Raw genomic sequence first — 57,671 nt, forward strand, 5'->3', positions numbered from 1 at the left:
ACACGAGAGACCTCCGTGGGTTCGAGCTGGCGAACTAGACAGCTCCAACTCGACCCCGGAGGCCTCTCCTACGTCAACAACGATCCGGGTCAGTACAGCTAGCGCAGGTACCGGTCGATGGCGCGCGCCGCGTCTCGGCCGGCGCGGTTCGCTCCGACCGTCGACTGCGACGGGCCGTAGCCGATGAGATGCACGCGCGGCTCGGTCGCGACCTGCGTACCGCGCACGGCGATGCCGCCGCGTGCGTTGCGCAGTCCCAGCGGCTCGAGGTGGGCGAGGGATGCCTTGAACCCGGTCGCCCAGAGGATCGCGTCGACGGGCGTCGCCGAGCCGTCGGCCTCGCGCACGCCACCTGGCTCGATGGCCCTGAACATGGGGCGCCGATTCAGCACTCCGCGCTCGCGCGCCGCGATCGCGTACGGCAGCCACGCGAGCTGCGTGTACGACACCACGCTTCCGGTGGGGTTGCCCGCCTCGGCATCGGCGGTGACCTTCTCGATCACCTCGCGCCCCTCGACCTCGGGTGTGAAGTCGCCGTCGCGGAAGACCGGCTCGCGCCGGGTGTACCAGAACACGCTCGCGTGCCGAGAGATCTCCTCCAGCTGCTGCAGCGCCGAGATGCCGCCGCCGACGATCGCGACGCGCTGCCCGGCGAACTCGGCCGCGCTGACGTAGTCGCGGGTGTGCAGCTGGCGCCCCATGAAGCTCTCCTGGCCGGGGTAGTGCGGCAGCACCGGGTTGTTCCAGGTGCCGGTCGCGTTGACGATCGCGCGGGTGCGCCAGGTTCCGGCATCCGTCTCGACGAGCAGCTCGCCATGCGGGTCGGCGTCGGCGCGGGTGACGCGCGCGACGGTGACGCTGCGCAGGATCGGCAGGCCCATGCGCGCCTCGAACGAGGCGAAGTAGCGGGGCACCGCAGTGTCCGCGGGCTCGTGCGGGTCGATCGGAGGCTTGGGGTGGTCGGGCAGGTCGAAGATGCCGTTGACCGTCGCCATCGTGAGCGATTCCCAGCGGTGCCGCCACGCTCCGCCCGCGGCGAGTTCGGCGTCGAGGACGACGAAGCCGCGATCGGATGCCTGACCCCGGGCGTCGGTGAACCCGCGCCTCTTCAGGTGATAGCCGGCCGAGAGGCCCGCCTGCCCGGCGCCGATCACGACGACGGCCGCGTAGCGCGCGGGCGCGCTGCCCACGGCATCCGTCACAGCGCGCTCACGCAGCCGCAGCCTTCCCCAGGGACACCTTCGGCCCTAGATCTGCAGCTCGGCTGCGACGACCACCGCGTTGTTGAGCGGAAGCGCCGCGTAGCCGACCGCGGTCCTCGCGTGCGCCCCGACCTCGGGGCCGAAGAGGTCGAGCACGAGGTCGGAGAATCCGTTGATCGCGTTCGTCGTCTCGCCGTAGCCGCTGTCGGCGTTCACCATGCCGCTGACGCTCACCCACGACGTGATGCGATCGAGGTCGCCGATCGCGCGCCGCACGCTTCCCAGCACGGAGAGCACGGTTGCTCTCGCCGCAGTGGTCGCGTCGTCGAGCGACACCTCGGACGGCACCTTCCCGAAGGGCCCGATGAGCCGGCCGTCTTCCCCCTGCGGCGAATGGCCGGACACGATGACCCGGTTGCCGACCACCTTCACCCAGTCGAACGAGAACGCGAAGCCGGCGGGCGGTCGAGCCGGCTGCGGCAGGACGAGTCCACGTTCGGCGAGCCGATCATCGATAACGCTCACGCGTCTGATTATCCCGCCGCGCGCGCGAGCGAGGTCGTCGAACCGCGCTCGATCAGCGCGGTTCGGACCGTGACCGAGCGACTGCGCGCCGGGGCGCCGCTCAGCTCGTCGAGCATCATGCTCGCGGCGAGCGCACCCTGGGCGTAGGGGTCCTGCGCGAGCGTGGTGAGGTCGAACACGTCGGCGAGCGGATGATTGTCGATGCCGATCACGGACAGCTCGCCCGGCACCGAGATGCCGAGTTCCCGCGCGGCGAGCATCGCGCCGATCGCCATCTCATCGGATGCCGCGAACACGGCCGTCGGGCGCTGCTCGACGTCGAGCATGCGCAGCGCCGCCTCCCGGGCGTCGGTGATCTCGAAGGCGCCCGTCACCGTCCATTCGGGGCGCACCTCGAGGCCGGCCGCCTGCATGGCCCGCGCGTACCCGGCGCGGCGCCGCTGCGGCACGCGCTTGTTGAGCCCGCGCTCCTCTTCACCCCCGAGATGTCCGATCGCGACGTGGCCGAGCCCGATGAGATGCTCTGTTGCGGCGCGCGCCACGCCGAACTCGTCGACGCCGATGTGCCGCAGCCCCCGCACCGGGCCGCCGACCACGACCGTCGGGTAGCCCAGCGATGCGAGCTGCTCGCGCTCGGTCGCAGTGAAGTCGAGGCAGAGCGCGATGACAGCGTCGACCCGCTTGCGCAGGATCGAGCGGTGGAATACGCGCTCGCGGTCCTCACCGCGCACCCCGAGGTTGAACAGGATCGTGTCGTAGCCCATCGGCCGCAGTTCCGCGTCGATGCCCTCGAGCACAGAGGTGTAGAACCACCGGCTGACGTTCGGCACGACGACGCCCATCGCCATCGTGCGGCCCGTGGCGAGCCCCGATGCGTTCGATGAGGGGACATAGCCGAGCCTGTCCGCCGCTTCGCGGATGGACCGCCGCGTGTCCTCCGACACATTCGGCAAGCCGCGCAGCGCGCGCGACACCGTCGCCATCGACACGCCGGTCACCCGCGCAACGTCGGCGATTCCGGTCACCGGTATCACCCCTTAGCCTCATCGTCGCTTCGGGCGGGCGACCGCGGCATGGTCATCCTCCCATACGCGGTGCCCGCCCGAAGATCGATTCAGGTCAGCCCTTGACGGCGCCGGAGGTCAGGCCCGAGACCACCGATCGCCGGAACACGAGCACGAGGATCGCGATCGGGACGACGGCCACCGTCGACGCCGCGAAGATGATGCCGTACGGCGTCACATGCGGCGTGCCGAACAGGGCGATTCCGACCGGGATCGTTCGGAACGAGTTCGCGCTGTTGAACGAGAGCGCCATCAGGAACTCCGTCCAGCAGGCGGTGAACGCGAAGATGCCGGCCGTGAACAGACCAGGCAGGGCCATCGGCAGCACCACCGACCACACCGTTCGCAGCGGTGACGCGCCGTCGATACGGCTCGTCTCCTCCATCTCCTTGGGCACGCCCATGAAGTAGTTGCGGAGGATCCAGATCGCGAACGGCAGGTTGAGTGCCGTGTAGGGCACGATGAGCGCCTGATAGCTGTTCAGCCAGTTGACCTCGCGCATCAGGAGGTAGAGCGGTGCGATCAGCGCGATCGCCGGGAACACGCTGATCATCAGCAGCGCCACCAAGATCGGCAGCTTGCCGCGGATCGGCATGCGCCCGAGGGCGTAGCCCGCGAGAACACCGAAGGCGAGCACGAGAACCGTCGTCGCGATCGAGACGATCAACGAGTTCACGATGTACGTGCCGAAGGTGTAGCTGCCGAACGCGGATGCGTAGTTCTCGGTGCTGACCGGCGACGGGAACAGCTGCGGCGGCTGGGCGGCCACCCCGGCCGTGTTCTTGAAGCTGGTCGCGATCATCCAGTAGATCGGCGCGAGGACGAACAGAATGATGGCGCAGACCGCGATCCACAACCCGGTCTGACCGGCCTTCGAACGACGAGCGCTCATCGTCAGTCCTCCCCGCTCTCGGTGACCTGCGACCTGAACACCCGCAGGAACAGCAAACAGCCGAGTACCACCAGAACGGCGGTCGTCGTGGCGACCGCGGCCCCCGGCCCGAACTTCAGGTCGGTGAACATCACCCGGTAGCCGAGGATGGCGAGCGAGGTCGTCGCATTCTGCGGGCCGCCCTGGGTCAGGACGAACGGCAGGTCGAAGACCCCGAACGCCTGCAGGATGCGGAACAGCACGGCGAGCGCGATGGTCGGGCGTAGCAGCGGGAGCGTAACGGTCCAGAAGGTCTTCCACCCGCTCGCGCCGTCCACCTCGGCCGCCTCGTAGACATCCCGCGGGAGCATGACGAGCCCCGCGAGCACGATGATCGTGACGAAGGGCGTCGTCTTCCAGACATCCGCCACGATCATTGCGGCGATGCTCGAGACCGGCGTGCCGAGAATGACCGGCGAGCCGAGCCCGAGTGCGTGCAGGATGCGGTCCGCGATGCCGTAGGTCGGATCGTAGATGTAGCCCCACAGCGTGGCCGAGATCACGGTGATGAGGGACCACGGAATGAGCAGGATCGCCATCATCCAGCCGCGGAATGACTCGAGCCGCTCGAGGACGAGCGCGATCAGCGTGCCGAGGACGATCTCGATCGTCACCGTCACCACCGTGTACCCGACGGTGAACGCGAGCGCGTACTGCCAGACGCTCGCCGAGAACACCGTCGTGTAGTTCGACAGCGTGAAGCCGTCGATGCTGAATCCGCTGCCCAGGACGTTGACGTTCGAGAAGCTCATGATGACGGAGAAGACGATCGGGAAGATCGTCACTGCGGCGATGACGATGAGGGCCGGGGCCGAGAAGCCCCAGCCCAATCGGGCCATCGCGCGCTGGTAGGAGTTGCGGCGGGGAGGGCGGGCCGCCCGCGCGCCGGAACCCGGCGCACGGGAGGCCCGCGCTCGCTGCGGCACAGTGCCGGCGGTGACCATCTGGCGCCTACAGCCCGCCGTTACTCACTGCCGAGTCGATCTGGCTGCTGGCTTTCTTGATTGCGGCCGACGGTGACTGCGACCCGGCGAGCACACCGTTGACCGCCTGGTAGATCGCCTGGCTGACCTCGGGGTACGCCGGCGAGTTCGACGGACGCGCGATGAGCTTGGTCTGCGGCACGATCGCCAGCACGGCGTTGCTCGCCTTGACGCTCGCGTCGGTGCGCACGGCCTCGTTGGTCGGAATCTCGCTGAACTGCGTGGCGATGATCTTCTGCGCCGTGGCGCCGGTCATGAACTTGACGAAGGTCAGGTCAGCGGCGACGTTCTTGCTGTGCGGGTTGACGTACAGGTTCCAGCCGCCGATGTTCGAGTACCCGGTGCCCGACTGACCCTGGAAGTTCGGCATCGGAGCGACGCCGACCTTGCCCGCGACCTTCGAGCCCTGGCCGTTGGCCGAGGCGTATGCGTAGTCCCAGTTGCGCAGGAACAGCGAGTTGCCGTCCTGGAAGGTGTTCATCGACTGGGTCTCCTGGTAGGTCGAGACCGCCGCCGGAGCAATGCCCTGCTTGACGAGGCTCTGCTCGAAGGTCAGCGCCTTGACCGCGGCGCTGCTGTCGAGCGCGGACTTCTTGCCGTCACTGCTCAGCACCTTGCCGCCGGCATCCGTCAGGAACTCCATGTAGTCGCAGGTGGCGCCTTCGTAGTTCGCGCCCTGGAAGACGTAGCCGTACTGCACCTGCTTCTTCGACTGCGCCACCTTCGCGTCGCTCACGACCTGCTCCCACGTGGTGGGGACGGGCAGGTTGTCGGCCTTGAGGATGTCCTTGCGGTAATAGAGGAAGCCCTGGTCCTCGAAGAACGGGGCGGCGTAGACCTTGCCGTTGTAGGTCGCGCCGGCCACGAGTCCGCTCGCGAAGGTGTTCCAGTAGCTCTTCGGCAGATACTGCGAGAGCGGCAGCGCGAGCTGGTGCGACGCGAACTGCGCCGGCCACACCACGTCGCCGAGGTAGACGTCGGGACCGGCGCCGCCTGAGATCTGCGTGGTCAGGGTCGCACGGTTGGTGTCGGTGTCCTGCGGCGCCTGGATGTACTTCACCGAGATGCCGGGGTATTCCTTCTTGAACTCGTTGATCAGGATGACGTTCATGTCCTGGCCGCCGACCATGCTCGGCCCCGCCCAGAACGAGATGGAGCCCTTCGTGGCGTTGCCGGAAGGCTTGCTCGAGCCGCTGTTCGACGTTGAACTGCTGCCGCTGCCACTGCTGCAGGCGCTCAGAGCGACGACGGATGCCGCCGCCATCGCGATCGCCGCGATCTTGACGGAACCGCGCCGCCGTGGCGCGTGGCTCCGACCGAAAACGGTCTGAAACATGGTTGTGATGCCTCTCTCGTCGTGCCTGGCGATGACGGTCACGTGAGCTACACGACAACGTCGTCGCGAGGCGATTTTGTGCGGCGCACCGGCATACCGCTGTGCGGCGATGTGCCGGGGTGCCGTGCACACATCCGATCCGCTTTGGTGAAAACTCCTCGTCGAGTTCGGTGACAGCGGTTCTTCTGTGGACGGCCTTGATGTGCCTCGCGAGAGAACGTATAGCACCCCCATGGGGAACTGCAAGCGTTTGACGGGAACGCTTGCATAACGCGGCCGGCCTAGCTGAGAGCCACTTCGTGACCCGACTCGGCCGAGCGGTAGCAGGCGTCGATGATCTCGGCGCGCTTGAGGCCGAGCGACCCGTCATGCTTCGCCCACTCGGCCGCGCCTCGACCGATCGTCTCGACGAACTCGCGCACGACCCGGTCATGGCCGCCGTTCTCGCTCGGCGTCGCCTGGTAGTCGGCGTTCTCGCCGTCCTTGGTGCGGAACACCGTGAACTGCGTCGTCTCGTAGTCGATCACCCGGAGTTCCGCGCCGCCCTTGGTGCCGTACACGGTCATCCAGTACTCGTTGTTGTCGGCGCGATACGCGTCCCAGCTCGCCTCGACGGTGACGGTCGCACCGTTCGTCAGGCGGATGAACGCGATCGCGATGTCTTCCACGTCGAACCCCTCGATGGCCTGGGCGCCGAGCTCGGCGTAGGTCGACGCGGAAACGGTCGCGACCTCAGGCTCGCCGAGCAGGTGAAGCACGTAGTCGATGACGTGCACGCCGAGGTCGAGCAGGGGGCCGCCGCCGGCCTGCGCCTTCTGCGCGAACCAGCTCGAGCCGGGAATTCGCGCCCGGCGCAGCCAGCCCGCTTTGGCGATGTACGGCGTTCCGAGCTCGCCGGACTCGATGATGCGCCCGAGCTCGGAGATATCGCCGCGCAGGCGGTGGTTGAACACGACCTGCAGCACGCGGCCCGAGACACGCGCCTGCTCGACCATCGCGCGGGCGTCAGCGAGGCCGGCCGCGATCGGCTTCTCGGTCAGTACGTGCAGGCCGCGCTCGAGCGCCGCGATCGCGATCGGCGCGTGCAGGAAGGTCGGCGTCGCGATGCTGACCGCGTCGAGCTCAACCGCGTCGAGCATGTCCTCCCACCGGTCGAACGTCGCGGCGATGCCGTATTCCTTCTGCAGGTCGGCGACGCGGTCGGTTTCCATGCCCGCCAATGCGACGATGTCGACGCCGGGCAACGCGGCGTAGCCCTTGAGGTGCTGCTGACCGGCCCAGCCGACACCGACGACTCCCACTCGCAGGGCGCTCATGCCTGGACGAACCAGTCGCGAGCCGGGTTGCTCACTTCAGGCATCCGCTCGAATCCGGGCGCAGGTGCAGCCCAGCGGACGGCATTGGCGAGCACGGCGCGCACGTCGGCGTGGTGGTAGACGGGGTATTCCTGGTCGCCCGGGCTGAAATAGAAGATCTTGCCGTGGCCGCGCCGGTAGGTGATGCCGGATCGGAAGACCTCGCCGCCCGAGAACGAGCTGACGAAGACGAGCTCGTCGGGAACCGGCACGTCGAAGAACTCGCCGTACATCTCCTGCTGGCCGATCGCGAGCGGCGACGGAATGCCCGCGGCGATCGGATGCGTCGGAGCCACCGTCCATACGAGCTCGCGCTCAGCCTCGTTCCGCCACTTCAGCGAGCACGTCGTGCCCATCAGCTTGCGGAAGATCTTCGAGAAGTGCCCGGAGTGCAGCACGATGAGACCCATGCCCGCGAGCACGCGCTCGTGCACGCGCTCGACGACGTCGTCGGCGACGTCGGCGTGCTTCATGTGCCCCCACCACAGCAGCACGTCCGTCTCCGCCAGCGCCTCGGCGCTGAGCCCGTGTTCGGGCTCGTCGAGCGTTGCGGTCCGGATGCTCGCCTCCGGCAGCCGTGCGGCCAGCCCCTCGGCGATCGCACCATGGATGCCGTTGGGGTAGATGGCCGCGATCTCCGGTTGGGTCGTCTCGTGGAAGTTCTCGTTCCAGACAGTGATACGCAACATGCCGTGATTGTTCCCTCTGCTTGCGACGCGAATTGCCGGCGACTCTGCCGGCGAAGTATCACCCACCCAACACCAGTCGGTGTGCGCATCGCTACCCGTGCCGGCGCCGCCCCCTCGTCGGCGCGCCCAGGGTTCTGTACATTACGCATGACCTCACAATCGAAAGCGCACCATGAGCCACCGCCCCGCCACGTTCACCCCCATCGATGCCGATTGGACGGTGACTCCGATCGCGGGGCCCCTGCCCGCCGGGTTCCCGAGCGGCCCCATCGCGGCCGTCGTCCCGGGCGTCATCCACACTGACCTGCTGCGCGCCGGTCTCATCGCCGATCCTTTCGACGGCGACAACGAGGCGGCGCAGCAGTGGATCGGCGACACCTCGTGGCGATACGCCGCGAACTTCGAATGGCATGACGACGGCAGCGCGCGACATGACCTCGTCGCTTACGGGCTGGACACGGTGGCGACGGTCCTGCTCAACGGCCACGAGATCGCACGCACCGAGAACCAGCATCGCTCCTACCGCTGGCCGGTCGGCGCGTGGCTCGTCGACGGCGAGAACGAGCTCCTGATCGAGTTCGCGGCTCCCGTTCCTGAGGTGACGGCGCGCGCGGAACGCTATGGTGCCCTGCCGCGGGTGAACCACCATGAGTACAACCAGTTGCGCAAGACCGCGTCCCACTTCGGCTGGGACTGGGGCATCGACGTGGCGGGCGTCGGCATCTGGAAGGCGATCGGCATCGACTCGTGGTCGGGCGTGCGGGTCGCGTCGGTGCGCCCGCTCGTCGCGCTCGACGCGGACGGAACGGGCGTGCTCACCGCGCACGTCGAGCTGGAACGGGACGGCACCGGCGTCGACAACGAACTGGCCGCGGTGGTCGAGGTCGCCGATGAGAGCCACGCGATCACGGCGGTCGCAGACGTGAGATCGGATGCCGGGGACTTCGCCGTCGAGGCGCGAGTGCCCGACGCGGCGGTGTGGTGGCCAGTGGGCCACGGAGAGCAGCCACTGTACGACGTCACCGTGTCGATCGGCGACGCCCGCTGGGCCGGCCGCGTCGGCTTCCGCAACGTGCGAGTCGACACGGCGCCCGATGCGGCGGGCCGCCCGTTCAGGCTGTACGTGAACGACGAGCTCGTGCTGGTGCGCGGCGTCAACTGGATCCCCGACCACGCGTTCCTCACCGAGGTCGACAGCGATCGATACGCGCGGCGCCTCATGGACGCAGTCGAGGCGAACGTGAACCTCGTCCGGGTGTGGGGCGGTGGCATCTACGAATCCGACGAGTTCTACGCGCGCGCCGATGAGCTGGGGCTGCTCGTGTGGCAGGACTTCCTGCTCGCCTGCGCCGCGTACGCCGAGGAGGACCACCTCGCGCACGAGATCGAAGCGGAGGCCCGCGAGAACATCACGCGGTTGTCGCAGCATCCGTCGCTCGTGATCTGGAACGGCAACAATGAGAACATCTGGGGCTACGCCGACTGGGGCTGGCCCGCGCTGCTCGGCGACCGCACGTGGGGCGACGGCTACTACCGGGGCCTGTTCCCCGCCCTTGTGCGCGAGCTCGACCCGACCCGTTTCTATTCGCCGGCGTCGCCGTACAGCTTCGGCGACTACCTGCACCCGAACGACGAGCGCAACGGCACGATGCACATCTGGGACGTGTGGAACCGCGAGGACTACACGACCTACCGCGCCTACACCCCGAGATTCGTCTCGGAGTTCGGGTTCCAGGGTCCGCCGGCGTGGTCGACCCTCACGCGCGTCGTGCACGATGAACCGCTCGACCCCTATGGCCACGAGATGCTCGTGCACCAGAAGGCCAACCTCGGCAACGAGAAGCTCGAGCGCGGCGCCCGTGGTCACCTGCCTGACCCGACGTCGATCGAGGCGTGGCACTGGTCGACCCAGCTGAATCAGGCGCACGCGATCCGCTTCGGGGTCGAGCATTTCCGTTCGCTCACGCCGCACAACACCGGTACCGTCCTGTGGCAGCTGAACGACAACTGGCCCGTGGTGTCCTGGGCCGCGGTCGACTTCGACGAGCACCGCAAGCCGCTGTGGTTCGCGATGCGCGACGCTTATGCGCCGCGGCTGGCGACGATCCAGCCGCGCTCGTCGGCTGCGGCGATCGAGGCGGCATTCGAAGGGTCCCGGCCAGCGCAGGACGTGCTCGCGCTCGTCCTCATCAACGATACGGATGCCGCATTCGACGGCGCGTTCGAGGTGAGTCGCCAGAGACTCGACGGGACCGTGCTCGCGCAGAGCTCGCTGGCGGCGTCGGTGCCGGCCCGAGGCTCGGTGACGATCGAGCTGCCGGCGGAGGTGCGCGACGTTGCCGACGCCGCGCACGAGGTGATCGTCGCCCACGCTGGTGCCCAGAACTCGGGATTCGAGCCGGCGCTCTGGCACCCCGCCGAGGTGGCCGGCCAGGGTCTCGACGTGGAGGCGCTCACTGCGACCGCGGAGCAGATCGACAGCGGCTACGCCGTGACGGTGACCGCCCGCGCTCTCGTGCGCGACGTGTTCCTGCAGGTCGATCGCGTCGACCCCCGCGCAACGGTCGACCGCGGGCTCGTCACGTTGCTCGCCGGCGAGTCGGCCCGCCTCGAGATCGCCACATCGGCTCAAGTGGACCCGGCCGTGTTTACGCGCTGGCCCGTGCTGAGCAGCGCGAACAGCTTGCACGCCGGGCGCCCGGCGTAGCTGACGGAGTGGGTGCAGGCACGACCATCGTGCCTGCACCCACTCCGCCGAGGGTCACATGCCGGGGATCGGCGTGATCTCGAGGACTTCGATCTGGCCACCCATCGCAGTGTGCGGGTGCCCGTCCAGGATGCTCTGCAGCGTGGCGAGGTCGTCGGCCTGAAGGATGGAGTATCCGCCGATGCTCGCGTCGGCACCCGCGCTGGCGGGCTTCGTGGGGTTGCCGAAGTCGACGATCGCCGAGCCGGCCTTCGCGGCCCACTCGCCCCACGCCGTGGTCATCTGTTCGGTTTGTTCTGCCGTCGGCTCCGGCATCGCGGCCATCGCTGCGGGGTCGGCACGGTACAGCACCAGGAACTGCGTCATCGCACACCCTCCTCGGGTTCTCACGCCCGTGGCGGGGTGCCACGGGCGCTGCTCAAGCTAGTTCCCGCCGCCACAGAACCGTCGAAGAACGGGTGACGGCGGGACCCAGGGGATGACGAGAAAGGCCCTACACCGCGGGGGGCACGGTGTAGGGCCGAATGGTGACCGTCAGATCAGTCGGCCATGTAGGTGACGTCGAAGCTCGCGGTCGCGGTGCGCGACTCGCCCTCAAGGATCGAGTCGGAGATCTTGGCGACCGCCTCCTTGTCGAAGCTCGGAACGATGGTCACACTTGTTCCGTCGTGGGGTCCAATGGTGTCCCACTTCCAGACGGTCCGCGTGCTGGAGGTTGTGATGGGGCCCTCGGATGTCAGAACATCGATGCTCTGCGCCGAAGCCTGCCAGTTCTGAATGGCGGTCTTAAGCGAGATAGGTGATGCAAGCGTTCCGAGGTCGACAGTAGCGATTCCCGAGGTGCCCGGCTCGTCGATGTTGTCGACCTCAACGATCGCGCTGATTCGGGTTGCCGCGGCCACATCGGCGCCTACGGTGCCGTCAACGGTGAACACGCCGTCCCAGTTCGCCGCCGCATCTCCGGTGTTCGAGAGAATCCACCGCTGACCCTTGCCGCCGTCGACCCCACCATCAGCTAGAGCCTCGAGGTTGAACGGCGTGCCGCTCACCACGAGGTTCGGCATGGCGACGTGGCTTCCCTGCACGGTGGACTTGTTGTCGCCGATCGAGGTGCGCAGGGTGTCGAGCGCGCCGACGCCGACCACACCGGCTGCCAGCGCCACCACGGTGCCCACGATGAGGGCGCGCTTCTTGCGCGACGGCTTCTTGCCTGCGTCTGACGGGGTCGTTACCTGCTGGTTCATGAAGTCTTAGTCCTTCGTCTGTCGAGTGCTGACCGCGAGCAGTCACACGCGGCGGTTCATGCCTTCGAAGGTATGAGCGCAGGCGTCGCCGAAATCGCCCCTCTGCGTGGAAACACGGAGGCGTTCGCCCGGTAGCAGGCACATTCCGGCCGAGATCCGAGCTACAGCTCGGGCCTCGAGATGGTAATGGGGGTTATAACCGAGGTCGCAGCCTCGGCCTGAGCGAACGGCAAGGTGAAGTGCAGGCGCGCCCCGCCGATGGGGGCCGACGTCATCTCGAGCGTGCCGCCCCGGTACGCCAGGCGGTCTGCGTGCCGGCGCAGACCGTGAAGCTCCGGCTCCGCCGCCGACGCCAGCCCTGTTCCATCGTCGTCCACGGTCACGCTGAGGACCCACTGCTCGGGGTCGGCGGCCGGCGTCACCTCGGCGTACACCTCGACGGAGCGAGCATGACCGTGCTTGAGCGCGTTGGTGACCGCTTCTTCCACGAGGTAGATCGCCACGAGGCGCTCGGGTACCGGGATCGGAGCGCCGCCCTCGTCGGCGAACCGCTGCAGCCTCGGGCCCAGCTCAACAGACGTCGCGACGGAAGCGGGCAGCCGGTTCAGCATGATCTGGATCGCCTCAGTAGTGCCGAGATCGGCGCCCGAAGGGAAGACCGTATGGCTGAGGGAACGAACGTCCTCTTCGCGAATCTCCTCAAGGGTCTCGGCCCACTGGCGCAGTTCGGTCTGCATGGCCCCGTTGCCCATTCGATCCGCGATCGCATCCAGACCCGCGGTGACGGAGACCAGACGGAATTGAAGAGTGCCGTGAAGCTGGTCTGCGATGGCTTTCCTCACGCGCGTCTCCTCGGCTTGGAGCTCGTTGATCGCGCGAGCCGCCTGTCGCACCGCGGCCGTTCGCTGCCTCTCCTCATCTCGTGCGCGAGCGACGAGCGACGCCGTGAACAGACCCGCGGACACGGCGACGAACACCGACGCCGGGCCGATGATCGACTGCGCGGTGACGAACGCGCCGTCCACGGGTGTGCTGCGGAGGGCGAGAAGCGCGGGGATCCGGAGCAGCGACGCGGCGATCGCAGTGAGGATCAACACGGTGAGCCGGGTCGGCAGCGATCGGGCGTGGGGCCGGATCGCAAAGGTCGCGGCGATCACGACCAGCCCGTAGGCGAGGTTGATTCCCGCGACGTCGAGCCCATCGGCAACGGCCTCATGGACGGAATCGGGGTCGTCCCCCAGCGCGGACAGTCCACCCCACCCGGCCCACTGCGCCACGGCCATCGGGGAGTAGAGCACGATGTTCAGAACCGAGAACGAGACAGCGATGCGCGTGTAACCGGAGGACGCCAACGCTGCTGTGACGCCCGCGCGCGACCGCCTCACGCGCGCCACGACCGCCCGGTCTGCTCCAGGAACGCCAGTACGGCCGCCACGCGGCGGTTCTGGCCGTCGCCGTTGATTCCGAGCCGCTGGTAGATCGACTTCAGGTGGCTCTCGACCGACCGCTCGTTGATGCCCAGGCGTTCACCGGCGGCCTGGTTCGACATCCCCTCGGCGATCAGCCGCAGCACGCCGAACTGGGCCGGCGTCAGATCCGCCACCGCCGTGTCGACCCGCGGGGTCGAACGCTGAACGAGGTAGGGGTCGAGCACAACCTCCCCTCGCGCGGTGGCGGCGACGGCCCGCACCAGCACATCGCGCGAGAAGCTCGACCGTTTCGAAAGGTAGCTCCACGGCCGCGACGTCTGATCCTGGACCGTCGTGAACAGCCCCATCACGTCCTCGCTCGACAGGAGCATCACCGTCAGGCGCGCATCGGCCCGTTGCAGCGCGAGACCCAAAGCGACCCCGTTGCCGTCTGGTAGGTTCACATCCAGCACGGCGACGTCGCAGCTTCCGGGCGTGAACACCAAGCGCGCCTCGGCGACTCCCGGCACGGAGTGGACGACCTGCATCCCCTCCTGGGCAGACAGAGTCTGCTCAAGCATGCCGCGGAGCAGCGCCTCGTCCTCGACGAGCCCTATTCGGATCATTTGCGGTATCTCCAGATCGAACGATATCGCCGGTCACCCCGGGGCCCATAGGACACGGGAGCGCAGGCTTGCGGGCAATATGGCAGCGGGTAGTAGGCACGCTAATGCGTGGTACCACGCACGCGCACCCGTGGCCCCAGTGCCTCTGATCAATGCTTGATTCCAAGTCATCAATCAATTAGTCAGGGGGGGCACCGTGCGCATCATCGCTCGGACATTGGGAGTCATGCTGTTAGCGCTGATGGTGCTGCCCTTCGCATGGAAGCTTGCCACTGGTGATCAGTTCCTGACTGTGACGAGCAAGTCCATGCAGCCGACGTACATGGTCGGTGATGTAGTGGTCATGCAACGAGCCGACGGCGATGTGCTTGCCGACAAGGGCCAGCCCGTGGTCGTCCGCATGTCGGGCGCCTCATCGTCGGGCGCTCCCTACGTGCACCGCGTCGAGCAGCCTCTGTCTGACGGGCGTGCATACCTCAAAGGCGACAACAACGCGCAGCGAGACCCGCTGCCCGTGAGCCCCGAGCAGGTGCTCGGCGTCCCCCGAGCAGTGCTCGCCGGGCCCCTGGCGTCGATCTTGACCTTCTCCCAGAGCATTCTCGGCCGCGTGGTGCTCGGTGGGGCGGCTCTTGCGCTGCTATTGGTTAAGCTGCCCCGTCGCACTTCAGCGTCCGCAGCCGCGTCCGCTCCCGAGTCGGAATCGGACCCGGAGTCGGAATCGGAGTCCGTCAGCGAGCCCGCAGACGTCGACGACGTCTTCTCGCCGCTCGCTCCCGCTCTCCACGGCCCCGCGCTCCACGGCACTGGCGTGGAACCGGCGAGCAGCTTAAGGGGGCAATCGTGAAGAACGTCGGGCGGCTGATCGCTGTCACCGCGCTGATCTCACTCCTCACCATCGGGCCGGGGCGCCATTCCAGCGCCGCCGTGCTGCCCGACACCCGGGCCCTCACCGTCGCCGCAGGTTCCGCGACCGTATATTCCGCCGACGACCCCGCCACCGACGCGAGCGCGGCTGAAGAAGACGAATCAGCGGAGTCGGCCGAACCTGCGCAAGATCCCGAGCTCGTCGACGATGGCACCGATCTCCCCGGCGAGCAAAGCGACGCGACCGACTCAGAGCACGACGCCGATTCCGCTGAAAACGCGGAGGTCACCGAAGACCCGGAGGTCAGCGACGACGCAGAAGCCACCGACGACGCAGACGTTGCTGACGACGCAGAGGTCGGCGACGACGCGGCTTCCCCCGACGCTGACGACTCCGCAGAAGGCACCGACGTCGCCGATAGCACGGAAGATGCGAACGGCACCGAAAACCCGAACGGCACCGAAGATACGGACGGCGCTGGAGTCGACGACGGCACGGCACGGCCGGGCGAGAACGAATCGGACCCGGGTGTGTGTGCCCAGGACGAGGAGCTCATCGCCCCCGACACCGACACTTCGGGCGCGGGCGCGGCCGCAACAGACAATGGCCTCCAGACTTCCGACGAGACCAAAGCGGACTCAGCTGACTGCGCCGCGTCCCCGGGGCAGACCGACGAGACCGTTCCCGACGCGACCGATCCTGAAGCCACCGATCCTGAAGCAACCACGACCGCGACCGACAGCGACACGGCGTCCCCCGACGCTGACGGAGAGGGCCACGCCGACGACCAGGTCGCCGTCACACGATCAGATCACGGGCGCGAGCCCGAAGCTGTTTCCTGACCGCCTGACCCAGCGAGCACCGTCGCGAACGCCAGCCACCCACCGACATGAAAGCTGGCCGGTCTACCGGCCAACGACCAACTGCGTCGGCTTCGGCAGGACGTACACGGTCGTGTCGTCGAGCTTCACTGCTTTGAGCTCGGGGTGAGCCGCGAGATACGCGCGCACCTGCGGCGGCATCGGAAAGCGGTGGTCCTGCTGGATCACGATCGCGCGGAAGGGTCCGGCGGCCGGATCAGTCTCCAGGTTGTTGCCGAGGTAGGGGCTGTCGGTGCTCGGGCTGGCCTGGACGATGAGTACTCGATCGCTGCCCGTCACACCGGCGCTCTGCAGCACGGGTTCGACTCGCGCGATCCCATACGGGCGCAGAGTAACCACCTCCCGCAACTGCACGACGACCGTGACCGCCGCGAGAGCAAGCAACACGGTTGCAAGGCCGACCGCGACGCCGCGCCAGTGCCGCCGACGGAGCTGGTACAGCTTGACGACGCCGATGCCGGCGAGCGGAATCGCTGACCAGGCGATGTCCTCGTAGTAGTACGGCAGGGCGTCGTGCGCGATCAGGGCGAAGAATCCAACGCTGCACAGCGTCGCAGCGAAGAGGAACCAGCTGAGCAGCTGATGGCCCGGCACAACGAGAGCGGCTGCGATGCCGGCGAGCACGACGATCGTGGCAAGGGCGCCAAGGCCGTGCGCTCCGAACCAGAGAACACCCCACCACGGCGCGTGCAGATAGGTCTTCCCCGCGATGACGGTGGCGTGCCCGGTCGCGTTCGCGCTGCTCTGGAACTTCAGCATGTACGTGATCGCCCGCACGGGGCCGGCGGGCAGATAGCTCAGCCATCCGGTGACGACCGCGACTGCTCCCCAGACGAGCGCGGGCACGGCGGCGCGATACGAACGCCAGCGCGGCGTCCAGATGACAACCGCGAACGCCGGAAGGATCGCCAAGGCCGGTGCCTTGGAGGTGATCGCGAGCCCGAAGGCGACGCCGGACAGCACGAGCCACACCCAGCGCTCCGTGCGGTGCCACTGCCAGATCGTCGCGCTCGCCGCAACGAGGAACGCGGCCATGATCGGGTCGAGCATCGCCATTCGCTCGATCCGGTCGTACGGGTTGCCGTCGGGATCGAAGACCGGCAGAAGGAGCGCGAATCCGGCCGGGACGATTGCCAGGAGACTGCCGAACTCGCGGCGCATCCAGAGCCAGATGACGACCGCCGCCGCGAAGCTCATCGTCGCTGTCACCAGCCGGCTCACGGTCACGCTCAGGTGACCGACCGCGAGCTCAGCCACGCCGATCAGGTACTTCCCGGTAAGGGGGTGCTCAAGGTTGGCGGTGAACGTTCCGTGCAGGTACTGCCACCCCGCGGTCGCGTAGGTGACCTCGTCTCCGGCGATGTTCCCCGCGCTGAGGTGAGCGAACTCGATCACCGCACCCGCCGCGAACACAAGAACAAGAATTGACGCGACCACGAGAGAGCGGCGCCGACGGCGAGCGCGTTGACGCGGCGGGGCGTCGGCGTCGCGGTCGACCTGAGCGGCAGACGTCACGGCGACCACCCTATGCGGCGAGCGCGGTCCCCCGAGGTACCCCACGGCGCCGGGCCGCGCGGCGCGTCGACGCCGCAACGCGCCCCAGGAGGTAAAGCAGCGCGCTGATCGCGGTGACGAAGAATCCGACCGGCCAATCGCTCGCATATGCGAGCGCGATCGACGCCCAGATCGTCACCAGCGCGAACACCACCGAGAGGGCGATCGCCGACGCCGGGCGCCGGGTGAGAAAGCGCGCGGCAGCCGGCGGCCCCACCAGCAGAGCGAACATGAGCAGGGCGCCGACGATCGGCACGCTCATCGTGGTGGCGCAGGCGAGGATCAGGCCGAACACCACGGAGATGGCCTGTGGGCTGACCCCGCGCGACGCGGCCATGTCCGGCACCACTGAGGCGGTCAGCAGCGGCCGGAAGAGAACCGCGACTGCAACCAGGCACAGCGCACCGAGGACGACCATGGGCACGATCTCGACGCTGGAGACGCCGAGGATCTGCCCGAACAGCAGCGAGAACACCTCCGCGGAGTACTCGGTGGAGCGGCTGAGGAACAGCGCCCCGAGTCCCAGCATCATGACGAGGGCGAGTGCGGTGATGACGTCACTGCGGGCGCGGCGACCGAGGACCGAGATCGTGAGCGCGCCTCCGGCAGCGAAGATGCCGAGGCCGATGAGCGGGTCGACACCGACGAGCACGGCGCCGGCCGCGCCCGCGAACGCGCCGTGAGGAACAGCGTGGGCGAGGAACGAGTTGCCGCGCAGCACGACGAAGAACCCCACGACACCGGCGATCAGGGCGACGATGGTGCCAGCCTCCCACGCGTTGATCATGAACGGGGCGAACATCAGCCGGCCACCTGAGCAAGCTCGGACTCGGAGCCCGCGACCGCACCTGCCTGTGCGGGCGCGCGGCGCGTGGACCGCAGGTGCGCCCCGACACGCACACCGAGGTAGACGAGAAAGACCAGCGCGACGATGCAGAAGCTCACCGGCCAGTTGGTGCGTCCGCCCCAGTAGTAGCTCTCGTAGGAGACCCAGCAGCCGACCCAGGTGGTCGCGACCGCCAGGCCGGCCGAGAGCAGCACGGCGTAGCCGAAGCGACGGGTGAGCAGCAGCGCGGTCGCGGCGGGCCCGATGAGCAGCGCGGTCGACAGGATCGCGCCGATCGTCAGCGATGACAGCTCGACCGCAAGAGCGAGCGCGACGAGGAACAGGATGCCGGTCACCCGCACTGGAACACCGCGGGCGGCGGCGAGATCGTGGTCGAGGGATTCCATCAGCAGCCACCGGTACGCGACGACGATCAGGAGCAGCGCGACGATGCTGAGGGCGATCACCGTCGGGATCACGCCCGGATCGATGACGAACAGCGACCCGAACAGCACCGAGACGGCGGCGTTGCTGGAGCCGCCGATGGTCGTGTCCCAGTAGAGGAACAGGGCGGTCAGCCCCAGCCCGAAGCCGAAGACGACCCCGGTCGCGACATCCCGCCCCTTCAGGCGCTGCACGCCGATGACCTCCATCAGCAGCGCGGCGATGATGCCGGCCCCGACGAAACCCCACAGCTGGCTGATGCCGACGAGGAACGCACCCGATCCGCCCACCGCGCCGAGGTCGGCGAGTGCGTGCCCGGCGAACGACTGGCCACGGATGACGGTGAACACGCCGATGATCCCCGTGACCGCGGCGACGAAGCCTCCGACGATCAGCGCCGTGTGCACGGTCGGGCTGCTGAGGAATCCGCTCGCGGCTGCCGCCGTGGCGAGGGCACTCATGCGCGCTCCCGTCGCAGCTCGGCAGTCGCAGCGGGCTCGTGGTGGACCTCGTCGGGCACCCCGACGGAATCGTCGGCGATGACCATGACGCGGCCTTCGGCGCGAATGACGCGGATCGGCCGCCCGTACAGGCGAGTGAGCACATCGCTGCGCACCACGTCGCCCGGCGCGCCGGTGACGGCGCGGCCGGCAGCCAGATAGACGAGCCGGTCCATGACCGGGAGCAGCAGATTCATGTCGTGGGCCGTCATCACGATCGCGACGTCGCGCGTGCGGCGCAACCGGTCGAGGAGCTGCACGATGTCGTGGGCGCTCCCGGGGTCGAGGTTCGCGAGCGGCTCGTCCAGCAGCAGCAGAGACGGGTTGCTGATGAGGGCGTGAGCCAGCAGTACACGCTGTTGCTGACCGCCGGAGAGCTCGCCGATGCGCTGGTCCGCGAACGACAGCGCGCCGACGGACTCCATCGCCTCCTCGACCCGCTCCTGCGCGGATCGGCGACGCAATGGCAGCCCGAGCCGGCCGCCGTCGATTCCGAGCGCGACGACATCGCGCGCACGCATCGGGGCGTCCGCGTCCAGGGCGACCTTCTGCGGCAGATAGCCGACACCGCCGCTGTGCGCCGCCCGGCGGGGCCGCTGCACGCTGCCGGATGTCGGGCTGAGCACACCGAGGAGCACGCGCAGCAGCGTGGTCTTCCCGGCGCCGTTCGCGCCGATCAGGCCGACGAACTCCGCCGCCGCAACCGTGAGATCGACGCCGTCGAGGATCTGCTTGCCAGACAGGGCGACACGGATGCCCCGAGCGGAGAGCACGTGGCCCGGGGCATCCGTCATCGAAGAATCCGTGGTCAAGGAATCCGTCACAGCTTCTCGGTGGACTGGCCGCTTGTGATCGCGTTCTGCAGCGCGGTCAACTCGGCCTCCATCCACTTCTGGTACGTGTAGCCGGTCGGCATCGTCTCGTACACGCCGACGACCGGGATTCCGCTCGAGTGCGCGAGCGACAGGAAGTGCGAGGTGATGGAGTCGGTCACCTGCTGGTTGTAGAGGAACACCTTGATCGACTTGCCGGTGAAGAACGCGTCCTGCGTCGCGGAATCCTGCGGTGACGGGTCGGTGTCGTTCATGATCGCCGCCTGGAGCGACCACGGCGTCTTGATGTCGATGCCCGCCGCCTGCAGCATGTAGTCGGCCACCGGCTCGGTCACCGCCACCGGCGTGTTCGCGTGGCTCTGCTTGAAGGTGGCGAGCTGGTCGGTCCAGGTCTTCAGCGAGGCGTCGAAGGCCGCCAGCTGAGAGGTGAAGTAGCTCTTGTGCGACGGCTGGATCTTGCCGAGATCGGCCGCGATCGTCTTCGCAACCGCCGGCATCGTCGTCGGGTCGTACCAGAGGTGCGGATTCTCGGTGCTGTCCGGCAGGCCGAGCACCTTCTGCGCGACGATCACCGTGCGGTTCTTGTTCGGCGACGCCGCCTCGAGCTTGGCCATGAAGTCGTCGTAGCCGACCCCGTTCTGAACCACGAGCTGAGCCGTGCTGAGCTCTTTGGCGACGCTCGCGCTGGCCTCGAAGGTGTGCGGGTCGGTGTTCGGGTCGCTCATGATCGCCTTCGCACTGACGTACTTGCCACCGATCTGCGCCGCGACATCCGAGTATTCGTTCTCGGCCCCGACGACGACGATCTTGCCGCTGCCACCGCTGGTGCTCGCACTCGAGGCCTGCGAACAACCGGCCAGAGCAGTCGCGACCGCCGCGGCCGCGATGCCCGCGGCCACCAGTTTCTTGATGCGCACTGACGTCCATCCAATCCAGGGCACTGCCCCAACCACCGTGATTATTGAGAACAATTCTCAGTACGGTTGAGACTACGACGGCGTGCGAAATAACGCTAATCGAAACGATAACCGTTCTCAATCAGGTCGCGGCGCCCACCCGTCAGCCGCTCTAGCGGTAAGTCCAGGCTCAGGGACGAGGGCCTGCGATCACCCGGTCGAGCCACTCGGTGAGCATGCGTCGCTCGTTTTCGCTCAGAGCGGCGAGGTCGTCTGCGTGCGCGCGAAGAGCGACAGCGTGGGCGGCGACGTCGATGGGGCTTTCCGTCGGCGTCGCCCGACGGGCGGCTCTGTCGACATCGTCCGGCGCGATGATCTGCGTGAGGATCGCGTCGAACATGGCGTCCGCGAGTCGTTGGTCGCGTTCCGCCGCGGGTTTGGCGAGGGTAGCCAGGACGGCGCCGGTTCCCGCAGCGTGGATCAGGTCGACGGCCCGATCTTCGGAGACTTGTAGTCGTCCGGCGCGTGCGACGCGATGGACTCGGTCGGCGAGCAGCTGCATGCCCGCCGCCGCGGCCGGCGATCGTGGTCGGCGGCTGGGGTCGCTGATGAGCGCATAGAGATCCGGGTTCGCGAGGCCGAAGCCGACCGTCATGTCCCAGCCCGTGCGCAAATCCTCGATCGGGTCGATGTCATCGTCGGCCGCGACAGCCACGGCTGATCTCTTCGCGGTGGCGAAGATCGTCATCTCGTGCTCGGCGATCGCGTCGAGCAGGCCGTCCTTGTCACCGAACAGGCGATAGATGGTCGGCGCCTGCACGCCCGCGCGATCCGCGACGCTGCGGGTGGTGACGGCGGACTGTCCCCCATCGCGCAGAAGCGCCGCCGCGACCGCGACGATGCGCTGGCGATTGCTGGCACGAGCATCCGTCTCGACCGTCATGAGACAACGATAACGGGTCGCTGTTAGCACTGTGTTTCCAGTGCTAACGTATGCCTGATTCCGTCGGAAACACGAAAGGCACTCCATGATCGTCATCACAGGCGCCACGGGCGCACTCAACGGCGCGACTGCCGACCATCTGCTCACCCGAATCCCGCCCTCGGAGCTCGTCGTCGTCGCGCGGGACCCCGCAAAGGCGCAGCACTTCGCCGAGCGCGGCGTGACCGTGCGGTACGGGGACTTCACCGAGCCCGCATCGCTGCCGCCAGCGTTCGACGGCGCCCAGAAGCTGCTGCTCGTCTCCTCGAGTGACCCGAGCGAAGACGCCGTGACCCTTCACCGCGCTGCGATCGACGCGGCCGTCGGTGTCGGCGTGGGGCACGTGCTGTACACCAGCCACCAGGGCGCCGCGGCAGACTCTCCGTTCCGCCCCGCCCGCGACCACGCCGCAACCGAGCAGCTCCTCGCCGAATCCGGACTCACGTGGACGGCGCTGCGCAACGGTTTCTACCTGCACAGCCTGCGGTGGCTGCTCGGCCCGTGGCGCGAGACCGGGGTCATTGCCGTGCCTGGCGACGGCCCCGTCTCGTGGACAGCCCGCGAGGATGCCGCCGAGGCCGCCGCAGCTCTGATCGTCTCCGATCAGGACTTCACGGGACCGGTCACCATGACCGCGCGTCAGGCGCCGACCTTCGCGGAGATCGCGGACATTGCCACGGCCGCCGCCGGACGACGGATCCGCTTCGAGGACATCGATCCCGATGACTGGACACGCGCGCAGCTCGCCGCCGGCACGCCCGCGCCGGTGGCGGGGTTCCTTCTCGGCATGTACCAGGCCGCAGCGGGAGGCTTCTTCGCCGGCACCGATCCCACCCTGCCCGCACGGCTCGGCCGCGAACCGCGGACGGTGCAGGACTTCCTTGCGGCTGAGCTCGGCTGAGCCGCGCCCCGATCGCACGCGCCTGCCAAGACGGTGGTCGGCGCCAACAGGGGCCGCCCCACCGGGCGACCCCTGTTGTGTGAATCCGTGTGTTGTTACCGAAGCTGCGGGGCCACGGCTTTCGCGGGTTCTACGGTGTCCAGCAGAACCGCAGCGGGCGCCCAGTTGCTCAAATAGTTCGACGCGAGCCAAACCTCGACTCGATCGCCTGGCTTGAACGCTCCACGGTTTGTGAGTGTCACGGTGTCACTCGTCGCCGTCTTGCTCGAGTAGTACGCCTTGCCGTTACGGGCTTCCATCAGATATTTGCCGTTAAGCATCACCATGTAGCGGTTCGCACCATCGAATGCTGTGCGCGACAAGGTCAGGTCGACGGTCGTGGCGGCTTTCCGAATGGAGACGACCCCTGCTTTCGCGGCCGCGTTCGGCGTGAGGTGGGCCGCCGTGACCGATACCTTCTGAAGCACCTCCGCACCGGCAGAGCTGCGCCCAGGGGTGCCGGGGGCACGCTCGAGACTGAAGGAATCGCCAACAGCTGCCGGCACCGAGCGCGACACAACCACCGACGTGCTGTCCTTCTTGACGGAGGAGTAGTAGGCGGCGCCGCGATAGATCTCCATCACATAGTTGCCGTTGTGGCGGACGATGTACCGGTCTGCACTGTCATAGGCGTCTGAGGGCAGGACGATCTGGGGCACGACGTTCTTCACGTCGTTCTGCAAGCGGAGAGTCGGGGCGAATGAGTTCTCATCGGGCTGGTCTGACTTCTCGAGCAGCTGCCCGACGATGTTTCCAAGCTGGTGATCCTTGGTGTCGCCCGTCAGATCCCAGATGATGGCCCCGCCGTAGTTGTTGTCGCGGATGAAGTCGACCTTTGCCTGCACCGAACGCGGATCGTCGTAGGTCAGGAAGGTCTTGGTGGTGCGGTTGTACAGGTACGGCACCTGCGACTCGTCGTCCCAGTACTTCTCGTAGCCCGAGTCGGACTCGAGGCCTTTGAGCAGGTACCACGGATTCGTGCCGGTGCGCTGACCGGCATCGTCCCAGGCGCCCGCGACGGTCGCCGTACCGGACGTGCCGAGCCCGGGAAGGCCGGCAATCTTCTCCGTGGGTTCGACGTCACCCCAACCACGGCCGTAGTACGGAACGCCGACAAGCAGCTGCTTCTTGTCGATGCCGTAGCGTTCGTGGAACTCGGCCATGGTCGCGGTCGTGTTGAGCTTCGGGTCCGCGTCGAGCGAGTTGCCGGTCAGTGGCGAGTTGTGGCCGGTGACCGGGTCGAATGCGCCGTGGTAGTCGTAAGACATCACGTTGACCGTGTCGACCAGGTCTTTGATCACGCTCGGTTTGATGTATTCCATCAGCGTGTGATTAGGAGAGACCGCGATCGAGAGCGGGTAGTACTGGTCTCGCTCCTTGCCGATCTCCGTCAGTTTCGTGCGCAGCGTCGAGAGCAGTCCCTCGAACTGATCGGCCGCTCGGGCAGTTCTCGGGTACTCCCAGTCGATGTCGAGCCCGGTGAAGCCATGCTGATCCATGAAGGTCACCATCGAATCGGCAAGCCGTTCCGCTTTCGACGGAGTCGCGGTCGCGTCCTCGAACTCACCGTGTTCGCTGTTCGTCCACCCTCCGATCGAGAGCATGTTCTCCACGCCGTTCGCCGCGGTCGCGGCGGCGAGTTGGCTGTAGAGGCCGCCGTTCTTCTCCAACGCGGCCCACGAGTCGCCGACAGCGACGCCCCACGTGCCGTCCGCGCCCTTCTTCAGCAGACCGAACGCGTAGTTGAGGTGGGTGATCTTGTCGAACGGAATGTCCGCGACCGTGTAGGAGTCGTGAGCCTCGTAGATGCCCCACTCCGGGAAGTAGCCGACCACCTTCGTCTGGTCGATTCCCCGCTGACGCTCGTCGCGCTGGAACGCCTCCGCAATCGCGCCGCTCCAGGGAGTGAAGCCGAACTCTGCCAAGGGCGTCAGGTTGGGTTCACGCAGCTTCGCCCACGCATCCGATCGCCCCGGCTCGTCCGATGGGCCGGCCCACCACTTGTTCTGGTACAGGGCGCCGCCGTGCAGCACCAGTGTTCCGGCAGTGGCGTATTCTCGCGCGGCCCAGGGAACGCTCTTGACCACGTCGGCGTCGTAGCTTGCAATCAGCACATCCTGCCGACCCTTGAATGACTGCGCGTCGTTCCCTTGACTCCACGACGCCCCACCGTCGTTCGACCACATATGCTTGGCGGTCAACCCGGAAATGATGTTCTTCTCGTCATCGGCAGTCAGTTCGGTCGTGGCTGCGGTCGCTGCGACACCCCCTGACAGGATGACTGCCGGAGCCACCAGACCAGCGACCACCAACGAAAGCCCCCGTAGCCGGCCTCTCTTGCGGCGGCCGCTGGTCGAGCGTTTTTCGCCCGACCGGTCAACGTTGCTCTGTACGGGCACACATACCTCCATCTCTGCGCCACCTGCGAAAAGGAGCGATGGCGCTTCGACGGTAGGTTGGTGACCCGCACACCCCGCTCACGTACCGTGGGCCCGCGGTCGCCCTTGCGAGGTAGCACGTAGACACGCGGCCGCCCGCGCCTACCCGGCGTACTCCTCGGGGGTCACCTTGCGGCCCCAGGTCGTGTGGTTGCCGGTCTCATCCGCCTCCTGGTAGGCGAGCTGCACCGCGAACCGCGTCGGGGCGGCGCCGTGCCAGTGGTTCTCGCCGGGTTCGATGTAGATGCTGTCGCCGGGCCGGGCCTCTTCGATGGCGCCGCCCTCTCGCTGCACCAGGCTGACGCCCTCCGTGATGTAGATGGTCTGACCCGCCGGGTGGGTGTGCCATGCGGTGCGGGCACCGGGCGCGAAGTGCACGACTCCGCCCATGACCTTCGACTGCTGTGAGGGAACGCTGACGACGTCGATGTAGACGTTTCCGTCGAACCAGTCGCTCGGACCGGCCGCCATCGTGTCCAGCTCGCTACGCGTGATCTTCACTTTCAACTCCTTGTCGATGGCACCTGCACGTGACGCCGACCCCGTCGGCCGGTTTGCTCGCTCTGCAGGTGCTTCATCAACAAACCACCGCCGCACGCGGTGGTGAGAGGCCGAGCTTTCCCATGTAACGACAGGGCACCCCACGGCGAGCACGCGCGCCGTAGTGTCGGTGGGTATGGATGCGAGAGCTGAGGTGCGCGACTTCCTCGTCTCACGACGCGCGAAGATCACGCCCGGCGAGGTCGGCCTCACGAGCTACGGCATCCGTCGGGTTCCGGGGCTGCGGCGAGAGGAAGTTGCGACCCTCGCGGGCGTCAGCGTCGACTACTACAACCGGATGGAGCGAGGCGATCTGACGGGCGTCTCCGACGGCGTGCTCGACGCGATCGCGGGCGCGCTCCGACTCGATGAAGCAGAACGGATGCATCTCGCGGACCTCGCCCGGGCATCTCGCGCCCCGCACGCCCGTGGTCGGCGCACCCCGACCAGGAGCACGGTTCGACCGAGCGCCGAATGGATCATCGAAGCGATGACCGGTGCGGCGGCCTTCATCGTGAACAACCGACAGGACATCCTGGCCGCGAACCACCTTGGCCGCGCCCTGTTCGCGCCGATGTTCGAGTCGGGCGCGCCCGCGAACATGGCTCGATTCACCTATCTCGATCCGCGCGCCCGAGAGTTCTTCGCCGATTGGGATCGCACCGCAAAGGAATGCGTCGCCGGGCTGCGTGCGCAGGCCGGGCACGACCCGTTCGACCGGGACCTGTCAGATCTGGTCGGCGAGCTCTCGACACGGTCTCCGGAGTTCGCCGCCTTGTGGGCGAGCCACAACGTGCGCCTGCATCGAAAGATGGAGAAGCGCTTCAATCATCCGATCGTGGGCGAGCTCGCGCTGCGATACGAACGACTCGAAATAGCGGGCGACGCGGGAATCGAGATCTTCGCCTACGTGGCTGAACCGGGTTCCGTGTCAGCCGAGACGTTTCCGCTGCTCGGCAATTGGACGATGGACGCGCCGCCTGACACATCCCGTGCGCATCGCTCAGCGGCCGATCATCTCGGGAACCCCTGACGTTGCGGCGCGACGGATTGCGTCAATGACCCTCATGTTTGCGGCGATGTCGTCTCCTCGCCCCGGTGAGGAAGCTGCTCCTGCGATAGCCCCGCCGGCAGCGCCGGCGGCAGCACAGCGCCGCACGAACTCTGCAAGCTGGTAGTCGAAGCTGCTTCGACCCGCGACCGTGCGTACTCGGCTCGGCCCAGCGGCGGGCCCGATCCGAAGGCTGTGCCCATGGTGGGGTCCGATGACGCCCGTCGCTGCGACGACGGCCCGCTCGAACTCAAGGGTCACCGAGACCGGAGCATTGGTCACGAACGAACACTCCACGTGCGCCACGCCCCCGTCCCCGAATCGCAGTTCGGCGCTCGTCTGCGCGTCCGCCCCGCTGGGGTTCAGCTGGCTCCGCGCGCTGACGCTGACGGGTTCGGAGTCGAAGAGAAGCCGCGACCAGTGCGCTCCATAGACGCCGTTGTGAAAGAGTGCCCCGCCGCCGAGAGAGGCGGCGTGAAGAATCGAGTTCGGGTCGTATGGTCGGACGCCGGCGATCACCGAGCTCGATGACAGCAGGCGCCCAAAGGTCCCTGACGAGACGATTCCCAGCAGCAGCCGGAAGAGCGGGTGGAACCGATAGTGGAACCCCTCCATGACGACCCGACGCGCGCTCACGGCGGCGGCCGCTATGGTGAGCGCTTCACGCTCGTCGACGGCGATCGGCTTTTCGCACAGCACGTGCTTTCCGTGCTCGAGCGCGGCGATCGCCCAGCGCGCGTGGTCGACTGCGGCGTTGGAGACGTAGACGGCATCGACGTCGTCGTCTGCAAGCACGTCGTCATATGCGACGGAGGCCCGGCGCAGTTCCCAATCGCGCGCGAACGCCTCGGCCGCGCCAGGACGGCGGGCGGCAACATGCACCACCCGCGCATCGGCGCGTCTGCTCAGAGGCTCGAGCAACGCCTCCACCGCGATGCGCGAGGCCCCGATCAGGCCGAACGATAGGGGACGCGTCATCCCGCCGGCCTGACCACCTTGACCGCCGTGACCTCGAAGCGGGCGAGCGGCACGGATACGGTGCTGCCGTCCAGCTCGAGGTCGTGCAGCTCGTCACCGAGATAGCTGGACTTGACGACACGCTCGGGCACCCCGGCGAGCTCGATCGCGAGGGTGATCGGCTCGTCGGCGAACGACTGCAGCCGCACGATCGTGGCGTTCTCGCCTGCCTCGACCAGTCCGACGACCTGCACCCGCGCGTCGGACAGAGCGAGCGCACCACGCTCGACCGCACGGCGCGTACCGGTTGCTCGCGCGGCCCGAAGAGGATGCACGTACTCGGCTGCGGTACGCAGCGCCAGCTCACTCGCCGTCTCGTGCTCGTTGGCCCGTACACCGATGGCGTATTCGAACGTCGCCTCGAAGCCCTGCTCGATCGGGAAATTCGTGTCCCAGACGTTGTTGTGGACCCAAGAGTAGATCGTGCCGGGCTCCGACGGGCTGGTACTTGCGGGGAATGGGGCATAGGGGACCGCGATGGTGTGCGGCTCCACGAGCGGCGCATCCTTCGTGACCCATGCCACCGCCGCGTCGCCGTCCTCGACAAGGACCCAGTCACGCACCCCGCGCATGTGCTGGGGCGCGCCCGGAATATGCGGAAGCCCGCTGCCAGTCACGCTGCCCGAGACCTCGAAGCGCAGCCGCGCGTCGTCCCCCGCGAACGGGAACGCGAAGTAAGCGCTCTCCTTGACCAGCCGGGAAGGCTTCGAGAGGCGGTTCTCGACGAGAAGCCGCGGCTCGTCGTTGCGCAGGCGCAGCGTGACCCGGATCCAGTCGGCGCCATCCGCCTGATACTCGTAGACGAGCGCCTGCTCGATCGTGTTGTCCACGCGCTCGACGATGCGAGACGGACGCCCGATGGTGCGAGTGGCAAGCATTTCGAGCCGCTCGCTCGTTGCGAGTTTGTTGGCCAGATGGTTGAAGCCCCCACCGGAACTCGCGTACTCGTCATAGACGTAGCCGTTGAAGCCGACGACCGCACTCGCGTTCACCAGCTCTCGGCCGGTGCGCTTCTCGAGGATGGACGAGATGACTGAGGCATGCTCGTCGACCTGCACCCTGAGGTGCTGGTTCTCGAGCATGAGCAACTCTCTGCGCGGTCGAGCGGCGAGAGCCGACCCCTCGCTCCGTCCCTCATCGCCGAGCGACATCAGGCCGTACTCGCTGCGGCCGGAGGCGCTGCGCGGAACGCTCTCGTTGGCGCCCTCCTCGTGCTCCCGCAGGGCCGGGTCACCGGCGTGCACGTCGACCCGCACGTAGCCCAGTGCCGGAACATCCTCGACGCGCGCGATGATCCAGCGACCGGATTCCCGGTGAGCGGCGTTCGCCTGGCTCTCGGTGACGAAGGCAAGCTCGGATCCGTCTCGGCCATCGAACAGTCGGATGCTCGCAGCCAGCGGCACCACCGCTTCCGGGAGTAAGAAGCGCACCGTCCCGGAGCGGCGCAGACCGGTCGGGTTGGCGATCGCGAAGCTCGCCGTGGCACCGTCGCCTGCGGCGACGGACTGACCGAGGTAGACCAGCGCCGTCTCGAGCAGTTCCGACGAGCGCTGCTGCGCGATGAGGCTTTGCGCAACCTTCCATTGCCACTGGAGCTCGCCCGACGAGAACCCCTCGTCGCCATGCGTCCAGGAGTTCCCGGCGCCCCAGGTGTGTTCGTTGAACATCGAGATCGCCTCATATGCGGCCGACGCCTGCGTCGACTCGTCACGCACTGGCCGGCCGTCGAGCATCGCACTCAACTGAGAGATGGTGCGCCCATCGACTACCTCAGCCTGTGCCTTGCGCATGAATGCCATGGGCACTGCGGCCGAGCCGACTCCCTCAACCCACCAGTCGCCCCAGTCGCCTTCGACCGTGACGAGCTCGTCGCCGAGTCGCGCCTCAGCATCGGCGAAGAAGTCCTCGTTGCGGGACACGCGCAAGCGCGGCCAGTCCCACGTCTCGTTCCACTGGCGCACGATGCTGGGCAACGCCAACCGCGCCGGCGCGTTGTCGCCCATCAGCCCCTGCACGCGCAAATGAAGAATGTCCCAGGGGTACGGGTCCCGGCCGGCGAAGGACTCGCCGTGCGCCCCGAACACGCCGGGCGGGAAGGGGTAGCCGTTGGCCACCATGGAGGTGAGGTACGCGGGGAAGTAGTTCTCCACCTCCTCGATGCTCTGGCTGAAACCGACCATCGGCCCTTCCATGTAGGCGAGACCGTGCGGGCTGTCCGTCATCCACACCAGCACCTCGCTGCCGGCAAGAGTGCGCCAGCGGAACAGCCGAGGAAGGTTCAGAGCGCCCGTGGTGTGCGGCTGAGATCGCCCAGCCCAGTTGTGTGCGACCGACAGGTACTTGACACCGACCTCCTGGAGCGCGTCCGGCAGCCCAGCGACCTGTCCAGGCACGTCGGTCTGCATCGCGGAGGCGAACGGAATGCCGAACTCATCGCGGAGGTCGCGCGCGCCCCGCAGCAGCTCATGCAGCTCATCGGTCGAGCACACGTCTGTGTGGAGGTTGTAAGGAAGTGCGCTCAAGCCGATAGACCCGCCCTTGACGTGCTGAACGAGCCGTTGCATCTGGTTCTCCGGGCGATGCTTGCGCCAGTCGGAGATCGCCCAGAGCGCCTCGCTGTTCCAGCGAAAGCGCGCTTCCTCAGGCCAGTCGGCGGTCTCATCGATGAGGTCGAGTGCGCTGTCGAGGTATGAGCGCTGCGCCGCGAACACCTCCGTCTGGCGGTCGGTATAGCCGAAGTCGAAGTGCGAGTGGTGCACGAGGTGGATCGTCCACTCGCGCTGCTCCTGGAGGACGAACGGGAGCGTCTCTGCACCGAGCTCCGGGATTGCGAGTCGGACCTCGGTCGGCGCGGCCACCGCGCGCACGAGCAGGCGGAGACTTCCGGCCGGACCGTTCTCGACAGCGACGATGAGTTCGGCGTCCGATGTCGTCGTCAATGACGGTCGCATGGCGCGCCCGGCGAGGTCGGCATCGCGCCCGATGAGCCGCACGCTCTGGGTGCGGACGCCATCGACGGTCTTGATCAATGGTTCGGGAAGGACGGCGACGCCCGTGGAGCCGATGACGCCCTCAGCGTGCACGGCGCGCTCGATCAGACCACGGCGGGCATCCTGGTCGTCCCACGGCCGAGTCTTGATGAGCTTGGGGGTGGACATGCAAAAGTTCCTATCTGGCATTGGTGCGGGTGAGAGCAGGGATGTTTTCGGGCGGCCACCGCGCGTGGCGGCAGCGTCTCGTCAGTACTGTCCGAGAGCAAGGCCCTTCTGGAAGAAACGCTGGGTGAAGAGAAACAGGGCCGCGGTCGGCACCGAGACCAGTACGGCCGCCGTCAGCGTCACCGTGTACCCGGGGCCTGCGCCTTCGGTCGACTGCAGGGCGTTCAGCAACGGCATCACGGGGCGGGCGGTGCTCTGCGTCAGGATGAGCGACAGCAGGAAATCGTTCCAGACCCACGTCGCCTGCAGGATGAAGACCACCACCAGCGCGCTCGTGCTCATCGGCAGGTAGATCCGGGTGAAGATCCGCCAGACGCCCGCGCCGTCCACGACGGAGGCCTCGAACACGGACTCGGCGATGCCGCTGAAGAAGTTGCGCATCACGAACGCGGAGAACGGCAGGCAGACGATCGAGTAGATGATGATCATGCCCACGACCGTGTCGTAGAGCCCCGTGTTCGCCGAGAAGCTGAACCACGGGATCACCATCATCTGGATCGGGAAGACCGTCCCGCAGAAGATGACGAAGAACCACGTGAAGCCGTGCCGGAGCTTCAGCACGATCACGGCGAATCCGACGAAGGCGCCGAGGATGACGGCGACGATCGGCGCGATGATCGCGTAGACCGCCGAGACGCCAAGGCCCGCCGGCACGTTCGTCGTCGTGAACACCGAGACGATGTTCGCCCAGAAGTCCCCGACGGTGCCCGCGCTCCAGAGATTGGTGCCCGAGAAGTTCGCGTTCGACTTGCTTGCGTTGGCGAACAGCAGATAGATCGGCAGCAGCCAGATGATGCCCAGCACCGCGAGGATTACGTATCGGGCAATCCGAGACGCCATGGTCACGCCACCCCCCGAGCTCCGGACGGCTCGCCGATGCTGAGCTGCCGCCGAAGATAGATGACCGATGCGGCCACGGTGATGACCGTCAGGAAGATTGCCACAGCGGCACCGAGCCCGTACTCACTGTTCTGGAAGGTATCGGTGTACATCGTCACGCCCAGGGTCTCGGACACACGGTTCGGGCCACCCTGCGTCATCGTCTCGACGATGTCGAACGTCTTCAGGCTGTTCACGATGGACAGGCCGACCACGATCGTCGTCGAAGGGCGCAGCAGCGGCCAGACCATGGAGCCGAACAGCTGCCAGCCGTTGGCCCCGTCGATGCGCGCCGCCTCGAGCGGCTCCTTCGGAATCGACTGGAGACCGACGACGAACAGGAGGGCGTTGACGCCTATGCCCTGCCATGACGACGCCAGGATCATCAGGATCGTGTTGAGCGGCGAGACCTCGAGCCAATGCGTGCCCGCACCCGGCAGATGGAGGAAGCTGAGCGCCTGCGACAGCGCGCCGCCGTTCTGGAAGACGAAGTTGAAGACGACGCCGATGGCGACGCCTGAGAGCGCATACGGAATGAGAAACGGGATGCGCAATAAGGACGCGCCCTTGAGCCCGTAGGTGAGGTACGCCACGAGCAGCCCGATGCCGACAGGGACGATCAGTGTGCCGACCACCCAGATCGCCGTGTTCAGCAGCGAGGTTCCAAAGGCGGGGTCGGTGAACATCGTCGCGTAATTCCTCAGCCCGACGAAGCTCGGCGAGCTGAGTCCGTTGTAGCTCGTCAGGCTCAGGTACATCGTGTAAAGAACGGGGATGTACATGGCGAGAAGCACCAGCAGGACGCCTGGGCCCATGAAGGCCCAGGCCGCCCGCTGATGGTCGTTCGGTTTCGACGCCATCACGCTTACTTGCTGCTCGCCCAGTACTGAGCAGAGGTGCTCTGGATGCTCTTCAGATACTTGGTCGGGTCCCCTGGGCTGGTCATGAACCCGGTGAAGTTGTTCAACGCAGCTGTCAGAACCGGTTGCGGGGCCGCTTCGTAATAGCGGAGATACGTGACGTACTTGGACGAGTCGGTGACCTGCTTGCCGAAGTCCTGCAGGGTCGAGTTCGCGGCCGTCGCGTCAGGGTTGTAGGGCAGGATGCCTTGGGCCTTCGACCACGTCGACTGTGCCGCCGGACTCATCAGCCACTGCGAGTACTTGAGCGCCGCCGTCTTATTGGCCGACTTGGCGGTCACGCACACCGGGGCCGTCTCAACGGCGACGGGCGTCTTTCCGTCCTGCAACGTCACCGCGGGGATCGGGAACAGACCCCAGTCGCTGCCGGGCTGGAACGACACTTTCGAGAGGGTTCCGGGATACCACGTTCCAAACGGCTGCATGGCGGCACCGCCATCCTTGAAGACCGTCTGCGTCGGGGTCTTGGAGCCCGGGTCGCTGAAATACCCCTTCTTCAGCATGCCGAGCCAGATGTTCATCGCGGACTTGACATCCGCATCCGTATAAGAGGCCTTGCCGGCGTTGAGCTGGTTGTACTCATTCAGGTTGGTCCCCGCCATGGTCAGCATGTACCAGACGAACGCCCACGGATCTCCGTCCTGGCTGTAGAACGGCGTGACTCCGTGCGACTTCAGCGTCGCAGCGTCGGTCATCATCTCGGTCCACGTGGTGGGCGGCTGCAAGTTGTACTGGGCGAAGAGCTTCTTGTTGTAGTACATGCCCCAGTAGTCGACCTCAAGTGGCACGCAATACTGCTTGCCGTCGACCGTGTACATGTCCTCGATGGACTGCGAGACCCATCCCTTGGAGACAGCTGTCTTCCAGATGCTGCTCGTGTCCGCGACCAGACCCTGGCTGACCAGCTGCTGAAGCTGAGAGCCCGTGTGCCAGGTGAAGAGGTCCGGCGCCTTCGGCGTTCGCAGCGACTGCTTGACGAACGCTTGGAACTGGTCCTCGTTGCTGTATGTGCTCGTTTTGAGCGAGAGATCGATGTCTTTCTGCGATGCGCTGCTGAGCGGCTTGTAGTCCCAGCCCTTGTCCTCGGTGAAGTTCAACGTCGACGCCGAACCGGCGGACGTCTTCGAGGAGCAGCCGACCAGACCGGCGGTCGCGGCAAGGGCCACCGCGGTCACCGCGAGCCATTTGCGTGCCTTCACACGAACTCCTTCGTTCCTATGATGCAGTTGTTATCGTTACCAACTTGGCCGAAAGTAACACACCGCGCAAGGTCACGCAAGCACATCCGAGCCTCGAGGCGCGGTGTCACGGGGTCGGCGCGGCCGCGCGTTGGTATAACGTGCGAGCCATGAGCGAGTCCGGCGACGACGCACATCCGTCGGGCATTCCGAGACCCCCCACCGTCAAGGAAGTCGCCGAGCGCGCAGGCGTGAGCCCGATGACCGTCTCCCGGGTGTTCGCCGGCGGTGCCAATGTCCGCCCGGAATTGCGCACACGCGTCGCGCGTGCCGCGGCCGAGCTCGGCTACCGCCGCAACGAGAACGCCCGGAGCCTGCGGCCCGGACACAAGTCGGGACTCATCGGGGTCACGATCACCAATATCGCGAACCCGTACTACGCCGAGCTGCAGCGCGGAATCGAGGATGCTGCGGCGAAGGCCAACCGCCGCATCCTCGTAGGGAACTCGAATGAAGACCCCGCTCTCGAGCGGCAGCTGGTTGCCGACTTCATCGGGCGGCGAGTCGAGGGGCTCATCGTCGTGCCGGCAGACCCAGCGCATTCCGAGCATCTGAGCCCGGAATCCGTGGGAACCACGCCGATCGTCTTCGCCTCGCGCCCCGTCCCAGGGCTCGCGGTCGACACCGTGCTCGTCGACGATGTCGGAGGAGCGTATGCCGCCACGAGCCGGCTCCTTGACGAAGGCCATCAGCGCATCGCCTTCCTCGGCACCCGCACCTCCGTGCTGACTGGTCAGCGCCGCCTGCAGGGCTATCGGACAGCCCATCGGGATCACAACGTGCCCGTCTACGAACACCTCGTCCGCACAGGCCAGCAGGAGGCGGCCGGAGCAGAACGCGCCCTTGCGGAGCTTCTCGCGCACGAGATCGCGCCGACGGCGGTGTTCTCGGCGAACAACCGGAACACCCTCGGGGCGATCCGCGCCATCGCGAGGTTCCGTTCATCGGTGCCGGCGGATTCCCCCGAGGTCAGGCTTATCGGGTTCGACTCCTTCGAGTTCGCTGATCTGTCACCAGTGCCGTTGTCCATCGTCGCGCACGACCCAGGCGCGCTCGGGCGTCGGGCGGCCGAGCTTCTGCTCGCCCGGATCGACCATCCGACACAGACGAAGTCGGCCCAGACCGTGGAGTTACCGGTCGAGTTGCAGCTCGACCCGCGCGCACCGGAGTAGAGCGGCGCTCGCTGGTATCGTTCACAGACCGAATCGCGTTGCACCGCGAGCGCCACGCGATCGGCCACGTTCGCCGCCGCCGCCTGCCGCAGGAGCCCACGCATGTATCAGCTCGGTCACTCGCCGACTCCGACAGCCGCTCACCCCGCCGGAGTCATCGACATCGGCGGCTCACATATCACCGCTGCCATTGTCGAGCTCGACCCGACGCCCCGCGTGCTCGCCCGGTCGGGCGCTGCGATCGACACGCACGGAGCCAGGGAGAAGCTCCTGGGAGCTCTGCACGCGGCCGTGAGCAACGTGGCTGCCTCAGCCGAGCGCTGGACGATCGCGATGCCCGGGCCCTTCGACTACGAACGCGGGATCGGCACATTCGACGGGGTCGCGAAGTTCAGCACGCTCGCCGGTCTCGATCTTCGCGCTCAATTCAGCTCGATGCTGGGCATCGACCAGAGTCGTGTGAGCTTCATCAACGATGCGATCGCGTATGGGACCGGCGAATGGTTCGTCTCCGACGCGCGACCCGCACGCTTCGTCTGCATCACTCTCGGCACTGGCGTCGGATCGGCCTTCCTCGACGGAGGACGGCCCGTCGAGGAAGGCCGGAGCGTACCGCCCCACGGGTGGGCCCACCTGCTTGAGGTCGGGGGCGCCCCGCTGGAGGACGCGGTCTCCACTCGCGCCATCAGGCGCCGCTACGCCGAGGCGGGCGGCGACGACCTCAGTGTGCGAGAGATTGCGGGGCACGCACGGGCCGGCGAAAGCCGTGCTTCCACGGTCCTCACCACTGCGATGCACGAGCTGGGAGAGGCCCTCGGGCCCTGGATCGAGCGATTCCACGCCACCGAAGTGGTCGTCGGCGGGTCGATGTCCCGCTCGTGGGACCTACTCGGCGCCGCCTTCGAAGACGGTCTCAGGGACCACCGGGTCGGCACTGCCACGATCCGCCCGTCCGTGCTCTTCGATGACGCACCACTGGTCGGCTGCGCCGCGAGCGTCGCGCTCCGCCACTGAGGGAGGCCCCCGCGGCAGCATCCCACCCGCCCACTCTGCACACGCCCGATGTGGTGATAACGTTACCAACGATCCGTTGCGTCAGGGAGGACACAGTTGGCAGCACAGGCTACGCGGGTGCGCATCAGCAACTACGACAAGACGCCCGCGACCCGGCTCGGGAGGGAACATCACAGCTGGCGCGGGGCGGGGCTCTGGCAGGAGCTAGCCCAGGCGGCGCTTGAGATCAGCGCCGCTCCGGTCATCGCTATCGACGCGTACCCCGGCGCAGACATCCGATCGATCGTTGACGCCGCATCATCGGCGCTCGATGGCTGGAATGTGATCGACAGCGAAGAAGCGACCGCTAAGCCCACCGCAGAGATCGATACCGTGCTCGCGCCCTTTCTCACAGATGACCGCGTCTTCGGCGTCATCTCACATGTGGGAATCGATACCTTCTTCGATGAAGCGGCCTCCGCACGCCTCGCCGCTGCGATCGCCACGTCGGGCACCCCCACTGTCCTCGTCGGGTGGGGGGCGTCTCGCGTTCTGAAGGCCGAGATCCTCGTGCTTGCCGACATGGCGCGATGGGAGCTGCAGCTTCGGCAGCGAGCGGGCGCACCGAATTGGCGCAGCTCGAATGTGAATGATGACCCGCTCACGAAGTACAAACGCGGATTCTTCGTCGAGTGGCGCGTAGCCGACGAGCACAAACGCTCCCTGTTCGGGCGCCTGGACTACTGCCTCGACACGAACAGGGGTATGGCGGATGCGGTTCTCATTCGAGCCGACACTCTCCGCGCCGGACTCGCAGCGACGGCCGCAACGCCCTTCCGCGTGGTCCCCTTCTTCGATCCGGGGGTCTGGGGCGGCCAGTGGATGCGCGAGGTCTGTGATCTCTCGGACGACGCGGTGAACTATGCCTGGTGCTTCGACTGTGTCCCCGAGGAGAACAGCCTGTATCTGGACGTCGATGGCGCGCGGTTCGAGCTTCCCGCGCTGGATCTTGTGCTCACGCACCCGCGCGAGCTGCTCGGGGAACGGACCTTCGCCCGATTCGGAGCCGAGTTCCCGATCCGCTTCGACTTCTTGGACACGATGGAGGGCGGAAATCTTTCGCTTCAGGTCCACCCTCTGACCGACTACATCCAGCGGGTGTTCGGCATGACCTACACGCAGGACGAGAGCTACTACCTGCTCGATGCCGAGGACGATGCCGTCGTCTATCTCGGGCTCAAAACCGGCGCGGATCCCGAGCGAATGATCGCCGCTCTTGAGAGCGCGGCAACCGGCGAGCGCGCATTTCCGGCAAGCGACTACGTCAACACGTTCCCGGCCCGCAAGCACGATCACTTCCTGATTCCGGCCGGAACGGTTCACTGCTCCGGCGCGAACTCGATGGTCCTCGAGATCTCGGCGACGCCGTTCATCTTCACCTTCAAGATGTGGGACTGGGACCGCCTCGGCCTCGACGGCAAACCGCGGCCGATCAACATCGAGCACGCGAAGCACAACATCCAATGGTCCCGGGACACGGAGTGGACCGAGCGCAATCTGGTGAATCGCGTCGAGAAGATCGCCGAGGGCGACGGCTGGGTCGAAGAGCGCACCGGCCTGCACGAACTCGAGTTCATCGAGGTGCGGCGCATCTGGTTCAGCGGCACCGCCTGCCAGAACACAGAGGGCACGGTCAATGTGCTGAACCTGGTCGAGGGCCGCGAGGCGATCGTCGAGAGCCCCACCAGTGCGTTCGAGCCGTTCATCGTGCACTACGCGGAGACATTCATCGTTCCCGCGGCCGTCGGCGGGTACACCATCCGTCCGCACGGTGAGGCGGAAGGCACCCGTTGCGGTGTGGTGAAGGCGTATGTCCGCGGAACACAGACCGAGGGCGCACGGATGGCCCCCGGCAACTGAGCCGAGGGCCATCCGATTCCCGTCAGCGTTCAGCCACGGTAGATGCCGAGCTCGCTGACCGCCATCTGGCCGCCGTTCTGGCCGCCACCGTTGGGCGTGTCGGCGACGATGCGCACGTACCGCGCCTTCACCGGCCTGTCGAACTGAACGCCGGACAGGCCGCCCGCGGTGTCGTCATGCCGCGCGACCGTGTAGAAGGTCGAGCCGTCCTGTGAGACGTCGACGTGCCAAGCGGTGGCGAACTTGTCGTCTGGCTGCAGCAGACTGAGCGACTGGAACGACTGCTCCGAGCCGAGATCGACCTGCTGGACCCATCGGTATTGGCCGGTCGCCTGCGCCCACGTCCCCGGGTCGCCGTCCACGGCGAGCGCGGGCGTCTCGTTCGGCTGCATGGCGGCCAGCGTGCCGTCGATGAACAGGGCCTGCGCCGGCTTGTCCAGCGCCAGGTCGGCGTTGCCTGGGGTCGCTGCGAACGCCCCGACTTCGTCGATCGCCATCTGGTCGCCGCGCTGGCCGCCGTTGTCCGGCTCGTCAGCGACGATGCGCACGTAACGCGCGGACACCGGTGAGGAGAACACGACCGGAATCGTGCCCCACCCGCTGTCGGTGATCGTGCTGACCGTCTTCCAGTTCTGACCGTCGGCCGAGGCGTCCACATGGAAGGCCGTCGCGAAGTGCTTCTGCGGCATCCCGACCGTGAGGTAGCCGAGTTGCTGCTGCTTCTGCAGGTCGACCACGAGTTGCCAGCGGAACTGACCGCTCGCCTGGATGTAGGTCGACGGGTCCCCGTCTGTCGCGTAGGTGAGCTGCGACTCGGGCTGGAGCTGCGCAGTCGTGCCGTCGAGGAACTGCGCCTGTGCGGGCTTGCCCGCGGCAAGATTCACCGGGGCGACTCCAGTGGGCGCAGCTGCAAGGTGCTGATAGGGCGCCTCGAGGCCGGCGTTGTCGATGACTGATGCCGGGACCCCTGTGCCATCGGACGACACCTGGGTGTTGTTGAGCGTCAGGTCGGTCGGGTTGCCGCACACCCAGTCGGGATTCGGATTCTCGACATAGTTGCCCGTGAAGTCGAAGTCACCGTAGGGGGTTCCGGCGCCCTCGTAGCATCCGCCCATCGAGAAGACGCCGTTGTCGAACATGGCGTTCCCGGTCATCGTGATGTACTCGCTGCCGCCATCGGTGTAGATCGCGTGGCCGCCATCGGCCGAGTTGCCGTTGCGCACCACGTTCCCGCTGATCGTGAGGCCGCTTGCCATCGACTGCCCTTCGACCCCGAGCACGTAGATGCCGCCGCCGTCGGAGCGCTGCTGCATGTGGTCGAAGATCAGGTTGTCGGAGATGGTGTTGTATCCGCCGTCACTGCCCTGGTGGCCCCAGCCCCAGTTCGAGCTGATGCCGCTGTACGGCACGTCGTTGACCTGGTTGTGCTCGATCGTGTCGTGCAGCGCGTAGCCCTGGAAGATGCCGACGCCGCCCGTGTACTGGGCTGCGACGTTGTGCACCCAGTTGTCTGCGATGTCGTTGTAGGACGGGATGAGCGCGAGATCGCTCGGCGTGGCGTCCGTGCCGTTGCCGACCTCGATGCCGTTCGCCGAGGTATCGGTGACGACGTTGCCCTTGATCGTCGAGTGGTTCACGTCACGGCCGAGTTCGAGGCCGGCCGCGCCGAGATGTTCGAAGGTGCTGTTCTCGATCGTGAGGTGCGACGTGTATGCGAAGGTGACGTTGCCCGGTGTCATCGTCCACGCGCCGTAGGGGCACGTGCCCGGGTCAGTGGTGGAGAAACGGGTGCAGGAGCCTTCCTTCGCGTACGCGTCGTTCCCGGTCAGGCGCATGTTCGCCTGCACCTCGGAGAACCCGTCCGGGCCGTCCGGCGCGGTCCACCCGCCGTACTCGAAGCTCAGGCCGGAAAGGGTCAGCCCGGTCAGGGGGCGTTGAACGGTGCCTGTCCCAGAGACAAGGGTCTGCAGCTTCGGAATCTCGACGTCGGCTGTGCGGAGGTTCTCCCCCGCCTTGGGCATGTAGTAGATCGTGTGCGTCGGCTGGTCGAGGTACCACTCACCGGGCTCGTCGAGCAGCGCTTTCGCGTTCTCGATGAGGTCCGGGTTGTTAGCGTTCGCGCCGTATTGCTTGAGCGTCGAGTTCTGGAAGCAGGGCTCCTGCATTGTCACAGTGGTGCCGCTCACCGACGCCACGCGGCAGCGCATCTGCGTCCACGCGACGTTGTAGACGAACTCGACGTCGCTGATGTTCTGCCAGCTGTCCATCGTGGTGCCGCTCGTCGTATAGCCGGTCGCGGTGCGGGTGAAGCTGTCGGGGATCTTCCCCGATGCACGGTTCTCGCGCACCCCGTTCACGTAAAGCTGCCGAGTGTCAGTACCGGCCGGCACCTTTGCCGACCAGATGCCGTTCGCACCCTGCTGCCAGCCGCTGACCTGCTCGCCGCCGGACAGGACCGGGCTCTGCCCGGGCGCCGCCTCATAGCTCACCGTGCGGCCGGCCGGCGCGCTGTCCCCCTTTGCCGCGTCGAAAGCGAGCGTGTGATCGAGGTGATAGGTGCCGCCGGCGAGGACGACGTCGATGTCGCTGCGCGCGGCTCGCGCGAGCGTGCGCGCCCTCGCCTGACCTTCAGTGAGCGAGCAGGGGTCGCGCGTGATGCACGCATCGCCGTGCCCGGAGGGCGAGACGGAGATGACGAGCGGCGGTGCAGCTGGTGGAGCGGCGGCCGCTCCGATACCGGCGAAGGCACCCGCAACGAGGGCGATCGCCGTGCCGACGCCTGCAATGAGGCGCCGGGGCGTTGGTGTACTCATGTTCACTCCGATACAACGTTGGTCGGACATGGAGAGTGACCGCCTGGGCCCGGGCGGTCGCGGGGGTCACTGAACGGGTCGAAGGCGGAGCGCCTGCATGCCGCCGTCGACGGCGATGCTCGTTCCGGTCGTCGAGCCGGAACGCGGGCTGGCTAGATAAAGCACGGCGCCCGCGACTTCCTGCGCGGAGACAAGCCGGCCATGCGGCTGGCGCGCGTTGAGTGCTCGTCGCTCGGCAGCGGGGTCGACCTGCGACGCGAGCAGGCGGCCGACCCACGGCGTGTCGGCGGTACCGGGGTTGACGCAGTTGACACGGATGCCTTCGTGCAGGTGGTCCGCGGCCATCGCCTGCGTGAGAGCGAGCACGGCGCCCTTGCTCGCGGAATACAGCGCCCGCTGAGGCAGCCCCGCGGTCGCCGCGATCGAGCAGGTGTTGACGATCGCAGCCGCTCGCGACTGGCGCAGGAACGGGAGGGCGGCGCGGGCCACGCGCACCATGCCGACCACGTTGATGTCGAGGACCCGCGCCCACTCGGCATCCGTATTGTCCTCGATGGTGCCCTGCGCTCCGATGCCGGCGTTGTTGACAACGATGTCGAGCCGTCCGAACCGTTCAGCTGCGGCGACGACAGCCTCGCGCACCGACGCGTCGTCACCGACATCGGCACGGAGCGAGGTGACGTCCGGGCTCACCGACTCGGTCAGATCGAGAACAGCGACGGATGCTCCGGCCGCCACCAGCTCGGCCGCGATTGCGGCCCCGATGCCCGACGCGCCACCCGTGACGATCGCCGCGAGCCCATCGAATTCCTGCGCCATGTGCTGTCCCTTCCGTAGTGGTCAGTCGGTTGCGAGCCGGTACACGCGTGCCGCCGTCTCCGACCGGAGTCGGGTCCGCTCCGCGTCGTTGAGGCCGAGGCCGTCGCCGGCGGTCGCCGCCCAGGACGCGTATGCGTCATCGCCGAGCTCGACGGACAGCGGGCGGTCGCTGCCCAGAACGGCCCGCTCGACGCCGAACGCGTCGAGAGCGGCAAGGACGAAGTCGGTGCCGCGGTCGCTCACGGCGGCCGCACCCGAGAGCTTCACGACCGCGTTCGGCTGCGCGGCAGCGGCCCGAAGACCAGCGAGCCAGACCCGCCCGGCATCCGAATCGATGCCGTCGTAGATTGGCGGGTTACCCAGGTGATCCCAGACCACAGTCGCATCCGGCGCCGTCGCGTGGATCGCGGCGAACTCGACGAGCTGCTCGAACCGCGCGGTCACCTCGAACACGAGACCCGTGCGGGCGACGGCGCGGAGCCCGGCGGCATAGGCCGCGGCGTCAAGACATCCGGCGGGCTCCTCCTGCAGCAGGCGGCGAACACCGCGCACGAGCGGATGTCCGGCGCACAGCACCGCGAGATGGGTGCCGACCGCCGCGCCGAGGTGCACGGGCGCGTACGCGACGATCGCGACGAGCGACCGCCAGCCGAGCGACTCGACCCAGCGCACCTCATTCAAGGCGTCCTGCGGCGAAGCATCCGCTTGCACGAAAACCGACCGCGGGCCGTTCTCGATGCGCGGCGGCAGCACGGTTCGCGGAAGTTGGAGGTTCTCATCGAGCCACGGGTAGCCGAGTCGCCGCGCGTCCCACACGTGCACGTGGGTGTCGATAAGCGCCTGCCATGGGGCGTCGCTCATTCCTTCGTCGACCCCGCGAGCATGCCGGAGACCAGCGCGCGCTGAGAGAACAGGAACAGGACGAGCACGGGCAGGATCGCGATGATGATCGCGAGGGCCAGTTCCGGGCTCGTGATGTCGAGGCCCTTCCCCGCCACGGGGTTGAACGACGGCGTCGATGAGAGCAGCTGGTTGAGGCCAACCTGGATTGGGAACTGGCTGCTGCTCGGCAGCACGAGGTACGGCAGGAAGAAGTTGTTCCAGTTGCCGACGAAGCTGAAGAACGCGACCAGCCCGATCACAGGCCGCGCCAGCGGCAGCGCCACCTGCGCGAACACTTGCCACTCGTTGGCGCCGTCGATGCGCGCGGCCGACAGCATGTCGCGCGGCAGGCTCGTCGCGAAGTAGATGTACACGAGGTACACGCCGAACGGGTAGAAGGAGAACGGGAGGATGATCGACCAGGCCGTGCCGATCAGGTGGAAGAGGTTCAATTCGAGGAAGATCGGCAGCACGAGTGCCGCGTTCGGCATGATCATCACGACGAGGGTCACGGTGAGCAGCACTTTGCGACCCCGGAACTTGGTGAGCGCAAGCGCGTAGCCGGCCGGGATGCTCGTGAGCAGCGTGAGGACCAGCGCGCCGATCGAGTACACCGCCGAGTTCTTCAGCCACTCCCAGATGACGCCGCCCTGGAACGAGGTCAGATGCTGCCACGCCGCGCCGAGCTGCGTGAACGATCCGAAGGACAGCGGGAAGGAGTGCTCGAGGGCGTACGCCGTCTTCGTCGGCGCGAGCAACAGCCACAGCGCCGGAAGGAGGAAGAACACGAGCAAGGCCGCGAGGATGACCACGACGACAACCACCGAGGTGGCGTTCGATGCGGCGCGCGCGCCGCGGCTGCGCGGGCGGAAAGCTGCAGGCTGGGTGGTCATTCCTCTTCCTCATCCACTTTGAAGAGCCCGGAGCGGGTCACGAGCAGGGCGGCGACCAGCAGGCCGACGACGAGCAGAACGATCGAGATCGCCGCAGCGGCGTTGAAGTCGCCGTGCTGGAACGCAAAGATGTACGCCAGCTGGTTGGGCGACCAGGTCGGGCTCACGCGCTGCAGACTCGCGGTCTGCAGCAACTGCGGTTCGACGAACAGCTGCGTGCCGCCGGCGAACGCGAGAATGCCCATATAGACGATCCACTTGCTGATCATCGGGATCTGCACGTGCCACGCGGTGCCCCATCGGCCGGCACCGTCGACCTTGGCGGCTTCGAGCACCTCGTCTGGCACGTTGTTGAGCGCACCGTACATGACGACGATCCAGCCCCCGGCGCCCGTCCAGAACGCGATCAGCACGAGGATCGCGGGCAGGTTGGCGGGCGCGAGCACCTGGTCGAAGGTGTGCAGCCCGAGCGCAGCCAGAAGGCCCGATACCGGGCTGACCGAGGGCGAGAGCATGAACAGCCACACGAGCACGCTGGCGACGCCGGCGAGCGCGCCGGGGAGGTAGAAGAGGAAGCGCAGAACCGTCGAGACGCGGGGTCCGACCCAGCTGCGCAGGATCACGGCTGTGAGCACGGTGAGCACGATGACGAGCACGAGCCACATCACGAGGTAGATGCCGATGTTCGCGAACGCCGGGGCGAAGCGGAAGTCCTGGAACACCTTGACGAACTGGCCGAGGCCGACGAACTGGCCGCGGTCGTTCGTGAACGCGAGGTAGATCGAGTACACCGTCGGGAAGACGCCGAAGGCGAGAAGCAGCACGGTGTAGCCGGACACGAAGAGGTACCCGGCCAGGCCGGCCCGTCGCCGCGAAGAGCGGCGGGCCGACGTGGTGGTGGCAGGCGCCTCGCGGCGCCCGATCTCTAGGGCTGTCATTTGGTGGTGACCGTGTAGCCGACCGACTTCGCCTCGTTGACGATCGCGGTCTGCCATTCGGGCAGGATTTCGGACATGGACTTGCCGGCGGTCAGAGCGGGCAGCACCGTGTTCGACCACGGAGTGGCGTCACTGAACTTGGTGTTACTCCACCCGGTCCACACCTCATTCGCCGCATCCAGGAAAACCTGAGAGACATCGTCGGCGAAGTAGTCCTTGTTCGCCGGGTTCGCGAGCCACGCTTTGGCGCCCGGCACGTAAGCCGGGTAGGTCGGCGCGTCGCTGAGGTTCTCATTCGACGTGGTGAGCCATTCTGCGACCTTGGTCGCGGCCTTGAGGTTCTTGCTGTGCGAGGAGATCATCCAGATGCCGCCGCCGACGTTGCCGGTGTAGGTCTGGCTCTCACCCGCCCACTTCAGCGGTGCCGCGGCAGCGATCTGGCCGGCGGGCGTCTTGAAGGCCGAGTTGTACAGGTACTGGCCCTGCCATGACGGGCCGACCGACATCAGCACCTTGCTGCCGTTGAAGCCCTGCGTGAAGAAGCCCTGCGTGCTTACCGACTTGTCGGCGATGAGCGGGTCCAGCAGCTTCGCCATGCGGGTGCAGTCGGGCGAGCTCAGGTCGACCTTGAGCGTGTTCTTCCCGGTGAGCTGCTGTGCGGGGCATCGGCTCGACCAGAAGTACGACTCCTGCGAGTTGGTGTCGCCGACGGCGCCGATGACGTAACCGGGGTGCTGCTGCGCGACCTTCTCGCCGAGGGCCTGGTACTGCTCCCACGTGGTCGGGACCTGGTAGCCCCACTGATCCATGAGCTTCTTGTTGTACCAGAGCACGACCTGGGCGATGTCATTGCGCAGGCAGTACGTGTGTCCGTCGACCTGGCACGGCGTGAGCGAGCCCTGCGCGAAGTTGCTAAGCGTCGACTTCGGCACGAGTTGGTCGACCGGAGCTGCGTACGGCTGAGCGCTGGGGCTGCTGGCGACAGACGCCCAGGTCACGTCGGTCGGAGAGGCGAAGACGACGTCGGGCCACCCCTTTCCGGTGCGGTCGAACAGCTGCATCTTCGTCTGCAGGTAGGTCGAACCGTCGGCGCTGCCGTCGAACGTGACGATGTTCATCTTCACGTTCGGGTTTTCCTTCTGGTACTTCTGAACGTCCGGCAGGCGCGTCGAGTCGGTCCACACAGTGATGGTCGACGACGGGTCCTGCTTTGCTTCTTTGAAGCTGGAGCTGCTGCCGGTGTCCGACTGCGCCGCGCTGGCACAGCCCGACAGGGCGAGCGCCGACGCGGTGAGGGCGATGACCGCGGCTGCCACGGTCCGTCCGCGACGGCTCGCCAGCTTCGTCAGTGGCGACTTCATTGTCTTGCCTTTCTTAAGGGGGTCAGTTCCTAGAGGGATTGGTGGACATAGGGGTGGAGTTCCTGGGGGTAGTCGAGCCCTGAGGGCAGCGCGATTCCCGGACCGGTCGGTGCGTGCACGAGGCCGTCCGCATCGACACAGCGCTCGCGCACCACACGGCGCGACGTGACCAGCGACTCGTAATACGTCGTATTCGAGATGGCCATGCACAGGTGCTGATTCGGAATGTCGGAGCCGTGCACCTCCGCGCGCAGCCGATACGAGTCCGCGAGATGGGCGGTGCGCATCGCCCCGGTGATACCGCCCCGCAGCGTCGTCGACGCGCGCACCCCGAACGTCGCAGCGCCCTGCATGATGAAATCGGCCGAATTCATGTGCGCACCGTCGGACGTCTCTGCGACGAGCAGCGGCACGTCGACCGCTCGTGCCAACCGGCCGTATGCCGTGATCGAGAACTCGCGCATCGGCTCCTCGTACCAGAGGTAGTTCGCGTCGGAGAGCGCGCGGCCGACGTAAATCGCATCGGGCAGGTCGAAGCCCGCCGATCCGTCGTACATGAGAGGCACGTCGTCGCCCACGTGCTCACGGAGCGCGCCGATCAGCTCAGCGTCGCGCACGGCGTCGCCCCAAGCGTGCAGCTTGATCCCGCGATAACCCAGCTCGAGACTCTGGTCGGCAACGTCGAGGAACTCGGGGATGCTGCCGAAGGTACTCGTCGAGGCGTATGCCGGGATCTCGGTGCGGTAGCCCCCCAGCACCTGCCAGGTCGGCAGCCCGTGCAGGCGCCCTGCAAGATCCCAGAGCGCGGTATCGATCAGCCCCAGTGTCGGCAGCGGCAACTCGTGAATGCGGTCGAGCTCCCAGACGCGGTGCCAGATCCACTCGCGCCGCAGTGGGTCCTGCCCGATCAGCTCGGGCCGGAACACCCGCTCGACGAGGTCGTCGAGCATGACCGCTGCCCCGGGCCGCGAGAAGAACGCGACACCCTCGACGCCGGCGTCCGTGCCGATGCGCAGAATGCCGCCCTCGCCTGCCGGCGAGCTGCCCGCGAGCCCTTCACGCCAGCGGAACGGCGGGTCCACCGCGGGCACGGGCACTCGGAAGGATTCGACGTGGGTGATCTTCATCGTTCGTTTCTGTGGGTCGAGAGCGGGCCGGGGCCCGGCATGAGGCAAAGGGGTATCGCGACGACCGGGGTGCAGTCGCGGAAGATCGTGAGGCGCTGGCTGTGCTCAGCTCCGCCCGGTCAGGTTGAACAGGCGGTCGCGGATGCGGCGCTCGAACTGGTGCTGCGTCGTCTCTACGTGAGCGGTCATGAGCTCGGTCGCCCGCTCAACATCACCATCGGCGATGGCGTCGGCGATTTCGACGTGCTGCCGGCCGGCTTGGGCGAGCGACCCGGGCGCCGAACCGTGAAAGAGCAGAACATCGCTCTGTGCCGCGTACCTACGCACCATTCCGACGGCGGACTGGAGGAATACGTTGTGCGCGGCGAGCGCGACGGCACCGTGGAACTGCTCGTCGGCGGCGGCGAAGCCTTCCGCGTTGTCTGCCGTGCCCACCTCGAGCGAACCGCTCGCAGCATCGCGGATGGTGCGCACCTCGACCGGCGTGGCGATCGTCGCGGCACGGCGCGCGGTTTCCGACTCGATGAGGCGCCGGTAGTCCAGAAGCATCAGCACGTGCTCCATGTCAGTGGGCTGGTAGTGGGCGAGCTCGTCGTCGCCGATCGCGGCCGCACCCGAAGCGACGAAGATGCCCGCACCGCGCCGAACGCTCAGCCGGCCGAGCGCCGCAAGAACCTTGACCGCCTCGCGGGTGACGTTGCGCGTGGTGCCGAGGATGTCGGCGAGGCCCTGCTCGGTCGGCAGACGATCGCCGGCGCGCAGGTTCTGCTCCGCGATGTACTGAAGCAGGCGCTCAGCGACCAGCTCGTAGCCCGGCCTGTAGCGATCACTGCCGTCGGCAGGCTCGTCGCCGTCGAGGTGAGCAGCCTTGGTCGCCACGGTGGGTCCCTTCGTCGGGTGGGTGGTGCGGAATGAGTATGACACATTGCCGGATTAATGCAATTCATTTTCCGATGTGCCGAAATGGATCAGATTCTTGCTACGGTCAGATGACAGTAAATCTTCAGGAGTGACAGTGCAGCGCCCCACCGCGTCGACGGAGACGTTCGTATTCACCACGCATCTCAGGCAGGGGCGTGAACGCGACTACGAGCGCGTCCACCACGCGATCCCGGCCGATCTCGACGCGGCGATGCGGGCCGCGGGCGTGATCGGGTGGCGTATCAGCCGATCCGGACTCACCTTGACCCACGAAGTCGAAGCCCGGAGCCGCACCGAGATGGAGCGGCGGCTCGACGCTGATCCCGCGAACGTCAACTGGCAGCGTCAGGTGGCGCCGTTCCTCGACCCCTCTGCCACCACGAACGAGGGCGGTCCGGCCGGCACGGTCATCTGGGACTTCTCGTGGCCGGCGACGCCGCGGCTCGCGCTCGGCTGCGCCCAGCTCGGCAACCTGTACCACGAGCGGAGCGACGTGGCGGCCTGGGCCCTGCTCGATGCGGCGTGGGCGGCAGGCGTCCGTCACTTCGACACCGCACCGCATTACGGGCTAGGTCTCTCAGAACGCCGACTCGGCGAATTCCTGCGGACGAAGCCGCGCTCGGCATTCACGGTGAGCACCAAGGTCGGGCGGATGCTCGTGCCCAACCCCGGCGGCGCGAATCAGATCGACGACGAAGGGTTCGTCGTGCCCGCGACCCTTCGTCGAGAGTGGGACTTCTCCGCCGACGGCGTGCGCGCGTCGCTCGAAGCGAGCCTCGAGCGGCTCGGCCTCGACCACGTCGACACGGTACTGATCCACGACCCGAACGACCACGCGAACACCGCCATTGCGGCGGCGGCACCGACCCTGCTGCGTCTGCGCGACGAGGGCGTCGTCGAATCGGTCGGTGTCGGCAATCGCGACACCGCGCTGCTTACGCGGTTCGTCCGTGACACCGGCATCGACGTCGTCATGCTTGCCGGCCGCTATACCCTGCTCGACCAGTCGGCGCTCGACGAGTTGCTGCCGACGTGCCTGCATCAGGGCGTTGCGGTGCTCAATGCCGCCGTGTTCAACAGCGGCGTGCTCGCGGAGCGTCGCCCCTCCGATGATGCTCACTTCGAGTACGACGTCGCACCGACCGCGGTCGTGGAGCGCGCGCGGGAGATCGCCCGGCTGTGCGAGCGACACGACACGTCACTCCCTGCGGCCGCACTCGCGTTCTCCGGTGCGCACCCTGCCGTGCGCGAACTCGTGGTGGGCGCCGACAACGAACAGCAGGTGCGGCGCAACGCGGAGCTGCTCGCTTCTCCCCCGCCCCCGAAGTTCTGGGGTGAACTAGTGGGGCACGGGCTCATCCGCGCAGACGCGCCGCTTCCCGCCGCCGCCTGATCACCGCTTTCCCCGTTCCACTACGAGAGGCCCCCATGGTTCAACGGCAGTTCCCGAAGCCGGCCGAGATCTTCGAGCTGATGCAGTTCAAGAAGCCCGAGCTGGACGCGAAGAAGCGGCGCCTGGAATCCGCGCTCACGATCTACGACCTGCGCCGCATTGCCAAGCGCCGCACCCCGGCAGCCGCGTTCGACTACACCGACGGGGCGGCCGAGATGGAGATCTCCCTCGCCCGCGCCCGCCGGGCGTTCGAGGACGTCGAGTTCCACCCCTCGATCCTCACCGACGTCTCACACGCCGACCCGTCCACCACTGTCCTCGGCGGCCCCTCAGCACTCCCGTTCGGCATCGCCCCGACCGGGTTCACCCGGCTCATGCAGACCGAGGGCGAGACCGCCGGCGCGTCAGCTGCCGGAGCCGCGGGCATCCCGTTCACGCTCTCGACCCTCGGCACCACCTCGATCGAGGGCGTAAAGTCCGCGAACCCGACCGGCCGCAACTGGTTCCAGCTCTACGTCATGCGCCAGCGGGAGATCTCCTACGGCCTCGTGGAACGGGCCGCGAAAGCCGGGTTCGACACCCTGTTCTTCACCGTCGACACCCCCATCGCCGGCGCACGGCTGCGCGACAAGCGCAACGGATTCTCCATCCCGCCCGCCCTGACCCCGAAGACGATCATCGACGCGATCCCCCGCCCCTGGTGGTGGTGGGACTTCCTCACCACCCCGAAGCTCGAATTCGCGTCCCTCACCTCCACCGGCGGCACCGTCGGCGAACTGCTGGACGCCGCGATGGACCCCTCGATCAACTACGAAGACCTCACGATCATCCGCGAGATGTGGCCAGGCAAGATCGCCATCAAGGGCGTGCAGAACCTTGAGGACGCGAAGAAGCTCACCGGCCTCGGCGTCGACGCCATCGTGCTGTCCAACCACGGCGGCCGCCAACTCGACCGCGCCCCGATCCCGTTCCACCTCCTGCCCGACGTCGTGCGCGAAGTCGGCAAGGACACCGAGGTCATCGTCGACACCGGCATCATGAACGGCGCCGACATCATCGCCGCCATCGCCCTCGGCGCGAAGTTCACCCTCATCGGCCGCGCCTACCTCTACGGCCTCATGGCCGGCGGACGCGAAGGCGTCGACCGCGCCATCTGGATCCTCCAAGACCAGCTCATCCGCACCATGAAGCTCCTGCAGGTCGCCACCCTCGAAGAACTCACACCCGCCCACGTCACCCAACTGCGCCGCCTCCAGCCGATCCCTCGATAAGGGTCGCCGGCTGGCGCTGCCTGGTGCGTGGCGGCTGCGTCCCGGGTTCAGTGGCCGGTCAGCATTTCCCTTCCGAGCCAGTCGTCGGCATCACGAACGCCGGGGAGCGCGAAGAAGTAGCCGCCGCCGAACGGCGAGACGTAGTCCGTGAGCGGTTCGTCGAGGAGCGCCTTCTGGACCGCGACGAACTGCCGGTCGAGGTCCTGGTTGAAGCAGATGAAGATCTGCCCCATGTCGAGCTGGCCGTTGGCGTCGGTGCCCCCGCTGTAGTTGAACCCTCGGCGAAGCATCCGTCGATCTGGTGTTCTCCAGTCGCGCGGGTTCGCGAGCCGGATGTGAGAGGTGAGCGGGGTCGTGTTGCCGTTGGCGTCCCTCGCGTGGTCGGGGGTCTGGAATTCCTCACGACCCGCGACCGGCGCGTCCCTGCTTTCCAGCGCGCCGCCGGTGTCGCGATCTCGCCCGATGATGCGCTGCTGCTCGTTGAGCGAGATCCGGTCCCAGAACTCGACGAACATGCGGATCAGCCGCACCACGTGATACGACCCACCGGTGACCCAGGCAGGCTCGTCGCCGTCACCCTTCGTCCACACGATCCGGTCGGTGAGCTCAGCGTTGTCGATGAACTCGTGATTGGCGGTGCCGTCACGGAAACCGAAGAGGTTGCGGGGCGTCCCGCTCGGGCGCGGAGGGCTCGTGAAGCCTTCCTTGCGCCACACGATCTGAAGGTCGGCGCGAGTCGCGCGCATCAGGATGCGCAGAGCGTTCAGCACCGTGTCCTGGTTGTCGGCGCAGATCTGCAGCAGAAGGTCCCCGTCGCACTGGCTCCGGTCGAGATCGTCGTTCCCGAATTGGTCCATCGGGCGCAGCCGGGCCGGCTTGACCGGCGCGAGCCCGAAACGGTCGTCGAACAGGGTGGCCCCGACACTCACGGTCACGGTGAGCCGGTCAGGCTCGGGCGCGGGGCCGAGCACGCCGTTCTCATACGGAGTCGACACGATGCCGTCGCGGCTGCCCCGGCCGGCCGGCGCCTCGCCACCGGTGACCAGGTAGCGGATCGTCGCGGTCAGCGTCTGGAACATCCGCTCCAGGGCCGGCCGGTCACGGGCAGTCACCAGGAACGCGGCGACGAGCCCGACACGCTGGGCGGGGTCGACGATGCCCGCCTGATGATCGCCCTCGAACGGATGCCTCGCCGACGGCATGGCGGCGTCAGCGTCGGGCGCGAGCGCGGGGGTGGACTGAGGCGGGGCTTGAGGCTCGAGGGTCATTCGTGGGTCGCGTTCCGAGGGTCGAGGACAACGGCGGCATGGGAGAGCAATTCGACGCAGTGCTGCACGGCCGCATTGATGCCGGCGCGCTGGCGGGTGGTCAGCGCCGTCAGGGGAACCCACCCGTATTCGTGGTGATAGCTGCGCACCAACTCCTGCGTCGTACGCAGCTGCTGTTCGGTCTCGTCGAGATAGGGGTCCTGCTCCTGCAGGATCGGCAGCAGCGGGTCCATGGCCCGCCACGTGCCGGTGATGTTCGCGTCGACGGTCGCGAGTTCGGTGCGACTGCCGGCATCGCCGATTCCGTTCAAGTCCTTCTGGAGCGTGTCCTCCAGAATCTCGTGCACCCGGCGGCCCATATCGATCGGCGGTAGTGCGTCGGGTCGTGCGAGCACGTCGGCAAGCCCGTGAACCGCTTCGATCAGGGCGTCGGCGTGGGGCTCGATCGTGGCGACCGGCTTGCCGCTCCACAGCATCGCCTCGATCTTCCGGAAGCCCTCGAAGTCAGCCTCGGCCGCATCCACTCCGCGGGGCGGGTCGCCGTTGATGGCCTCCCCCGTCTCGCCATAGGCGCCATACGCGCCCCCGAGTGTCTCGTAATGGAGTTGGGCGGTCAGCCAGTCGTGCTTCGCGGCCGCCACGTCGCCGGCACGCACGCTCTCCCGCAGCTGCGCGACCTGCTCGTTGAGCGTCGGCAGCCGGCCGGTAAGCCACGCGATGTAGTTGTTGATCGGAATCCGCAGGTCGATTCCGGTGAGGGGTGTGATCCCATACACGTCGTATGGCAGCGGGTCACCTGTGACGGTCACCGGGTGGCTGAATTTGATCGTGTAGTCGGTGATGCAGACCCAACGGTACGAGCCGGGGGGTACGGATGCTGTAACCGACCGCGTGGCGCCTCGCCCGAAGTGCTCCACCTCGAGGTAGATCCGCTCGGTCTTGAGGTCCTGCAGGTAGACCTCCATACCCGCGGCCTCTTTATTGACGAACGTGAAGTCGTAGGTGCCGGCCGGGCCGCCGAACCAGTCGTCGATGCAGTACGGCGAACCCGCATGGAGCACGACGGGCTGGCGGCCCATGGCGTCGGTTTCGACCAATGATGCTCTCCTAGAGCTGCCCTCGGCCGGCTTCGGCCGGCTTCGGCCGAGGGCAGCATAACGAACTACCAGGGCGTGACCACTGTGGAGTGAGTACTACGGCGTGACGTCAACCGCCACCAGAACCGGGTCGGACGTTACGCCATCCCTGGTCGCGGTGACCGCCGCCGTGTACCACCCCGCGGTGGAGAAGCCGACGGCGCTGAGGTCAGCGTGCAGACTGGACCCGCTCGGCGCCTTGGCTCCGATGTCCTTGAGGAACGTCGCCGGCGCGGGGGCCTTGCCGGCTCCAACTGTGAGCGTGTCCTTGGTTACCGTCACCTGCGGCACCGCCGGAGCCATCGGTGCCGGCATCTGACCGAACACCCCCGGACCCCGCAGTTCGAAGGTCGACACGACGGCCGCGTGGTCGCTGGCCCACGAGTGGTCCGCGACATCGCCGGCTGACGGCCATCCGGTGACCAGGGTGTCGGAGTCGACGAGACTCAGGCCGCCCTTGTAGTCGACGTAGTCGACCCGGTCCGCCGGTTCGGCATGCCCGCTCGCGTCCGTCGTGGGCACGACCGGCCAGGTCACGCCCGGGTCGGAGACCGGGTCACGGTTGACCGTGCGGTACGAGTCGACGAGTCCGGCGCGCGCGAACAGCTGGGTGACGGGCCAGTTCACGGCGCCGACGCCCGAGTGCTCGGATGCGGTCTTGCTGGTCCAGTCGCTCGACGAGGGCGACTCGAGGTCACCGAGCAGCAGCACCGGGGTGAGTCCGCGCAGTGACGGGGTGATCTCCTTCACCACGGCCTCGGCTTGCTTGTAGCGAGTGGTGGCCAGCTCATCCGCGACGAGCGTCTTCGGGTTGGTCGTGCCGTTCACCACGGCGTCCGGCCCAAAGCTCGCGTTGTCGAGCTGGGCGTCCCAGACCGTGAGCGGGTCGCCGCCCACGCTGATGACCTCCCCGGCGACCGGAGCAGTCGCGGTCGGGAAGGCCTTTGGGCTACGGAAGGCGGCCGGGTAGGCGGAGACGATTCCGAGGTCGCCGTTGCCGTGCGCCTGCCACCCGAGTGCTGCCGCCACGGCGGTCGCCATCTTGTAGCCTCCGCCGGTGAAGCCGATCACGCCGAGCCCGTTCGCGGCGACGGTCGCAAGGTTCTTGCCGACCGCGTCCGTGACGTGGCTGCCGTCGTCCCAGGCGTTCCAGGTCGCGGTTCGCAGTTGCGGCGAAGCCTTGAACTTCGCGACCGGTACCTCGACGAGCAGATCCGAGGTGGTCGTGCCGTTGGTGGCCTCGACGGTGATCGTCCCCTCGGCGCCCGGCTGGAGGGCCGGCGCGTGGCCGGTGACGGTCCCGTCGTCGCTCACGCTGAGCCAGCTGGCACCGCTGACCTTGGTGTACGTGGTTGGCGCGGTGCCGTTCCATAGCCCGAGAATCGGCTGGTCGACTGCGGCGGTGGCGGTCTCGGTCGGCAGTTCGAAGGTGTCGGTGATGAAGCCCTGCGGCAGTGTCGACCAGTCGCCCGGCTTGACCGCGAGCTTGGTCCACTGCGCGTACAGGGTGACGGTTCCGCCGTTCACCGTGGTCAGGTTGTCCACGGTCTCCATGTCGGCGTAGGCCACGGCACCGGTCTTGCTGGTGCTCCAGCCGGCGAGCTGATAGCCGTCTCGGGCATATCCATTCGGCGACAAGGGCGCCTCGGTGTCGTAGGTGAAGGTCTCACCGGCCGTCGTGCCGTTGTCCGATCCGTTGCCGTCGAAGGCCACGGTGTAGGTGTTGGCTGCGAACACGGCCTCGACCGAGACATCCGTCGCCGGCACCGTGAAGGTGCTGTTCGCCGATACGGTCAGGCTGCCGTCGCTCGGTGAGAGCACCTTCCACGAGGCGAGGTGGTAGCCGGCATCGGGGGTCGCGGTTAGAGTGGCCGTCGAGCCCTGCGTTGCATACCAACCGCCGCCGGAGAGGCTCGCGGTGCCGTGCCCGGCACTGGTCACGGTGACCTGCGCGGCGCTGTCCGGAACCCAGGTGGCGTAGAGCGTGACGGTGCCGCCGTCAGTGGCGGTCAGGTTGGTGACCTGCTGGCCGTCGGTGTAGGCGGGGGCCCCGCCGGCGGTCGTGGCCCAGCCTGCGAAGGTGTAGCCGGAGCGGGTCAGGGTGTTGGTCGATAGCGCCGCCGCCTGGTCATAGGTCAACGTGCTGTCCGCCAGCGTGCCCGTACCGCCGTTGTCGTCGTACTGGACGCTGTAGGTGTTGGGCGCGAAGTTCGCCTGAACCGTGACCGGGGTGGACCCCATGGTGAAGGTGTTGGCGGCGCCGATGGTCGGCGCGCCGGTCGTGGGCGAGGTCACCGTCCAGTCGGCGAAGTGGTAGCCGGCGTCGGGCTGATCGGCCAGCGTGACGGTGTCGCCGGTCTGAGCCGGGTTCGGGCTGGCCGAGGCCGTGCCGTGGCCGCCGCTCGTCACAGTGACCGCCTTCGGGGCGCCGACGACGTAGTCCGCCAGCACCTGACCGCCGGAGATGGCCTGGTCGTAGTAGTCGAAGCCGTCGACGTAGCCGTCGTCGTGCTCCCCGTAGGTGCCGGTGCCGTCGCTGCCGATGAACCAGGGCTTGCCGCTGTCGAAGTTCGCGGCGTTCACGATCGTCGGGTTCGAGTAGCCCGCGTCGGCCGGAGCCAGCTGGCCGTTGATGTAGTAGCTGAGTGCCTGCGTGCTCGCGTCGTACACGAACGCGTAGTTGACCCACTTGTCGTGGAACTCGTACGCGGAGTTGGTGTTCTCGGCCGCGTAATTGCTGCCATTGGCGATGCTCGGAGCGCAGAGCCGCTGCCCGTACCCGCTGTTGTGGTAGAAGTTCAAGCCGGTGTCGCCGCACGAGTTGAAGTTCCCGTTGCCGACGAACATCGCGTCGGAGACCTCGTTGACGTCGTACCACCAGAACTGCACGGCGAAACTGCCCGAGGCGTCGGTCTTGCCGGCCACGAGCGGGACCTCGATGTTGTTGTTCACCTGGCTGGAGCTGGTCGTCCCCGCGTTGACGTGGGCAGCCTGGCCGGACACCCCGGTGACATACGTGGGAGTGCCCGCCGTGGTGAGGCCCGACTGCCACGTGCCGTTGTATCCGTTGCCCGACGAGTCGGTGACCGTCGTGCCGGAGTCGTTGTCGAAGTTGTACTCCACCGTCGGTGCGGCGTTCTGCGAGACGGGCCGGTTGGTGAGGTAGTCGGACTGGATCTGGTCGGCGCTGATCGTCTGGTCGTAGTAGTTGAAGTCGTCGACGTAGGCGTCGTCGTACTCCCCATACTGTCCGGTGCCGTCATTGCCGATGTACCACGCGTACTTGTTTACCGCGTCGAAGAACCCGGTGGTCGTGGTCACGGTAGCCGGGTTGGGACCGTACGCGTTGACCGGGGCAAGCTCACCGTCGATGTAGTAGCTGAGGGTCTTTGCCGTGGAGTCGTAGACGAAGGAGTACTGCACCCACTTGTTCTGGAACGTGGAGGCGTTGTTCTGCATGGCGTAGTTGCCGGTGCTGAAGCCGTTCCCGGAGCAGAACCGCTGCCCATAGCCGCCGTTGTGGTAGAAGCTCAAGCCAGGGTCCCCGCAGGAGCTGAAGTTCTGGTTTCCGAAGAACACCGAGTCGGAGTGCTCCGACACGTCGTACCACCAGAACGACACCGCGAAGCTGCCGGTGCCATCGGTCTTGCCGGCCACCAGCGGAAGCTTGATGTTGTTGTTGATTCCGCCGGCGTTGACGTGGGCCGCCTTGCCGGTGCCGTTCAGCCCGGTGACATACGCCGGCGTGCCGGGCGTGCTCGGGCCGGCCTGCCAGGAACCGTTCAGCCCGTTGCCGGAACTGTCGGTCACCGTCGTGCCGGAGTCATTGTCGAAGTCATAGGTGATCAACGGGGCGACCGTCGACGACGTCGTGTCTGTCGACGAGGTCGTGGCTGTGGCGGCGTGGGCGGCCGACGTGGCGCCGGTGGGCACCGCGAGCACCGCGAGCGTCAGGGCGAGTGCGGTTCCGGCAGCGGCGATGCCCCGGCGCAGAGAGCGCGGCGCAAGGCGTCGCGGGTGCAGATGAAACATGGACTTCTCCATCGAAAGTGGGCTGAGCGAGCTGGGGGTCTTAGGCCTGGGCGACACGGCCGGCGTAGCGCTGGGTCCAGCCAGTGCCGGTGTCCGCGGTGATGATCACGTCGTAGTAGCCCGCTTCTGTCGGCCAGGTGAAGGTCTTCTTCTTGCCGCCGTCGACCTCGATCACCGTGTCCCGGCCGAGGAAGTCGTTGGCCTTGAGCTCGAACCGCACGGTGCGGGTTCCGGTCGCGGACAGAGTGAAGACGACGCTCCCATTGCCGGACTTGCCCTTCACGAGCTCGGCCGTGGCGAGCGGGATCTTGGCGTCGTGCTCAGTCGGCAGAACGAGCTGGCCGGCGAAGGAGCGGACGAAGTGGTCGGGGCCGTAGAACGACAGCGCGTACTTGCCGTCGGTCTGAGTCGCATCCCAGGTGTACGAGCTGGCCTTCTGGTTGTTGACGGTCATCGGCAGGCCGTCCTGGCCCAGGCCGAGCGGTTCGGCGCCGGTCAGACTCGGCAGGTACTTGTCAGCAAGTCCGATCAGGCTGACCGCCTTGCCCGCCTTGCCGCCGGAGTAGCTCAGGTTGACGGTGACAGAGCCGGTCGCGCGGTCCTCTACCAGTACTCCGTGGGCCTGGTACGGAAGCGGCC

The 57,671-nt window shown here is 67.1% G+C and carries 48 protein-coding genes (1 of these 48 running past the window's edge); 11 read left to right on the forward strand and 37 right to left on the reverse strand.

The window, feature by feature from the left end; all coding sequences use genetic code 11:
* Positions 1-98: 98 nt before the first annotated feature.
* The 6 genes from ACFOYW_RS17470 to ACFOYW_RS17495 form a co-directional block, all read right to left on the reverse strand.
* Positions 99-1,202 (reverse strand): NAD(P)-binding domain-containing protein, encoded by a 1,104-nt coding sequence (locus ACFOYW_RS17470; protein ID WP_390232007.1) that lies wholly within the window; start codon positions 1,200-1,202, stop codon positions 99-101.
* Between the two features lie 45 nt (positions 1,203-1,247).
* Entirely contained in the window at positions 1,248-1,727 is a 480-nt protein-coding gene (locus ACFOYW_RS17475) for a RidA family protein (RefSeq protein WP_390232010.1), read from the reverse strand.
* Positions 1,728-1,735: 8 nt separating this feature from the next.
* Entirely contained in the window at positions 1,736-2,752 is a 1,017-nt protein-coding gene (locus ACFOYW_RS17480) for a LacI family DNA-binding transcriptional regulator (protein ID WP_390232013.1), read from the reverse strand.
* A 94-nt stretch (positions 2,753-2,846) separates the two neighbouring features.
* Complete coding sequence (locus ACFOYW_RS17485; RefSeq protein ID WP_390232016.1) at positions 2,847-3,683, reverse strand: carbohydrate ABC transporter permease; 837 nt, start codon at positions 3,681-3,683, stop codon at positions 2,847-2,849.
* Positions 3,684-3,685: 2 nt separating this feature from the next.
* On the reverse strand, positions 3,686-4,561 hold the full coding sequence (locus tag ACFOYW_RS17490; RefSeq protein WP_390232019.1) for a carbohydrate ABC transporter permease: 876 nt from the start codon (positions 4,559-4,561) through the stop codon (positions 3,686-3,688).
* Between the two features lie 112 nt (positions 4,562-4,673).
* A complete protein-coding gene (locus tag ACFOYW_RS17495) occupies positions 4,674-5,816 on the reverse strand; it encodes an ABC transporter substrate-binding protein (protein WP_390232022.1) in 1,143 nt (380 codons plus the stop codon).
* Between ACFOYW_RS17495 and ACFOYW_RS17500 the strand changes: the two genes are divergently transcribed.
* Positions 5,815-6,036, forward strand: a complete 222-nt coding sequence (locus ACFOYW_RS17500) for a hypothetical protein (RefSeq protein ID WP_390232025.1) — start codon at positions 5,815-5,817, stop codon at positions 6,034-6,036. The genes ACFOYW_RS17495 and ACFOYW_RS17500 overlap by 2 nt on opposite strands.
* Before the next feature lie 286 nt (positions 6,037-6,322).
* Here the strand turns inward: ACFOYW_RS17500 and ACFOYW_RS17505 are convergent, their stop codons facing one another.
* Both ACFOYW_RS17505 and ACFOYW_RS17510 read right to left on the reverse strand, forming a co-directional pair.
* Complete coding sequence (locus tag ACFOYW_RS17505; RefSeq protein ID WP_390232028.1) at positions 6,323-7,357, reverse strand: Gfo/Idh/MocA family protein; 1,035 nt, start codon at positions 7,355-7,357, stop codon at positions 6,323-6,325.
* Positions 7,354-8,085, reverse strand: coding sequence for a ThuA domain-containing protein (locus ACFOYW_RS17510; protein WP_390232031.1), 732 nt, complete (start codon positions 8,083-8,085; stop codon positions 7,354-7,356). The genes ACFOYW_RS17505 and ACFOYW_RS17510 overlap by 4 nt, the downstream gene beginning before the upstream one ends.
* 172 nt (positions 8,086-8,257) lie before the next feature.
* Between ACFOYW_RS17510 and ACFOYW_RS17515 the strand changes: the two genes are divergently transcribed.
* Positions 8,258-10,792, forward strand: a complete 2,535-nt coding sequence (locus ACFOYW_RS17515; protein ID WP_390232034.1) for a glycoside hydrolase family 2 protein — start codon at positions 8,258-8,260, stop codon at positions 10,790-10,792.
* A 54-nt stretch (positions 10,793-10,846) separates the two neighbouring features.
* Here ACFOYW_RS17515 and ACFOYW_RS17520 read toward each other — a convergent pair whose 3' ends face one another.
* The 4 genes from ACFOYW_RS17520 to ACFOYW_RS17535 all read right to left on the reverse strand — a co-directional run bounded on the left by ACFOYW_RS17520 (position 10,847) and on the right by ACFOYW_RS17535 (position 14,071).
* Positions 10,847-11,158 (reverse strand): YciI family protein, encoded by a 312-nt coding sequence (locus ACFOYW_RS17520; RefSeq protein WP_390232036.1) that lies wholly within the window; start codon positions 11,156-11,158, stop codon positions 10,847-10,849.
* Positions 11,159-11,331: 173 nt separating this feature from the next.
* Entirely contained in the window at positions 11,332-12,036 is a 705-nt protein-coding gene (locus tag ACFOYW_RS17525) for a hypothetical protein (RefSeq protein ID WP_390232038.1), read from the reverse strand.
* 161 nt (positions 12,037-12,197) lie between these two features.
* Positions 12,198-13,430 (reverse strand): sensor histidine kinase, encoded by a 1,233-nt coding sequence (locus ACFOYW_RS17530; protein ID WP_390232041.1) that lies wholly within the window; start codon positions 13,428-13,430, stop codon positions 12,198-12,200.
* Positions 13,418-14,071: a response regulator gene (locus ACFOYW_RS17535; RefSeq protein WP_390232043.1), complete on the reverse strand. Its 654-nt coding sequence runs from the start codon at positions 14,069-14,071 to the stop codon at positions 13,418-13,420. The genes ACFOYW_RS17530 and ACFOYW_RS17535 overlap by 13 nt, the downstream gene beginning before the upstream one ends.
* Positions 14,072-14,297: 226 nt before the next feature.
* Here ACFOYW_RS17535 and ACFOYW_RS17540 point away from each other — a divergent pair, with 226 nt between their 5' ends.
* Positions 14,298-14,915 (forward strand): S24 family peptidase, encoded by a 618-nt coding sequence (locus tag ACFOYW_RS17540; protein ID WP_390232046.1) that lies wholly within the window; start codon positions 14,298-14,300, stop codon positions 14,913-14,915.
* Entirely contained in the window at positions 14,912-15,778 is an 867-nt protein-coding gene (locus ACFOYW_RS17545; RefSeq protein ID WP_390232049.1) for a hypothetical protein, read from the forward strand. Before ACFOYW_RS17540 ends, ACFOYW_RS17545 begins: the two co-directional genes overlap by 4 nt.
* 63 nt (positions 15,779-15,841) lie before the next feature.
* Here ACFOYW_RS17545 and ACFOYW_RS17550 read toward each other — a convergent pair whose 3' ends face one another.
* The 6 genes from ACFOYW_RS17550 to ACFOYW_RS17575 all read right to left on the reverse strand — a co-directional run bounded on the left by ACFOYW_RS17550 (position 15,842) and on the right by ACFOYW_RS17575 (position 21,813).
* Positions 15,842-17,332: an ArnT family glycosyltransferase gene (locus ACFOYW_RS17550; RefSeq protein WP_390232052.1), complete on the reverse strand. Its 1,491-nt coding sequence runs from the start codon at positions 17,330-17,332 to the stop codon at positions 15,842-15,844.
* Between the two features lie 10 nt (positions 17,333-17,342).
* Positions 17,343-18,173 carry a metal ABC transporter permease gene (locus ACFOYW_RS17555; protein WP_390232055.1) on the reverse strand — a complete coding sequence of 277 codons (831 nt, stop codon included), beginning with the start codon at positions 18,171-18,173 and terminating at the stop codon, positions 17,343-17,345.
* Positions 18,173-19,102, reverse strand: a complete 930-nt coding sequence (locus ACFOYW_RS17560; protein ID WP_390232058.1) for a metal ABC transporter permease — start codon at positions 19,100-19,102, stop codon at positions 18,173-18,175. The genes ACFOYW_RS17555 and ACFOYW_RS17560 overlap by 1 nt, the downstream gene beginning before the upstream one ends.
* The gene (locus tag ACFOYW_RS17565) at positions 19,099-19,935 is read right to left on the reverse strand and encodes a metal ABC transporter ATP-binding protein (protein ID WP_390232061.1); all 837 of its coding nucleotides are present in this window, start codon (positions 19,933-19,935) and stop codon (positions 19,099-19,101) included. The genes ACFOYW_RS17560 and ACFOYW_RS17565 overlap by 4 nt, the downstream gene beginning before the upstream one ends.
* Positions 19,936-19,961: 26 nt before the next feature.
* On the reverse strand, positions 19,962-20,891 hold the full coding sequence (locus ACFOYW_RS17570) for a metal ABC transporter solute-binding protein, Zn/Mn family (protein WP_390232064.1): 930 nt from the start codon (positions 20,889-20,891) through the stop codon (positions 19,962-19,964).
* A gap of 169 nt (positions 20,892-21,060) precedes the next feature.
* Positions 21,061-21,813 (reverse strand): TetR/AcrR family transcriptional regulator, encoded by a 753-nt coding sequence (locus tag ACFOYW_RS17575; RefSeq protein WP_390232067.1) that lies wholly within the window; start codon positions 21,811-21,813, stop codon positions 21,061-21,063.
* An 85-nt stretch (positions 21,814-21,898) separates the two neighbouring features.
* On the opposite strand from ACFOYW_RS17575, the gene ACFOYW_RS17580 reads away from it, so the two are divergent.
* A complete protein-coding gene (locus tag ACFOYW_RS17580; RefSeq protein ID WP_390232069.1) occupies positions 21,899-22,753 on the forward strand; it encodes an NmrA family NAD(P)-binding protein in 855 nt (284 codons plus the stop codon).
* A 95-nt stretch (positions 22,754-22,848) separates the two neighbouring features.
* Here ACFOYW_RS17580 and ACFOYW_RS17585 read toward each other — a convergent pair whose 3' ends face one another.
* Complete coding sequence (locus ACFOYW_RS17585; protein ID WP_390232072.1) at positions 22,849-24,906, reverse strand: glycosyl hydrolase family 18 protein; 2,058 nt, start codon at positions 24,904-24,906, stop codon at positions 22,849-22,851.
* A 426-nt stretch (positions 24,907-25,332) separates the two neighbouring features.
* Entirely contained in the window at positions 25,333-25,731 is a 399-nt protein-coding gene (locus ACFOYW_RS17590; protein ID WP_390232075.1) for a (R)-mandelonitrile lyase, read from the reverse strand.
* A 175-nt stretch (positions 25,732-25,906) separates the two neighbouring features.
* On the opposite strand from ACFOYW_RS17590, the gene ACFOYW_RS17595 reads away from it, so the two are divergent.
* Positions 25,907-26,803: a helix-turn-helix domain-containing protein gene (locus tag ACFOYW_RS17595; RefSeq protein WP_390232078.1), complete on the forward strand. Its 897-nt coding sequence runs from the start codon at positions 25,907-25,909 to the stop codon at positions 26,801-26,803.
* On the opposite strand, the gene ACFOYW_RS17600 is transcribed toward ACFOYW_RS17595, so the two are convergent.
* The 5 genes from ACFOYW_RS17600 to ACFOYW_RS17620 all read right to left on the reverse strand — a co-directional run bounded on the left by ACFOYW_RS17600 (position 26,774) and on the right by ACFOYW_RS17620 (position 34,054).
* Positions 26,774-27,799 (reverse strand): Gfo/Idh/MocA family protein, encoded by a 1,026-nt coding sequence (locus tag ACFOYW_RS17600; protein WP_390232081.1) that lies wholly within the window; start codon positions 27,797-27,799, stop codon positions 26,774-26,776. The genes ACFOYW_RS17595 and ACFOYW_RS17600 overlap by 30 nt on opposite strands.
* Entirely contained in the window at positions 27,796-30,996 is a 3,201-nt protein-coding gene (locus ACFOYW_RS17605; protein ID WP_390232083.1) for a glycoside hydrolase family 38 N-terminal domain-containing protein, read from the reverse strand. The genes ACFOYW_RS17600 and ACFOYW_RS17605 overlap by 4 nt, the downstream gene beginning before the upstream one ends.
* 81 nt (positions 30,997-31,077) lie before the next feature.
* Entirely contained in the window at positions 31,078-31,896 is an 819-nt protein-coding gene (locus tag ACFOYW_RS17610; RefSeq protein WP_390232085.1) for a carbohydrate ABC transporter permease, read from the reverse strand.
* Between the two features lie 2 nt (positions 31,897-31,898).
* Complete coding sequence (locus ACFOYW_RS17615) at positions 31,899-32,795, reverse strand: carbohydrate ABC transporter permease (protein ID WP_390232087.1); 897 nt, start codon at positions 32,793-32,795, stop codon at positions 31,899-31,901.
* A gap of 5 nt (positions 32,796-32,800) precedes the next feature.
* Positions 32,801-34,054 carry an ABC transporter substrate-binding protein gene (locus ACFOYW_RS17620; RefSeq protein ID WP_390232089.1) on the reverse strand — a complete coding sequence of 418 codons (1,254 nt, stop codon included), beginning with the start codon at positions 34,052-34,054 and terminating at the stop codon, positions 32,801-32,803.
* 149 nt (positions 34,055-34,203) lie between these two features.
* Here ACFOYW_RS17620 and ACFOYW_RS17625 point away from each other — a divergent pair, with 149 nt between their 5' ends.
* The 3 genes from ACFOYW_RS17625 to ACFOYW_RS17635 all read left to right on the forward strand — a co-directional run bounded on the left by ACFOYW_RS17625 (position 34,204) and on the right by ACFOYW_RS17635 (position 38,178).
* On the forward strand, positions 34,204-35,265 hold the full coding sequence (locus ACFOYW_RS17625) for a LacI family DNA-binding transcriptional regulator (RefSeq protein WP_390232090.1): 1,062 nt from the start codon (positions 34,204-34,206) through the stop codon (positions 35,263-35,265).
* A gap of 102 nt (positions 35,266-35,367) precedes the next feature.
* Positions 35,368-36,279 (forward strand): ROK family protein, encoded by a 912-nt coding sequence (locus ACFOYW_RS17630; protein ID WP_390232092.1) that lies wholly within the window; start codon positions 35,368-35,370, stop codon positions 36,277-36,279.
* Between the two features lie 96 nt (positions 36,280-36,375).
* Positions 36,376-38,178, forward strand: coding sequence for a class I mannose-6-phosphate isomerase (locus tag ACFOYW_RS17635; RefSeq protein WP_390232094.1), 1,803 nt, complete (start codon positions 36,376-36,378; stop codon positions 38,176-38,178).
* A 29-nt stretch (positions 38,179-38,207) separates the two neighbouring features.
* Here the strand turns inward: ACFOYW_RS17635 and ACFOYW_RS17640 are convergent, their stop codons facing one another.
* The 8 genes from ACFOYW_RS17640 to ACFOYW_RS17675 all read right to left on the reverse strand — a co-directional run bounded on the left by ACFOYW_RS17640 (position 38,208) and on the right by ACFOYW_RS17675 (position 47,890).
* Positions 38,208-40,991 carry a discoidin domain-containing protein gene (locus ACFOYW_RS17640; RefSeq protein WP_390232096.1) on the reverse strand — a complete coding sequence of 928 codons (2,784 nt, stop codon included), beginning with the start codon at positions 40,989-40,991 and terminating at the stop codon, positions 38,208-38,210.
* 66 nt (positions 40,992-41,057) lie between these two features.
* A complete protein-coding gene (locus tag ACFOYW_RS17645) occupies positions 41,058-41,810 on the reverse strand; it encodes an SDR family NAD(P)-dependent oxidoreductase (protein ID WP_390232099.1) in 753 nt (250 codons plus the stop codon).
* 21 nt (positions 41,811-41,831) lie between these two features.
* Positions 41,832-42,671: an amidohydrolase family protein gene (locus ACFOYW_RS17650; protein WP_390232102.1), complete on the reverse strand. Its 840-nt coding sequence runs from the start codon at positions 42,669-42,671 to the stop codon at positions 41,832-41,834.
* Positions 42,668-43,585 (reverse strand): carbohydrate ABC transporter permease, encoded by a 918-nt coding sequence (locus ACFOYW_RS17655; RefSeq protein WP_390232105.1) that lies wholly within the window; start codon positions 43,583-43,585, stop codon positions 42,668-42,670. Before ACFOYW_RS17655 ends, ACFOYW_RS17650 begins: the two co-directional genes overlap by 4 nt.
* Positions 43,582-44,523: a carbohydrate ABC transporter permease gene (locus tag ACFOYW_RS17660; RefSeq protein WP_390232107.1), complete on the reverse strand. Its 942-nt coding sequence runs from the start codon at positions 44,521-44,523 to the stop codon at positions 43,582-43,584. The genes ACFOYW_RS17655 and ACFOYW_RS17660 overlap by 4 nt, the downstream gene beginning before the upstream one ends.
* The gene (locus ACFOYW_RS17665; protein ID WP_390232110.1) at positions 44,520-45,884 is read right to left on the reverse strand and encodes an ABC transporter substrate-binding protein; all 1,365 of its coding nucleotides are present in this window, start codon (positions 45,882-45,884) and stop codon (positions 44,520-44,522) included. Before ACFOYW_RS17665 ends, ACFOYW_RS17660 begins: the two co-directional genes overlap by 4 nt.
* A 29-nt stretch (positions 45,885-45,913) precedes the next feature.
* Positions 45,914-47,011: an enolase C-terminal domain-like protein gene (locus tag ACFOYW_RS17670; protein WP_390232113.1), complete on the reverse strand. Its 1,098-nt coding sequence runs from the start codon at positions 47,009-47,011 to the stop codon at positions 45,914-45,916.
* A 105-nt stretch (positions 47,012-47,116) separates the two neighbouring features.
* Positions 47,117-47,890: a FadR/GntR family transcriptional regulator gene (locus ACFOYW_RS17675; protein ID WP_390232115.1), complete on the reverse strand. Its 774-nt coding sequence runs from the start codon at positions 47,888-47,890 to the stop codon at positions 47,117-47,119.
* A 130-nt stretch (positions 47,891-48,020) separates the two neighbouring features.
* Between ACFOYW_RS17675 and ACFOYW_RS17680 the strand changes: the two genes are divergently transcribed.
* On the forward strand, positions 48,021-49,325 hold the full coding sequence (locus ACFOYW_RS17680) for an aldo/keto reductase (protein WP_390232118.1): 1,305 nt from the start codon (positions 48,021-48,023) through the stop codon (positions 49,323-49,325).
* Positions 49,326-49,360: 35 nt separating this feature from the next.
* Positions 49,361-50,596, forward strand: a complete 1,236-nt coding sequence (locus ACFOYW_RS17685; protein ID WP_390232120.1) for an alpha-hydroxy acid oxidase — start codon at positions 49,361-49,363, stop codon at positions 50,594-50,596.
* Positions 50,597-50,643: 47 nt separating this feature from the next.
* Here the strand turns inward: ACFOYW_RS17685 and ACFOYW_RS17690 are convergent, their stop codons facing one another.
* The 4 genes from ACFOYW_RS17690 to ACFOYW_RS17705 all read right to left on the reverse strand — a co-directional run.
* Positions 50,644-51,864, reverse strand: coding sequence for a Dyp-type peroxidase (locus ACFOYW_RS17690; RefSeq protein ID WP_390232123.1), 1,221 nt, complete (start codon positions 51,862-51,864; stop codon positions 50,644-50,646).
* Positions 51,861-52,961, reverse strand: coding sequence for an imelysin family protein (locus ACFOYW_RS17695; protein WP_390232125.1), 1,101 nt, complete (start codon positions 52,959-52,961; stop codon positions 51,861-51,863). The genes ACFOYW_RS17690 and ACFOYW_RS17695 overlap by 4 nt, the downstream gene beginning before the upstream one ends.
* A gap of 96 nt (positions 52,962-53,057) precedes the next feature.
* On the reverse strand, positions 53,058-57,032 hold the full coding sequence (locus tag ACFOYW_RS17700) for an InlB B-repeat-containing protein (RefSeq protein WP_390232128.1): 3,975 nt from the start codon (positions 57,030-57,032) through the stop codon (positions 53,058-53,060).
* A gap of 40 nt (positions 57,033-57,072) precedes the next feature.
* On the reverse strand, positions 57,073-57,671 hold the 3' portion of the coding sequence (locus ACFOYW_RS17705) for an alkaline phosphatase family protein (protein WP_390232131.1). The gene runs 1,411 nt beyond the window's last position; only the last 599 of its 2,010 coding nucleotides appear in the window; its start codon lies beyond the right edge, outside the window — the gene reads right to left on this strand; its stop codon occupies positions 57,073-57,075.

Origin of the sequence: Gryllotalpicola reticulitermitis (genome assembly GCF_042651345.1) — a bacterium.
In the GTDB taxonomy this organism is placed as follows: Bacteria; Actinomycetota; Actinomycetes; order Actinomycetales; family Microbacteriaceae; genus Gryllotalpicola; species Gryllotalpicola reticulitermitis.

Excerpts from the sequence above, each read along its gene's own strand:
- ACFOYW_RS17655 (WP_390232105.1), bottom strand. The coding sequence starts at position 43,585 with ATGACCACCCAGCCTGCAGCTTTCCGCCCGCGCAGCCGCGGCGCGCGC.
- ACFOYW_RS17540 (WP_390232046.1), top strand. The coding sequence starts at position 14,298 with ATGCTGTTAGCGCTGATGGTGCTGCCCTTCGCATGGAAGCTTGCCACT.
- ACFOYW_RS17555 (WP_390232055.1), bottom strand. The coding sequence starts at position 18,173 with ATGTTCGCCCCGTTCATGATCAACGCGTGGGAGGCTGGCACCATCGTC.
- ACFOYW_RS17625 (WP_390232090.1), top strand. The coding sequence starts at position 34,204 with ATGAGCGAGTCCGGCGACGACGCACATCCGTCGGGCATTCCGAGACCC.
- ACFOYW_RS17490 (WP_390232019.1), bottom strand. The coding sequence starts at position 4,561 with ATGGCCCGATTGGGCTGGGGCTTCTCGGCCCCGGCCCTCATCGTCATC.
- ACFOYW_RS17660 (WP_390232107.1), bottom strand. The coding sequence starts at position 44,523 with ATGACAGCCCTAGAGATCGGGCGCCGCGAGGCGCCTGCCACCACCACG.
- ACFOYW_RS17615 (WP_390232087.1), bottom strand. The coding sequence starts at position 32,795 with ATGGCGTCGAAACCGAACGACCATCAGCGGGCGGCCTGGGCCTTCATG.
- ACFOYW_RS17600 (WP_390232081.1), bottom strand. The coding sequence starts at position 27,799 with ATGACGCGTCCCCTATCGTTCGGCCTGATCGGGGCCTCGCGCATCGCG.
- ACFOYW_RS17495 (WP_390232022.1), bottom strand. The coding sequence starts at position 5,816 with ATGAACGTCATCCTGATCAACGAGTTCAAGAAGGAATACCCCGGCATC.
- ACFOYW_RS17525 (WP_390232038.1), bottom strand. The coding sequence starts at position 12,036 with ATGAACCAGCAGGTAACGACCCCGTCAGACGCAGGCAAGAAGCCGTCG.
- ACFOYW_RS17565 (WP_390232061.1), bottom strand. The coding sequence starts at position 19,935 with ATGACGGATGCCCCGGGCCACGTGCTCTCCGCTCGGGGCATCCGTGTC.
- ACFOYW_RS17485 (WP_390232016.1), bottom strand. The coding sequence starts at position 3,683 with ATGAGCGCTCGTCGTTCGAAGGCCGGTCAGACCGGGTTGTGGATCGCG.
- ACFOYW_RS17605 (WP_390232083.1), bottom strand. The coding sequence starts at position 30,996 with ATGTCCACCCCCAAGCTCATCAAGACTCGGCCGTGGGACGACCAGGAT.
- ACFOYW_RS17580 (WP_390232069.1), top strand. The coding sequence starts at position 21,899 with ATGATCGTCATCACAGGCGCCACGGGCGCACTCAACGGCGCGACTGCC.
- ACFOYW_RS17500 (WP_390232025.1), top strand. The coding sequence starts at position 5,815 with ATGTCCTGGCCGCCGACCATGCTCGGCCCCGCCCAGAACGAGATGGAG.
- ACFOYW_RS17650 (WP_390232102.1), bottom strand. The coding sequence starts at position 42,671 with ATGAGCGACGCCCCATGGCAGGCGCTTATCGACACCCACGTGCACGTG.
- ACFOYW_RS17505 (WP_390232028.1), bottom strand. The coding sequence starts at position 7,357 with ATGAGCGCCCTGCGAGTGGGAGTCGTCGGTGTCGGCTGGGCCGGTCAG.
- ACFOYW_RS17535 (WP_390232043.1), bottom strand. The coding sequence starts at position 14,071 with ATGATCCGAATAGGGCTCGTCGAGGACGAGGCGCTGCTCCGCGGCATG.
- ACFOYW_RS17640 (WP_390232096.1), bottom strand. The coding sequence starts at position 40,991 with ATGAGTACACCAACGCCCCGGCGCCTCATTGCAGGCGTCGGCACGGCG.
- ACFOYW_RS17665 (WP_390232110.1), bottom strand. The coding sequence starts at position 45,884 with ATGAAGTCGCCACTGACGAAGCTGGCGAGCCGTCGCGGACGGACCGTG.
- ACFOYW_RS17560 (WP_390232058.1), bottom strand. The coding sequence starts at position 19,102 with ATGAGTGCCCTCGCCACGGCGGCAGCCGCGAGCGGATTCCTCAGCAGC.
- ACFOYW_RS17700 (WP_390232128.1), bottom strand. The coding sequence starts at position 57,032 with ATGTTTCATCTGCACCCGCGACGCCTTGCGCCGCGCTCTCTGCGCCGG.
- ACFOYW_RS17685 (WP_390232120.1), top strand. The coding sequence starts at position 49,361 with ATGGTTCAACGGCAGTTCCCGAAGCCGGCCGAGATCTTCGAGCTGATG.
- ACFOYW_RS17595 (WP_390232078.1), top strand. The coding sequence starts at position 25,907 with ATGGATGCGAGAGCTGAGGTGCGCGACTTCCTCGTCTCACGACGCGCG.
- ACFOYW_RS17515 (WP_390232034.1), top strand. The coding sequence starts at position 8,258 with ATGAGCCACCGCCCCGCCACGTTCACCCCCATCGATGCCGATTGGACG.
- ACFOYW_RS17575 (WP_390232067.1), bottom strand. The coding sequence starts at position 21,813 with ATGACGGTCGAGACGGATGCTCGTGCCAGCAATCGCCAGCGCATCGTC.
- ACFOYW_RS17510 (WP_390232031.1), bottom strand. The coding sequence starts at position 8,085 with ATGTTGCGTATCACTGTCTGGAACGAGAACTTCCACGAGACGACCCAA.
- ACFOYW_RS17670 (WP_390232113.1), bottom strand. The coding sequence starts at position 47,011 with ATGAAGATCACCCACGTCGAATCCTTCCGAGTGCCCGTGCCCGCGGTG.
- ACFOYW_RS17630 (WP_390232092.1), top strand. The coding sequence starts at position 35,368 with ATGTATCAGCTCGGTCACTCGCCGACTCCGACAGCCGCTCACCCCGCC.
- ACFOYW_RS17690 (WP_390232123.1), bottom strand. The coding sequence starts at position 51,864 with ATGACCCTCGAGCCTCAAGCCCCGCCTCAGTCCACCCCCGCGCTCGCG.
- ACFOYW_RS17645 (WP_390232099.1), bottom strand. The coding sequence starts at position 41,810 with ATGGCGCAGGAATTCGATGGGCTCGCGGCGATCGTCACGGGTGGCGCG.
- ACFOYW_RS17610 (WP_390232085.1), bottom strand. The coding sequence starts at position 31,896 with ATGGCGTCTCGGATTGCCCGATACGTAATCCTCGCGGTGCTGGGCATC.
- ACFOYW_RS17520 (WP_390232036.1), bottom strand. The coding sequence starts at position 11,158 with ATGACGCAGTTCCTGGTGCTGTACCGTGCCGACCCCGCAGCGATGGCC.